Genomic DNA, 51,885 nt, shown 5'->3' on the forward strand with positions numbered 1-51,885 from the left:
ATTGGAATAATTGGTGGGGGGGTTGATTGTGGGGAGTTTTTTGTGGGGGGGGGGGGGGGGGGGCGCGCGGGGGGGGCCCCCCCCCCCCCCGGGGGGGGGGGGGGGGGGGGGCGCCCCCGCGATGGCTTCAACCGTGGTTCTTGCCCAGCAACGCGTGGTACAGCTCGGTGTCGCCGAGGATGCCGACCACCTTGTCGTTCTCCTGCAACACCAGCTTGTTGCCGGTGTGATAGCGGATCTGCAGCGCCTCGCGCATGCCGATGTCGGCATGCACCAGGGTCGGCCTGCGACCGAGGCTTTCCACGTCCTGACCCGGTGCCCAGTTCTGCAAGTCCAGCCCGTTCTGCCCCTGACGTGCACGTTGCAGCGAACCGCCTTCGCCCAGGTCCAGCCACGAATCGCCGCTGGGGTCCAGGCACACCGAACCGTTGATCCGCTTGCAGTCGTTGACGCTGCGCATCAGGCTGCGGCCGCACAGCACGTTGAGTGGGTTGGTGTGGGCGACGAAGGTGCGCACGTACTCGTCGGCCGGGTTGAGCACGATCTCTTCGGGCTTGCTGTACTGGATGATCCGACCGTCCTTCATGATCGCGATACGGCTGCCCAGTTTCAGCGCCTCGTCCAGGTCGTGGCTGACGAAGACGATGGTCTTGCTCAGCTTGCGCTGCAACTCCAGCAGTTCATCCTGCAGACCTTGGCGGATCAGCGGGTCGAGCGCCGAGAAAGGTTCGTCCATCAGCAGGATGTCGGCATCCATCGCCAGTGCCCGGGCCAGGCCCACGCGCTGCTGCATGCCGCCGGACAGTTCGTCAGGTTTCTTGTTGCGCCACTGGGTCAGGCCCACCAGCTCGAGTTTCTCATCCACCAGCTTGCGCCGCTCCTTCTCGGGGCGGCCCTGCATTTCCAGGCCGAAGCTGATGTTCTCGCGCACCGTCAGCCAGGGCATCAGGGCGAACTTCTGGAACACCATGGCGATGCGCTTGGTGCGCATCATCTTCAGTTCCGCCGGGGTGCAGTGGGCAATGTCGATGTGCTTGCCTTCGTGCTCGACGAACAGCTTGCCGCGGCTGACGGTGTTCAGGCCGTTGATGCAGCGCAGCAGGCTCGACTTGCCCGAACCGGACAGGCCCATCAGCACGCAGATCTCGCCCTTCTGGATGTCCAGGTTGGCTTTTTCCACGCCGACCACCAGGCCGGTCTGCTTGAGGATCTGCTCGCGGGTCTTGCCTTCGTCGAGCAGCGCCAGCGCTTCGCGCGGCTTGGTGGAGAAGATGACATCGACATCTTCGAAGCGAATGATGCTCATGCTTCACTCCTTGCCGGCTGTTCCGGTTGCTTGCAGATACGGTCGAGCATGATCGCCAACAGCACGATCGCCAGGCCCGCTTCGAAGCCGAGCGAGATGTCGGCGGTGTTGAGTGCGTTGACCACAGGCTTGCCCAGGCCGTCGGCGCCGACCAGCGCGGCGATCACCACCATCGACAGCGACAGCATGATGCACTGGGTGACCCCGGCGGCGATGCTGGGCATGGCGTGGGGCAGTTCGATGCGCGTGAGCAACTGGCGGCGCGAGCAGCCAAAGGCCTTGCCGGCGTCCATCAGTTCCTGCGGTACGTCGCAGATGCCCAGGTAGGTCAGGCGAATCGGCGCGGCGATGGCGAAGACCACGGTGGAGATCAGGCCGGGCACCACGCCCAGGCCGAACAGGGTCAGGGTCGGGATCAGGTAGACGAAGGTGGGGACGGTCTGCATCAGGTCCAGCACCGGACGCATGGCGGTGTAGAACATCGGCTTGTGCGCGGCGACGATGCCCAGCGGTACTCCGATGGCCACGCAGACCACCGTGGCGAAACTGACCTGGGCGAGGGTCTCCATGGTTTCCTGCCAGTAGCCCAGGTTGAGGATCAGCAGGAACGACACCGCGACGAACACGGTCAGCGCCACTTTGCGCTGAATCAGGTGCGCCAGGGCGGCGAAAATGGCGATGAGCACGAGTGGATTGAACCAGGTCAGCGTACTGGTGACGCCGTGGATCATGAACTCCAGCCCTTGGGCGATGGCATCGAAGTAGTTGGCACCATGTTGGGTCAACCACTCGACGAATGAGGCCATGTACTGCCCCAAAGGTATTTTCTGATCGATAAGCATGATAGCGAGCTTCCACCTGCAAAGATTGAAATCAGTCCGGGACGTCACGGTGGCGTCCCGAGGTAGTGCCTAATGGCCGTTGGCGACCATTACTGCTACTGCGTATTTCATTGTTATTGCGTGAGCTTGGCCTTGGCCGCCTCCAGGCCCGGTTTGCCATCCACGGTAGTCACGCCCGCGAGCCAGGCATCCAGCTTGCCAGGGTTGTCCTTGATGAAGCGCTTGGCGGCGGCGTCGGGTTTCATCTTGTCGTCCAGGACATAGCCCATCATGGTGCTTTCGTCCTTGAGATCGAACACCAGGTTCTTCAGCAACTGGCCGACGTTGCTGCACTGCTCGGTGTAGCCCTTGCGGGTGTTGGTGTAGACGGTGGCCTTGCCGAAGTCGGGACCGAAGTAGGCATCGCCGCCGGTCAGGTACTGCATCTTGAAGCGGGTATTCATCGGGTGGGGTTCCCAGCCGAGGAAGACGATGGCCTCGTTCTTGCGCTGGTCCTTGTCGACCTGGCTGAGCATGCCCGCTTCGCTGGACTGGACGATCTTGAAACCGGCGTCCTTCAGGCCGAAGGCGTTGTCGTCGATCATCTTCTGGATGGTGCGGTTGCCATCGTTACCCGGCTCGATGCCATAGATCTTGCCGCCCAGTTCCTGCTTGAACTTGGCGATGTCGCTGAAATCCTTCAGGCCCTTGTCGTACAGGTACTGCGGCACGGCCAGGGTGTACTTGGCGTTCTCCAGGTTGGCGCGCACGGTCTCGACGGTACCGGCGTCGCGGTACGCCTTGATGTCGTTTTCCATGGTCGGCATCCAGTTGCCGAGAAACACGTCCAGGTCTCTGCCGTTGGCCAGCGACTTGTAGGTCACCGGTACCGAGATCATGGTGGTGTGGGTCTTGTAGCCCAGCGCCTCGAGGACGGCGCTGGTGGTGGCGGTGGTCACGGTGATGTCGGTCCAGCCGACGTCGGAAAAGCGAACCGTCTGACATTGCTCGGGTTCGGCGGCCTGGGCCAGCACCGGGGCTGCGAGCAACGCGGCCAGTAACAGCGAGGGCGAAGCGTTCATGGGTGGACTCCTGTGATTTTTTCTTCGGGTTCGCGCAGTACGCCAGTCCTTTCTCGGGGGCTGATCGTCCGGGCCTGCAGAGGGCAGGTTGCGAGGCCGTGCAATACGAGTCGCTTTCGATAATCCACCAGCGTTCGGCAATCGCCTACTGGTGGAGTCGTAACCAGTGCAGGACAGGTCGCATCCAGTACGGGCAATGTCGTTTACGGATTTTTCCCTCCCCGAGGCCGTGCAATTGCGTCATTGGCTCGCCTGAAAGCGGCCAGACAGTGGCCATCCCTACAGGGCGCTGCCGGACAAAATCAGGTCGGTTGCAGACGGCGAAGGCTGGGTTAAAACCCCGATCATGCGTGCATTCGCGGCACCCGCCACCCTCAGCCTAGCAGCTGGCTGCGCCGCCACCTGGCGCGCAGGAACAAGCCCATCAAGAGGTGATTCGACAATGGCCATCAGCGTGTTCGACCTGTTCAAGATCGGTGTCGGGCCTTCCAGCTCGCATACCGTCGGCCCCATGCGCGCCGCCGCGCTGTTCGTCCAGGGGCTGCGTGAGCGCGGCGAACTGGAGCAGGTGAGACGCGTCGAGGTGCGCCTGTACGGCTCGCTGTCGGCCACCGGTATCGGCCATGGCACCGACAACGCCACGATCATGGGGCTGATGGGCGAATGGCCCGACTCCATCGACCCGACCCAGATCACCCCGCGTATCGCCGACCTGCGCGAAACCGGCACGCTGCTGCTGGACAACCGCCTGCCCATCGACTTCGTCTGGGCCCGCGACGTGCTGCTGCTCGACGAGAACCTGCCGTATCACCCCAACGCCATGACCCTGGTCGCCGAGGGCACCGCCGGTGAGCTGCACCGCGACACCTACTACTCGGTCGGCGGCGGCTTCGTGGTCGATGCGCAGCAGGCCGCCAGTGGCGTGCTGGATGCCGACCAGACCGTGCTGCCCTACGATTTCAACAGCGCCGCCGAGCTGCTCCGGCTGTGCAAGCAAAACGACATGCGCGTGTCGCAATTAATGATGGAGAACGAAAAGGTCTGGCGCAGCGAGGCGGAGATTCGCGCCGGTCTGCTCAAGCTGTGGCAAGCCATGCAGGAATGCGTGAACAACGGCCTGAAGTACGAAGGCACGCTGCCCGGTGGGCTCAACGTGCGGCGCCGTGCGGCCAAGCTGCACCGCAGTCTGCAAGAGATCGGCAAGCCCAACGTGATCGGCTCGACCATGAGCGCCATGGAGTGGGTCAACCTGTTCGCCCTGGCGGTCAATGAAGAAAATGCCGCCGGTGGGCGGATGGTCACCGCGCCGACCAACGGTGCGGCAGGCATCATTCCGGCGGTGCTGCACTACTACATGCGCTTCTCCGACGCGGTGGACGAGTCCAACGTGGTGGACTTCTTCCTGGGGGCGGCGGCGGTGGGCATCTTGTGCAAGAAGAACGCCTCGATCTCCGGCGCCGAGGTGGGCTGCCAGGGCGAGGTCGGTTCGGCGTGCGCCATGGCCGCCGCCGGGCTTGCCGACGTGCTCGGCGCCACCCCGGCGCAATTGGAGAACGCCGCCGAGATCGCCCTGGAGCACAACCTCGGGCTGACCTGCGACCCGGTCGGCGGTCTGGTCCAGGTGCCCTGCATCGAGCGCAACGCCATCGCGGCGGTGAAAGCCATCAACGCCGTGCAGATGGCCCTGCGCGGTGACGGCGAGCACTTCATCTCCCTCGATCACGTGATCCGCACCATGCGCGATACCGGCGCCGACATGCACGACAAGTACAAGGAAACCTCGCGCGGCGGTCTGGCCGTCAACGCCATCGAATGCTGATGCGCCGATCTGGCCCTTTTCTGGCCGCTGTGCTGCATCGTTGTGCAGTGGCCAACGCCGACCGACCGTCGGCTGTCGCTATCGAGCGTGTCATTGTCGGTGACACTCATGGATGTCGCTTCTGAGCAACCTTCCCACAAGTGCTACTGAATTGCTCAGCCGTTACACGCAGAGGCGCTGGCGCGCTGCTTTGCGTTCTATGACCAAGTCCTACAGAAAGGCCCTACAAGACGCACGGTAACGTCGTTTTTAGGTTTTTTTGGATAGCCGTTCAATTTCAGGCACGGCGTTTGCGTGGAGTTGGGTATAGCCCCCGCACAAGGATAGGGGGCAATAACAAGAAAACGGTGCCCGCCTGAGGCACACCCTGCATTTGTGTGAGGAGAAATCGCGATGACGTCGTACACCTCCGGGCCAACCCAGAACCGCACAGCTCCACAGTCCATCGGGTTTCTCCTTCTGGACAACTTCACCCTCATTTCCCTGGCGTCGGCGGTCGAGCCGCTGCGCATGGCCAACCAACTGTCCGGACGCGAGCTGTATCGCTGGCACACCCTGACCGTGGATGGCGGACAGGTCTGGGCCAGCGACGGTCTGCAGATCACCCCCGATGCGGCGATGCACAGCGCGCCGCCCATCGACACGGTGATCGTCTGTGGCGGCGTTGGCATCCAGCGCGCAGTCACCCGTGAACACGTGACCTGGCTGCAGGCCCAGGCCCGCCAGTCGCGCCGTCTGGGCGCGGTCTGCACCGGCAGTTGGGCGCTGGCCTGTGCCGGTCTGCTCGATGGCTTCGACTGCAGCGTGCACTGGGAATGTCTGGCCGCGATGCAGGAAGCCTTCCCGCGGGTCAACATGAGCACGCGCCTGTTCACCCTCGACCGCAACCGCTTCACCAGCTCCGGCGGCACCGCGCCGCTGGACATGATGCTGCACCTGATCAGCCGCGACCACGGCCGTGAGCTGTCGGCAGCTATCTCCGAAATGTTCGTCTACGAGCGCATTCGCAACGAGCAGGATCACCAGCGCGTGCCGCTCAAGCACATGCTCGGCACCAACCAGCCGAAGCTTCAGGAAATCGTCGCGCTGATGGAGGCCAACCTCGAGGAGCCGATCGACCTGGACGAACTGGCGGTATACGTCAACGTGTCGCGTCGTCAGCTCGAGCGCCTGTTCCAGAAGTACCTGCACTGCTCGCCGTCGCGCTACTACCTGAAGCTGCGACTGATCCGGGCGCGGCAACTGCTCAAGCAGACGCCGATGTCGATCATCGAAGTGGCGTCGGTGTGCGGCTTCGTCTCCACGCCGCACTTCTCCAAGTGCTACCGCGAATACTTCGGCATTCCGCCGCGTGACGAACGCGTCGGTTCCAACACCGCGCAGCAGGTGGCGATGATGCCGATTCCGCAGGCCATGGCGCTGTCGCCGCATAGCGGCCCGATGGCGGCGCTGAGCCAGGCGCGCAACGAGTCGACCTTCGCCAGTGTGAGGCTCTGAGCGGGCGCAGGCCTTATCGCCGGTGACGTGCCGCGTCGATAAGGCCTGCGCCGAGCGTGTGGCTAGCCGCGCTGACTGAACTGCGCCAGCGCCGGCAGTAACTGCTTGTCGATGGCCTGGCGCACGGCCGGCAGGATCGTCGCGCTGCCGGTGTACATCTGCTCCACCATCCCCTTGAGCGCGCGTGCGTTGGGCTCGGTCAGCCCACGCACCGCCGCTTCGCAGGCTTGCTCGGCGCTGGCGCCGGCAGGAATCTCGAACCCGCGCGCGCGCAGGTGGCCCAGCAAGTCGTCCTGATCGATCAAATCGGCATGCATCATAGTGAAGGTCCTTGTCTGCGGTCAGTGATGACCGATTCTGTGACCACCACGACAGGCCCGCAAGCACAGCGCGTGGCGATGGCTGCCATGACTAAGAACAGGTCGTTTCCGGCTAAATCCATCCCCGTGGAAGTCAGCACACTGGACTCATTCACGGCACCGAGGGTTTGGTCACCCTCACTCTGGCACAGTGGATGTTGCTCGCTCTCTGCCCCGGATGCTCACGGCTTCCGGGGCTTTTTTTGCGCGCGCCAGCGCGGCTCACGGCGGGCTCGGCAGGCCCATCACGCGCCCGACATAGTCCATCGGCGGCAGGTCGACCTGCTCAGCCACCAGCCGTTGCAGCGACGCCACGCTGTGCTCAGCGAACGGCGCCGACTTCGGCCCCGCCAAGTCCACATGCAGCAGCATCTGCTCACTGGCCGCCAGCGCGCCGTCGAAGTCGGCGCTGTGCAGGCTGTGGTAGAGATGCAGGCGCTTGCGGTCGAAGCCGATGATCTGCGTCTGCACCCACACCTCGGTGCCGAGCTTCACCTCGTGCAGGTAATTGATGTGCGCCTCCAAGGTGAACAGCGAGTGCCCGCTCTGCCCGCGACTGTCGGCATCCAGACCGATGCGCGCCATCAGCGCATCGGTGGCGTAGCTGAAGATCAGCAGGTAGTAGGCGTCGCGCAGGTGCCCGTTGTAGTCCACCCAGTCCGGCTGGACCGTGGTGCGGTAGGTGAGCAGTACCGTCATCGATTTCTCCTCAGTCGCCGAAGGCCATGCCGTGGGCGGTCTTGCTCTGCTTCACCGCGTCCAGCACCGCGAGCAGGGTGTCGTCGCGGTAGCGCTCCAGCGCAGCGATGCTGTGCTCGCCCAGTTGCTCGGTGGTGCCTTCGACCACATCGTCGATCAACCGCTCGGTGAGCTCCGGGGCGGGCAGGTACGTCCAGGGTAGCTTGAGCGCCGGGCCGAACTGCGCCATGAAGTGACGCATGCCTGCATCGCCCCCGGCCAGGGTGTAGGTGAGGAAGGTGCCCATGAACGACCAGCGCAGTCCGGCGCCAAAGCGGATCGCATCGTCGATCTCGCCGGTGCTGGCCACGCCGTCGTTGACCAGGTGCAGGGCCTCGCGCCACAGCGCTTCGAGCAGCCGGTCGGCGATGAAGCCGGGCACTTCCTTACGCACGTGCAGGGGGCGCATGCCCAGTGCACTGTACACCGTCCTGGCAGCGTCGATGGCGCTGGCGTCGGTGTGCCTGCCGCCGACGATCTCCACCAGCGGCAGCAGGTACACCGGGTTGAACGGATGGCCGACCAGGCAGCGTTCCGGGAAGGTGGCGGTGGCGTAGAAGTCGCTGGGCAGCAAGCCCGAGGTGCTGGAGGCGATGATCGCCTCAGGCTTGGCGGCGGCGCTGATGCGTGCGTGCAGCTCGAGCTTCAGTTCCAGGCGCTCGGGCGCGCTTTCCTGGATGAAGTCAGCGTCGCGCACGCAGTCTTCCACGCTGGCCACGACGCGCAGACGGTCCTGACTGGCGCCAGGGGCCAGGCCCTGTTTCTCCAGGGCGGGCCAGGCATTGGCGATGCGCTTGCGCAGGGCCTGCTCGGCGCCGGGTGCCGGGTCCCAGGCGATGACGTCCAGCCCGTGGGCCAGCGCACGGGCGACCCAGCCGCTGCCGATGACGCCGCTGCCGAGCGCGGCGAAGGTCTTGATCTCGGTGATGTAAGGCATGTGCTGCAACTCCTGGAACAAGGCTCAGCGGCGCTTGAGGTTCATTTTTTCGCGGCCTTCGGCCGGGGTAAGCACGCGCGCGCCGAGGCGCGAGATGATCTCCACCGCGCGCTCGACTAGCTGCCCGTTGCTGGCCAGCACGCCGCGGTCGAGGTAGAGGTTGTCTTCCAGGCCCACCCGCACGTTGCCGCCGAGCAGCACCGCTTGCGCGGCCATGGGCATCTGCATGCGACCGATGCCGAAGCCGGCCCAGGTGACGTCGGCTGGCAGGTTGTCGACCATGGCCTTCATGGTGGTGGTGTCGGCCGGGGCGCCCCAGGGGATGCCCAGGCACAGTTGAAAGAGGGGATCGTGCAGCAAGCCTTCCTTGATCATCTGCTTGGCGAACCACAGGTGGCCGGTGTCGAAGATCTCGAGTTCGGCTTTCACCCCCAGCTCGGTGATGCGCTTGGCACCTGCGCGCAGCTGGGCCGGCGTCGATACGTAGATCGAATTACCGTCGCCGAAGTTGAGGGTGCCGCAGTCCAGGGTGCAGATTTCCGGCAACAGCGCCTCGACATGGGCCAGGCGTTCCAGCGGGCCGATCAGGTCGGTGCCGGTGCCGAACGCCATGGGGTTCTCGTCGGGGCCGATTTCCAGGTCGCCACCCATGCCGGCGGTGAGGTTGACGATCACATCCACGTCGGCCTCGCGGATGCGCTCCATGACCTCGCGGTACAGCGCGACATCGCGGCTGAAACGACCTGTTTGTGGGTCGCGCACGTGGCAGTGGACCACGGTGGCACCGGCCTTGGCCGCCTCCACGGCCGCGGCGGCGATCTGCTTGGGGGTGACAGGGACCAGGTGGCTCTTGGCGGCGGTGTCGCCGGCACCGGTCAGGGCGCAGGTGATGATGACGTCATGGTTCATGGCGGGGCCTTGGGTTCGATGTGCTGGGATTCGAGGTGAAGGTGTCGCGAGCGCATTGCAGGGCGGGGCGCGCGGCGCCCCACGCGGTTCAGTTGGCGCTGAGCTTGAGGTGCTCTGCCGCGGGCTGGCCATCGAAGGTGGTCACGCCTTCGAGCCAGCGGGCCTTGTCCTGGGGGTGGTCCTTGAGCCACTGGCGCGCCGACACCAGCGGGTCTTTATGATCGAGCAGCGGCTGCATCATGCGGCTCTCGTCCTCGGCACTGAAGGTCAGGTTGGCCAGCAGGCGGCTGGCGTTCGGGCAGCGCTGGGCGTAGTCGGGGGCGGTGACGGTCCATACCGTGGCGCGGCCCTCGTCCGGGCCGAGTGCGTCCTGGCTGTCGCCCAGGTAGACCATGTCGAGGTTGACGTTCATCGGGTGCGGCTTCCAGCCGAAGAACACCACGGCCTCCTTGCGCCGCACCGCGCGGTCCACGGCGGCGAGCATGCCGGCTTCGCTGGACTCCACCAGCTGGAACTTGCCCAGGCCGAACTGGTTCTTGGCGATCATCGCCTTGATCTGGGTGTTGGCGCCGGAGCCGGGTTCGATGCCGTAGATCTTGCCTTTGAGCGCCTTCTCGAAGGTGTGGATGTCGGCGAAGGTCTTCAGGCCCTGGTCGGCCAGGTACTTGGGCACTGCGAGGGTGGCGCGGGCATCTTCCAGGCTGGGCTTTTCCAGCACCTTGAGCTGGCCCGCCTCGATGAACGGGGTGATGGTCTGGGTCATGATCGGGTTCCAGTACCCCAGGAACATGTCCAGGCGCTTGTCGCGAATGCCCGCGAAGATGATCTGTTGCGAGGCGCTGGTCTGGGCAGTCTGGTAGCCCAGGCCGTCGAGCAGCACTTGGGCCATGGCGCTGGTGGCGATGACATCGGTCCAGTTGACCACGCCCAGGCGCACGTTCTTGCAGACCGCGGGTTCTGCAGCGAAAAGCGGGGTGACCAGGGTGCTGCTCAGGGCGAAGGACAACAGGCTGCGGCGGATCAAGCGATGCATGGTGGCTCTCCATCGGCAGTGCGTATTGTTATGGGATCCGGCCTCTGCGGGCCGTGGGAAAAACGTTACGCCCATGGCACAGTGGGCAATCGCACGCTGGCGACCAAGAGTTGCACTGCAGCGACCATCCATCTCCCAGGAGTCAGCGATGCCGGACACCATCCAGTTTCTGCTCTTGCCAGGGTTTTCCGCGCTGGGCTTCATCAGTGCGCTGGAGCCATTGCGGGTGGCCAACCGCTTTCGCGGTGCGCTGTATCGCTGGCGGGTGCTGAGCCTGGACGGCGGGCCGGTGCAGGCCAGCAATGGCATGTCGGTCAATGCCGACCTGGCGCTGGCCGACAGCGAGCGTGGCGCGATGCTGTTGGTGGTGGCCGGTTTCGAGCCGCTGGCTTGCCACGGGCCGGCATTGCAGCAGGCGCTGCGGCGGGTCGAGCACGAGGGCGGCATCCTCGGTGGCATCGACACCGGCGCGGTGGTGCTGGCCGAAGCTGGTCTGCTCGACGGTTACCGCGCCACCTTGCACTGGGAGGCGCTGGAGGCGTTCAAGGAGCGCTATCCGCGCCTGCAGGCCACCCAGGAATTGTTCGAGATCGACCGTCGGCGCATCACCTGCGCAGGTGGCACTGCGTCCATCGACTTGATGCTCGATCTGATCGCCCAGGCCCACGGCAGCGAACTGGCGATCCAGGTGTCGGAGCAGTTCGTGCTCGGGCGCATCCGCCCACGCCAGGACCACCAGCGCATGGAAATCGCCACGCGCTACGGCATTCGCAACCGCAAGCTGGTGAAGGTGATCGGCGAGATGGAGCGCAATACCGAGCAGCCGCTGGACACCCTGGCGCTGGCCGAGACGATTCAGGTCACTCGGCGCCAGTTGGAGCGGCTGTTCCGCGTGCACCTGGACGACACGCCACGCGGTTTTTACCTAGGCCTGCGCCTGGACAAGGCCCGGCAACTGCTGCGCCAGACCGACATGGGCGTGCTGCAGGTGGCGGTGGCGTGCGGCTTCGAGTCGGCGTCGTACTTCACCCGTTGCTACAGAGCACGCTTCGCCCAGTGCCCACGGCAGGACCGCCTGGCGCGGGCGGTGTCCGCCTTGGCCTGAACCGGGGTAGGGCCGGGTTCAGGCTGGACATTCACTGCTGCCCGATGGACTGCAGGTACTCCGAGCGCTCGTCGCTGCGCTGTGCCAAGCAGGTGTTCCAGGCGGCCTCGAAGGCCTTGCTGCCGGGCTTCTCGGCGTAGGTCTCGACCTTGCAGTCGGCGTCACGCAGTTGTGCCCAGAGCTTCTGCGCCGCGTCCATGCGCGCCGTGAGCGCGCTGGCCTTGTCGTTCTCGTCGGCGTACTGATCGCGGATGCGCTGCAGCAGGTCGTCGTAGGCCGACTTCAGCTCGCGCTCGGCCGTCTGCTTGTTATAGGTCGCGCACGCATAGGCCTGCTGGTCGTTCTCGACGCTGTCGCAGGGCGTGCTGTCTTCCTCGGCGGCCTGCGCGCCCAGCGCCACGCACAGCAGGACCAGCCATGCCTTTGATTTCATCCGTTTTCTCCTGAACAGACTGACGAATCGTCAGGGATTCTCGCTCAGCCTCGGGCTGGGTGATAGGGGGTGCGAAAAATGTTCATCGACAGCCCTTGTCGAGACTCGCTCTCATCGACCAACGGCAGGCCAGAGCGTGCCGTTCGCCGCCTTGACGCTTTCGGCAAACCCCCTGTCGTTTTTGCACCGAGGCGACACAGGCCGCAGGCATATGCTGGCCCCAAACCGCCGGCACCTGGTTCGGCGCGACCCATTACAAGCCTCACGATAAAAGGGGACAGCCTGATGAGCCCAGCCGAATTACACGCCGACAGCATCGTCATCGATGGCCTGATCATCGCCAAGTGGAACCGCGAGCTGTTCGAGGACATGCGCAAAGGCGGCCTGACCGCGGCCAACTGCACCGTGTCGGTCTGGGAAGGCTTCAAGGCGACCGTCGACCAGATTGCCGCCAGCCAGAAGCTGATCCGCGAGAACGGCGACCTGGTGATGCCGGTGCGTACCACCGCCGACATCCGCAAGGCCAAGGAGCTGGGCAAGACCGGCATCCTCTTCGGCTTCCAGAACGCCCACGCCTTCGAAGACCAGATCGCCTACGTCGAGATCTTCAAGCAACTGGGCGTGGGCATCGTGCAGATGTGCTACAACACCCAGAACCTGGTGGGCACCGGCTGCTACGAGCGTGACGGCGGGCTGTCGGGCTTCGGCCGCGAGATCGTCGCCGAGATGAACCGCGTGGGCATCATGTGCGACCTGTCGCACGTCGGCTCCAAGACCTCCGAAGAAGTCATCCTCGAATCGAAGAAGCCGGTGTGCTACTCGCACTGCCTGCCGTCGGGCCTCAAGGAGCACCCGCGCAACAAGTCCGACGAGGAACTGAAGTTCATCGCCGACCACGGCGGCTTCGTCGGCGTGACCATGTTCGCGCCGTTCCTGGCCAAGGGCATCGACTCGACCATCGACGACTACGCCGAAGCCATCGAATACACCATGAACATCGTTGGTGAAGACGCCATCGGTATCGGTACCGACTTCACCCAGGGCCACGGCCAGGACTTCTTCGAGTACCTGACCCACGACAAGGGCTACGCCCGTCGCCTGACCAACTTCGGCAAGATCATCAACCCGCTGGGGATCCGCACCGTCGGCGAGTTCCCCAACCTCACCGAGACCCTGCTCAAACGCGGCCATTCCGAGCGCGTGGTGCGCAAGATCATGGGCGAGAACTGGGTGAACATCCTGAAAGATGTCTGGGGCGAATAAGCCGCTCTCCAAGCCTGCAAGCCCCGGCCAATAACGCTGGGGCATCCAACACAAAAAATTCTGGAGTTAAGTTTCCATGGCCAAGATCGCCCCGCAATTGCCCATCGAAGTCGACAGCGAGACCGGTGTCTGGACCAGCGACGCCCTGCCGATGCTGTACGTGCCGCGCCACTTCTTCGTCAACAACCACATGGGCATCGAGGAAGTGCTGGGCGCCGACGCCTACGCTGAAATCCTCTACAAGGCCGGCTACAAATCGGCCTGGCACTGGTGCGAGAAAGAAGCCGAGTGCCACGGCCTGGAAGGCGTCGCGGTATTCGAGCACTACATGAAGCGCCTGAGCCAGCGTGGCTGGGGCCTGTTCGAGATCCAGGACATCGACCTGGACAAGGGCACCTGCAGCGTCAAGCTCAAGCACTCCGCGTTCGTGTACGTCTATGGCAAGTGCGGCCGCAAGGTCGACTACATGTTCACCGGCTGGTTCGCCGGTGCCATGGACCAGATTCTCGCTGCCCGCGGCAGCAAGATCCGCACCGTGGCCGAACAGGTCTACGGCGGATCGGAAGAAGGCCACGAAGATGGCCTGTTCATTACGAAGCCGTTGTAAGCCGGAGAGAGCGTCATGGCATTCGAAGCAATGTTCCAGCCGATCCAGATCGGCAAGCTGACCATCCGCAACCGCGTGCTCAGCACCGCGCACGCCGAGGTCTACGCGACCGACGGCGGCATGACCACCGACCGCTATGTGAAGTACTACGAAGAGAAGGCCAAGGGCGGCATCGGCCTGGCCATCTGCGGCGGTTCCTCGGTGGTGGCCATCGACAGCCCGCAGCAGTGGTGGGCGTCGGTCAACCTGTCCACCGACCGCATCATCCCGCACTTCCAGAACCTGGCCGACGCCATGCACAAGCATGGCGCCAAGATCATGATCCAGATTACCCACATGGGTCGTCGCTCGCGTTGGGACGGCTTCAACTGGCCGACCCTGATGTCGCCGTCCGGCATCCGTGAACCGGTACACCGCGCCACCTGCAAGACCATCGAGGTGGAAGAGATCTGGCGCGTGATCGGCAACTACGCCCAGGCCGCGCGCCGGGCCAAGGAAGGTGGCCTGGACGGCGTCGAGCTGTCGGCGGTGCACCAGCACATGATCGACCAGTTCTGGAGCCCGCGCGTCAACAAGCGGACCGACGAGTGGGGCGGCAGCTTCGAAGGCCGCATGAAGTTCGGCCTGGAAGTGCTCAAGGCGGTGCGCGCCGAGGTCGGCGACGACTTCTGCGTGGGCATGCGTATCTGCGGTGACGAGTTCCACCCCGATGGCCTCAGCCACGAGGACATGAAGCAGATCGCGGCGTACTACGATGCCACCGGCATGCTCGACTTCATCGGCGTGGTGGGCTCGGGGTGCGACACCCACAACACCCTGGCCAACGTCATCCCGAACATGAGCTACCCGCCAGAGCCGTTCCTGCACCTGGCCGCTGGCATCAAGGAAGTGGTCAAGGTACCGGTGCTGCACGCACAGAACATCAAGGACCCGAACCAGGCCACGCGCATTCTCGAAGGCGGCTACGTGGACATGGTCGGCATGACCCGTGCCCACATGGCCGACCCGCACCTGATCGCCAAGATCAAGATGGGTCAGATCGACCAGATCAAGCAGTGCGTCGGCGCCAACTACTGCATCGACCGTCAGTACCAAGGTCTGGATGTGCTGTGCATCCAGAACGCCGCGACCTCCCGTGAGTACATGGGGGTGCCGCACATCATCGAGAAGTCCACCGGGCCCAAGCGCAAGGTGGTGGTGGTCGGTGCCGGCCCTGCCGGCATGGAAGCCGCGCGCGTCGCTGCCGAACGTGGCCACGACGTGACCGTATTCGAGAAGCGCGAGCAGATCGGCGGGCAGATCACCATCGCCGCCAAGGCGCCGCAGCGTGACCAGATCGCCGGTATCACCCGCTGGTATCAACTGGAGTTCGCCCGCCTGAAGGTGGACCTGCGCCTGGGCACTGCGGCGGATATCCCGACCATCCAGGACCTGCGTCCGGACATCATCGTGCTGGCGGTGGGCGGTCATCCGTTCGTCGAGCAGAACGACCATTGGGGCGCTGCCGAAGGGCTGGTGGTGAGCAGTTGGGACGTGCTCGACGGCAAGGTCGCGCCGGGCAAGAACGTGCTGGTGTACGACACCATCTGCGAATTCACCGGCATGTCGGTGGCTGACTTCATCGCCGACAAAGGCAGCCAGGTCGAGATCGTCACCGACGACATCAAGCCGGGTGTGGCCATGGGCGGCACCACCTTCCCGACTTACTACCGCAGCATGTACCCCAAGGAAGTGATCATGACCGGGGACATGATGCTGGAGAAGGTCTACCGCGAAGGCGACAAGCTGGTGGCGGTGCTGGAGAACGAATACACCGGGGCCAAGGAAGAGCGGGTGGTCGACCAGGTGGTGATCGAGAACGGCGTGCGTCCCGACGAGGAGCTGTACTACGGCCTCAAGGACGGTTCGCGCAACAAAGGCCAGATCGACATCGAAGCCCTGTTCGCGATCCAGCCGCAGCCAATCCTCAGCCAGCCGGGCGAAGGTTACCTGCTGTACCGCATCGGCGACTGCGTGGCCCAGCGCAACGTGCACGCGGCGATCTACGATGCCTTGCGCCTGTGCAAGGACTTCTGATCGCACTGGCATGAATACCGCCCCACGTGGGCGGGATTGGCCCCCCTGTGGGAGCGGCCTTGTGTCGCGAAAGGGTCGCCAAGCGACCCCAGGATCTGGACAGCACCGCTGAGCCTCCTGGGGCTGCTGGGCAGCCCTTTCGCGACACGAGGCCGCTCCCACAGGGGTCCGCGTCACCCTTGAGGTGATGCAAGAATCCAGCTGTTGTGGGGGCTTCCCATGTTGAACACCCTTCTACCCATCCTGCTGTTCGCCGCGCTCGGCCTGGCCGTGCTCGGCGCCGTGCGTCGTGTGAGCATGTGGCGTCGTGGTCGGCCTGCGAAGGTCGATCTGATCGGCGGCCTGCTGGCCATGCCGCGCCGCTACCTGGTGGACCTGCACCACGTGGTCGAGCGCGACAAGTACATGTCCAAGACCCACGTCGCCACCGCCGGTGGTTTCGTGCTGTCGGCGCTGCTGGCGATCCTGGTGCACGGCTTCGGCCTGCAGAGCAAGATCCTCGGCTACGCCCTGCTGGTGGCCACGGTGATCATGTTCAGCGGCGCCATCTTCGTCTTCAAGCGTCGCCTGAACCCCCCTTCGCGCCTGTCCAAAGGCCCGTGGATGCGTCTGCCCAAGAGCCTGCTGGTGTTCGCCGCGAACTTCTTCATCGCCACCCTGCCGGTGGCGGGTATCCTGCCGGCCAACACCGGCGGCTGGGTGATGGTCGGCATTCTCGGCCTGGGTGTGCTGTGGGGCGTGTCGGAGCTGTTCTTCGGCATGACCTGGGGCGGGCCGATGAAGCACGCCTTCGCCGGTGCCCTGCACCTGGCCTGGCACCGCCGCGCCGAACGTTTCGGCGGCGGGCGCTCCACTGGCCTCAAGCCGCTGGACCTGGAAGACCCGAGCGCGCCGCTGGGCGTGGAAAAACCGGTGGACTTCACCTGGAACCAACTGCTGGGCTTCGACGCCTGCGTGCAGTGCGGCAAGTGCGAGGCCATGTGCCCGGCCTTCGCCGCTGGCCAGCCGCTGAACCCGAAAAAACTGATTCAGGACATGGTCATCGGCCTGGCCGGTGGCACCGACGCCAAGTTCGCCGGCAGCCCGTACCCCGGCAAACCCATCGGCGAGCACGGCGGCCATCCGCACCAGCCAATCGTCAACGGCCTGGTCGATGCCGAAACGCTGTGGTCGTGCACCACGTGCCGGGCCTGCGTCGAGGAATGCCCGATGATGATCGAGCACGTCGATGCCATCGTCGACATGCGCCGTCACCTCACCCTGGAGAAGGGCGCGACACCGAACAAGGGCGCCGAGGTGCTCGACAACCTGATCGCCACCGACAACCCCGGCGGTTTCAATCCGGGCGGTCGGATGAACTGGGCGGCAGACTTGAACCTCAAGTTGCTCTCGGACGTGAAGACCACCGAGGTGCTGTTCTGGGTGGGTGATGGCGCCTTCGACATGCGCAACCAGCGCACCCTGCGCGCCTTCGTCAAAGTGCTCAAGGCCTCGGGCGTGGACTTCGCCGTGCTCGGCCTGGAAGAGCGCGACAGCGGGGACGTGGCGCGTCGCCTGGGCGACGAGGCGACCTTCCAGCAGTTGGCCAAGCGCAACATCCAGACCCTGGCCAAGTACCAGTTCCAACGCATCGTCACCTGCGACCCGCACAGCTTCCATGTCCTCAAGAACGAGTACGGCGCTTTGGGCGGCGATTACCAGGTGCAGCACCACAGCACCTACATCGCCGAACTGATCGCTGCCAAACGCCTGAACCTTGGCCAGCACAAGGGCGGCAGCGTCACCTACCACGACCCGTGCTACCTGGGGCGCTACAACGGCGAGTACGAAGCCCCGCGTGAAGTGCTCAAGGCGCTCGGTATCGAAGTGCGCGAGATGCAGCGCTCGGGCTTCCGTTCTCGCTGCTGCGGCGGTGGCGGCGGTGCGCCGATCACCGACATTCCCGGCAAGCAGCGGATTCCCGACATGCGCATGGACGATATCCGCGAAACCGAGGCCGAGCTGGTGGCGGTGGGTTGTCCGCAGTGCACCGCCATGCTCGAAGGGGTGGTCGAGCCCCGCCCACAGATCAAGGACCTGGCCGAGCTGGTCGCCGACGTGTTGATCGAAGAACAAGCGCCAGCAGCGACCAGCAAACCGGCTGCGGCCAAACGTGAACCTGCGGAGGTGCACTGATGAGCGACATCGTCCGCCGCGACCCACGCGCCGAGTGGATCGCCCGTAACCGTCTGCATCCGTTGCACGCCGCGATGCAGACGCAACAGACTAGCTGGATGGGCCCCAACGGGCTCATGCGCAAGAACCCTCACGCACTGGCAGCCGGCTTCGTCGGCCCGGCCGGTCTCAAGCGTATCGACCGCAGCGGCGCCCAGCAGGGCACTGCCGGTGGCGCACGGCGCACGGCAGCGGCCGAGGTGCAGTTGCCGCTGCACCAAGTGGCGGATCCTGCCTTCTACATCACCGTGGTACCGGACATGGTCGGTGGCCGCCTGGGCAGTCACGACCGCGACCTGCTTGGCTTGGCCCGCAGCCTGGCCGGCAACGACGGCGCGGTGCTGGCCGTGGTGTTCGGTGAACACAAGGAAAGCAACTTCGCCAACGCCGGGGTGGACCGCTTGCTGGTCATCGAAGGCGACGCCTACAGCGGTTACGCCCCCGAACAGCTGGTTCAAGGCCTGCGTGCTGTGGATAACCAGTTCGCGCCGCGCCACTGGCTGTTGCCTGATAGCCGCACCGGTGGCGGCGAGTTGGGCCGACGCCTGGGCGCCGCGCTGGGCGAACGTCCGGCCACGCGGGTCTGGCAGATCAAGGACGGCCAGTGCATCGGCCGCGCCGGGGCCGGTCAGCAGGACCTGCAACGCGGCCTGCCGCGCCTGATCCTGGCCGCAGCCGAATGCGCCGACCCGGTCAGCGAAACCCGTCACGAAGCCTTGCCGGTGGCGTTGTCCACAGGCGTGGCCCGTAGCCTTTCGCGCATCGAGGACCTGGGGCCGGTGGCCGTGGATCCGGCGGCCATCGCCATGGCCGAGGCCGAGTTCATCGTCTCCGGTGGCAACGGGGTCAAGGACTGGGCGCTGTTCCACCAGGCCACGGCGGCGCTGGGCGCCACCGAAGGCGCCTCGCGGGTGGCGGTGGACGACGGCTTCATGCCGCGCAACCGTCAGGTCGGGGCGACCGGCACCTGGGTCACGGCGCGGGTATACATGGCCGTGGGCATCTCCGGGGCCATCCAGCACCTGCAAGGCATCGGCGCCTGCGACAAGGTGGTGGCCATCAACATGGACCCTGGCTGCGACATGATCAAGCGGGCCGACCTGTCGGTGATTGGCGACAGCGCGGCGATTCTCAAGGCCCTGATCGAGGCTGTGGACAACTTCCGCAGCGGCGCTCAGCGCGACGCGGCATAAGGGCACGACATGAGTACGAAAGTCATCAGCCTGGTTTCCATCGGTGCCCACCCCAGCTCTGGTCGCGCCCGTCGCGCCGAGCAGGATTCGCGCGCCGTCGAACTCGGCCTGCAACTGGCAGGCAACGACCTGCAGGTGGTGCATGCCGGTAACCCCGTCGAGGAGGCGCTGCGCGGCTACCTGGGCATGGGCCTGGAACACCTGGACGTGCTGGAGCAACCCGCTGGCGCCGACGTGCTCGGTGTGCTCGGCGACTATCTGCGCGACGCCGGCGCCCAGTTGGTGCTGACCGGCAGCCAGGCCGAAACCGGCGAAGGCTCTGGCATGCTGCCGTTTCTCCTGGCCGAGAAGCTGGGCTGGCCGCTGGTGGTGGGGCTGGCCGAGGTGGAGTCGATCGAGAATGGCACCGCGCAGGTGCTGCAAGCCTTGCCGCGCGGTCAGCGGCGTCGCCTGAAGGTGCGCCTGCCGTTGCTGGCCACTGTGGATAACGCTGCGCCCAAGCCACGGCAGAGCGCGTTCGGTCCGGCACGCCGGGGTGTGCTGGCGGCGCGCGATGTCGCGGTGGTCGAGGACGAGGTGTTGGACGGCGATGCCCTGCAACCGGCGCGGCCACGCCCCAAGCGCTTGAAAGTGATCAAGGCCAAGAGCGGTGCCGACCGTATGAAGGCGGCGACGGCCAAGGCCAGTGGCGGGGGCGGCAAGGTGCTCAAGGACGTTTCTCCACAGGAAGGCGCTGAAGCCATTCTCAAGCTGTTGGTGGAGGAGGGTGTGCTGCGCTGAGCCGCCTCTGCCTGTGAATAACTCTGGGGCCGCTTTGCGGCCCTTTTTTGTGGCTTCGGGCCGCTCTCACGGGCTATTTAGTGGGTTTGCGCCATCTCGTGACGTGAAATCAGCGCTAAGGTCCCACCGCCTGCAAACTGTCCCCCGAAACTGTTCGCCAGCCTGTGAATAACGTGTTCGCTTGTTGCTCAAGCCTAGAGCGGACGAGGGCTGGAGGGTGATGATCAAAAAATGTACAGGTCTGCGCGTCATTCAATAGCCTGACTCACCTCGGACCGTCCGCAACTTTCCCACAATCGCTGTTCATCCCTCTGTGGATAATATGTTGGGCAAGCGCTGGAGGCCGCGGTTGACGCGGCTTTCAAAGATTAGGTCAAAAAATGATCAATCTGCTCGCGATCACCTCATAACCCCCGAAATACAGGGCTTAGCGAGCATTATCCACAGCGCATTTGAACCGTTGTGAGTCATGCCCACAGTTTCTGTTGGCGTCCCTGTGGACAAGGTGTTCGATAAAGGCTGTAGCCCACGTGAATAAAGGCTTCCAAGGGTTTGATCAAATAATGATCAGTCGATTCGGACTACATGGGTTTCGAGTATCCACAGGTTTCTGCTTTCAAACCTGTGGATAACCTGTTCGCACCCTCTGTACAACACACAAAAACGCCACGGCCGATCACTCGGCCGTGGCGTTTTCAACAACCTCGCAGGCTTACTGCGACTTCACTTCCTTCAGGTACGGCGCAGGTTCCGCTCCCAGGTTGGCCAGCACGCGATCGCTGTACCAGTCGATGAAGTTGACCACGCCGAACTCGTAGGTCTTCGAGTACGGGCCTGGCTGATAGGCGGTGGAGTTGATACCGCGCTGGTTCTCTTCGGCCAGGCGGCGGTCCTGGTCGTTGGTGGCGTCCCACACCTTGCGCATTTGCTCAGGGTCGTAGTCCACGCCTTCGACCGCGTCCTTGTGCACCAGCCATTTGGTGGTGACCATGGTTTCCTGGGCGCTGATCGGCCACACGGTGAACACGATCATGTGGTCGCCCATGCAGTGGTTCCACGAGTGCGGCAGGTGCAGGATGCGCATCGAGCCCAGGTCCGGGTTCTTGATCCGGCCCATCAGCTTCTTGCACGCCTGCTTGCCGTCCATGGTCATCGACACGGTGCCCTTGAGCAGCGGCATGCGCACGATGCGGTTACGCAGGCCGTGGCTCTTGTGCAGGTACGGGATCTTCTCGGCGTCCCAGGCGGCGGCGGAGGCGGCCACGTGGTCCTTGAATTCCTGGCTGGCGCGCGGGTCGTTGGTGTCGTCCCACTCCAGCAGGGTCTTCAGCAGTTCCGGGTGCGAACCGTTGCAGTGGTAGCACTCGCGGTTGTTTTCCAGCACCAGCTTCCAGTTGGCCTTTTCCATCAAGGTGGTTTGCACCGCCACCTTGGCGTTCTCCATGTCGTACGGTTCCATGTAGTGGTCCAGCGTGGCCAGGAACTCGTCGATGGCCGGCGGGTTCTCCGCCAGGCTGATGAAGATGTAGCCGCCGGCCGTCTTCACGTTGATCGGCTTGAGGCCGTACTGATTCATGTCGAAGTCGGCGCCCATCTCGGTGCCGGCGAACAGCAGGCGGCCGTCGAGCTCGTAGGTCCACTGGTGGTACGGGCAGACCAGCTTGGCCACCTTGCCCTTGTCGCTGACGCACAGGCGCGAACCGCGGTGGCGGCAGACGTTGTGGAAGGCGTGCACCTTGCCCTCGGCGCCACGGATCACGATCACCGGGTTCTTGCCGATCTGCAGGGTGAGATAGTTGCCCTTCGCCGGAATCTCGCAGGTCATCCCCGCGATCAACCACTCTTTGTGGAAGATCTCCTGCATGTCGATCTGGAACAGGCGCTCGTCGCAGTAGAAAGGCTGCGGCAGCGAGTACGTGCGCTCGCGGGTCTGCAGCATCTCGGCGGTGGCCTTGCGTGCAGGTTCCAGTGGATCGCCCAGGCTCAGGGTTGCGGTGACGTCCATCGTTTTATCCTCAAGGCCGTTGTCGGCCGGCGAAAGGTGGCTAATCGTTGTTGTGTTTGCCGCAAGGCTATCAGCAGAAAAACAGCCGTTCTATTTGCGGTGGAGTGTGCGTTCGCGCCGTGGCCGGGCCATATCCATGGGCGACATGGCCGAATCGAATTCCGACGCCCCAACCCTTGTGTCTCGGGGCTGGTCGCGATAAGCACGCCGATGTCGCGGATGGGAATGTGCGACACATCGGGCTTGAGCATTATCGCAGCCATAAGAAAGCCGATAGTCGGCTGCTGGAGATGAACATGTCCGAAACCTTCCTCAATCCGGTCACCACCCAGACCTGGGCCAACGGCCGCCATATCGTGCGCTGCGTCAAGGTCATCCAGGAGACCTGGGACGTGCGCACCTTCTGCTTCATGGCCGACCAGCCGATCATGTTCTTCTTCAAGCCGGGCCAGTTCGTCACCCTGGAGCTTGAGATCGAAGGCAAGCCGGTGATGCGTTCGTACACCATCTCCAGTTCGCCGTCGGTGCCGTACAGCTTCTCGATCACCGTCAAGCGTGTGCCGGGCGGGCTGGTGTCGAACTTCCTCCACGACACCATGCATGAAGGCGCCGAGTTGCCGGTGCACGGTCCGGTCGGTCTGTTCAATGCCATCGACTACCCGGCGGCCAAGGTGCTCTACCTGTCCGGCGGTGTCGGCATCACCCCGGTGATGTCCATGGCGCGCTGGTTCTACGACACCAACGCCAATGTCGACATGGTCTTCGTGCACAGCGCCCGTTCGCCCAAGGACATCATCTTCCACCGCGAGCTGGAGCAGATGGCCTCACGCGTGCCGAACTTCAGCCTGCACATCGTCTGCGAGAAGCATGGTCTGGGCGAGCCGTGGGCGGGCTATCGCGGCTACCTGAATCAGCGCCTGATGGAGCTGATCGCGCCGGACTATCTGGAGCGGGAAATTTTCTGCTGTGGTCCGACGCCGTACATGAGCGCGGTCAAGCGCATGCTCGAAGCCGTGGGCTTCGACATGAAGAACTACCACGAGGAATCGTTCGGTGCGACGCCACCGGAGGCCAAGGCCGATGCCGTCGAGCACGCCGAAGCCGCCGCCGAGGCCCCGGAAGTGGACGCCGCCGACCTCAACCTGGTGGAGTTCATCGGCAGCGACAAGAGCATCCGCATCGCCCCGGGCGAAACGGTGCACGCCGCCGCGGCAAAAGTCGGCCTGATGATCCCCAAGGCCTGCGGCATGGGCATCTGCGGCACCTGCAAGGTGCTCAAGCTGGGCGGCGAAGTGGAGATGGAGCACAACGGCGGCATCACCGAGGAAGACGAAGCCGAAGGCTACATCCTCTCGTGCTGCAGCGTGCCCAAGGGCGACGTGCGCATCGATTACTAGCCGCGCGTAGCGCGGCAGCGGCAAGCGGCAAGCGGCAAGCGGCAAGCGGCAAGCGGCAAGCGACAAGCGACAAGCTGCAAGCTGCAAGAAAAAGCAGGCTCTACACCGGCCCGCTTCTTCTTGCAGCTTGAAGCTTGCAGCTTGCCGCTGCTCTCAGGTGCGGAAACGGGCAACCATGCTGTTGAGGTCGACGGCCAGGCGTGACAGTTCGGCGCTGGCCATGGTGGTCTGGTGGGCGCCGGTGGCGCTCTGCACCGACAGATCGTTGATGTTCACCAGGTTGCGGTCCACCTCGCGGGCCACTTGAGCCTGCTCCTCCGCGGCGCTGGCGATCACCAGGTTGCGCTCGTTGATCTGGCCTACCGCACTGGCGATGGTGTCCAGCGCCAGGCCGGCGCCACGGGCGATGTTCAAGGTCGATTCGGCGCGTTCGGTGCTGGTGCGCATCGACTCCACTGCATGTTCGGTGCCGCCCTGAATGCTGCCGATCATCCGCTCGATTTCGCTGGTCGATTGCTGCGTGCGATGCGCCAGTGCCCGCACTTCATCGGCCACCACCGCAAAACCACGTCCGGCCTCGCCGGCACGTGCGGCCTCGATCGCTGCGTTGAGCGCCAGCAGGTTGGTCTGGTCGGCCAGGCCGCGAATCACGTCCAGCACCTTGCCGATATCGCGTGATTGCCCGGCCAGGTCTTCGACCAGACGGGCGGTGTTCTGCACGTCGCCGCTCATGCGCTCGATGGCGCTTACGGTCTCCAGCACCAGGTCGCGGCCGTCACCGGCCGAACGGCTGGCTTCGCCCGACGCCTCGGAAGTGCTCACGGCGTTGCGGGCCACTTCCTCCACTGCGCTGGTCATCTCGGTCACGGCAGTTGCTGCCTGCTGGATCTCGTTGTTCTGCTGGGCCAGTCCGCGGGCGCTCTCGTCGGTGACGCTGTTGAGCTCTTCGGCCGCCGAGGCGAGCTGGGTAGCGGAGCCGGAGATCTGCTGCAGCGTGTCGCGCAACTGCACCTGCATCTGGTCCATGGCCTGCAACAGGCGCGCGGCCTCGTCGGTGCCGGCGGTGTCGATGGCGTGGGTCAGGTCGCCTTTGGCGATCCACTCGGCGGCCGCCAAGGCCTGGTCGATCGGCTTGACGATGCTGCGGGTGAGCAGCAGGGCGAACAGCACCATCAGCACGGTGGCGACCACCAGCAACGCGATGACCAGCATGAAGGCACGGTCGTACTGCTGGGCGGCATCGGCGTTGGCCGAGCGGGTCTGGGTGGCGTTGAACTGAAGGAGCTTTTCCATGGCCTTGTTGATCTGCTCGGAGTTGCTCAGCAGGTCATGGTTGAGCAGTTCGCGCATCGCTTCGAGCTGATCGGCCTGGCTGTAAGCGCGCAGGCGCATTTCCAGTTGACGGTACTGGGCCAGGACTTGGCCGAGTTCGTCGAAGGCGGCGCGCTCGCCGGGTTCGAGAATCAACGGCGCATAAGCGTCGCGGGCCTTGTCGATCTGCGCGTTACGCTCGTCCATGAGGCGCAAGGTTTCGTCCTGCAGGTTGCGATCGACCATCAGGCGGTAGGAGAGGGTGCGCAGGCGCTGGTTGTTGGCGGTCAGTTCGTCGAGCAGCTTGATGCTGGGAATGTTGATCTGTTCGATGTTCACGCCCGCTTGACGGATATGCCCCATCTGCAGCAGTGAAAATACACCCAGGCCCAGCATCAGCAAGCCTATGAGGGAAAAACCAAGGAGTGCGCGTGGCGCGATGTTCAGCGTACGTAGTGACATGACGTCGAGTCCGGAAGGATGGCTCGCGTCCATGCGAAAGAATTTGTCTTACAAACCTATCGGTAACGGACTACCAGTCTTTAGGATCGGCCAAAAAAATGAGCCTTCTACAATCGCTTGGACGGACGGGCGGTTGACCCAGGTCGGAACAAGACCCCGCTTACCCTGTCAATGTGCCGGAACGAGAGCCTTCGATCCTGATTTTTAATGGCGGGGGCGCATGCTTTTCTTTATCGTGTGCGCCCTTTGCAACAACCCGAGATAGACGCATGTTGGAAGCTTCCCTGAATCAACTCGAGCAACTGGTCGCCGACCTGATGCACAAGAACGCGCAACTGACCGAGCAGAACCAGCAGCTCGACCAGGCACTGGCCCAGGCCAAGGAAGAAAATGAGACCCTGCAACTGTCGCTGATGGAGCAGGAAGAGCAGAACGGCGCCACCGCCGCCCGCATCCAGGCCTTGGTCGAGCGTGCCAGCGCAGGTGCCGTCAGCGCATGAGCCTGCACTCGCAGTCGATCAACGTGGTGAACATCCTGGGCACCGAGTATTCGCTCAAGGCGCCCGAGGGTGAGGAGCAGACGCTGTCGCAGGCTGCGCACATGCTCAATGTGGCGTTGAGCGAAACCAAGCGTAAGTTTCCGACGCTGATCGGCGACAAGCTGCTGGTGCTGGCGGCGCTGAACCTGTGCTCACGGCAGATCGAACTGCAGCGCGAGCATCAGCGCACCCTCGAGCAGACCCAGGCCAAGGTCGACGCGGCGGTCGATGCCATCGCCAGGACCTTGGGCGAGCCGTAGCGCCGCGCTGGCGGCGCGCCCCGTCCTGATCGGTAGTGCCGCTCAGCCGCTGATGATCGCGCGGATGTCCGCCGCCAGTTCACGCACGCGGTCCTGCTCGGTGTCCCACGAACACATGAAGCGCGCGCCGCCGCTGCCGATGAAGGTATAGAAGCGCCAGCCCCTGGCGCGCAGGGCTTCGAGGGCCAGTTCCGGCAATTGCAGGAACACGCCATTGGCCTGCACCGGGAACATCAGTTGCACGCCCGGCAGATCGCTGACCAGCGAGGCCAGCAACTGCGCGCACTGGTTGGCGTGCTCGGCGTGGCGCAGCCAGGCGCCGTCTTCCAGCAGCCCGACCCAGGGCGCGGAGAGAAAACGCATCTTCGACGCCAACTGTCCGGCCTGCTTGCAGCGGTAGTCGAAGTCTTCGGCCAGCTCGCGGTTGAAGAACAGGATCGCTTCGCCCACGGCCATGCCGTTCTTGGTCCCGCCAAAACACAACACATCCACGCCGGCCTTCCAGGTCAGCTCGGCCGGCGAACAGCCGAGGAACGCGCAGGCGTTGGCAAAGCGCGCACCGTCCATGTGCAGGTTCAAGCCCAGGTCCTTGCAGGTGGCGCTGATGGCCTTGAGCTCTTCGGGCCGGTAGACGGTGCCGACTTCGGTGGCTTGGGTGATGGTCACCACACGTGGCTTGGGGTAGTGGATGTCCTGGCGCTTGAGCGCCACTTCGCGAATCGATTCGGGGGTCAGCTTGCCACCGACGCTGGCGGCGGTGAGCAGCTTCGAGCCGTTGGAGAAGAACTCCGGCGCGCCGCACTCGTCGGTTTCCACGTGGGCGGTCTCGGAGCAGATCACGCTGTGGTAGCTCTGGCACAGCGACGCCAGGGCCAGCGAGTTGGCGGCGGTGCCGTTGAAGGCGAAGAACACCTCGCAGTCGGTTTCGAACAGCGTGCGAAAGTGCTCGGCGGCACGCTCGGTCCATTGGTCGTCGCCGTAGGCGCGCTGATGGCCCTGATTGGCCTGCGCCATGGCCGTCCAGGCTTCGGGGCAGATGCCGGAGTAGTTGTCGCTGGCAAATTGTTGGCTCTTGTCTGTCATGGCAGGTCCTGTAAACCGTGGGCACCCCGGTACTGTAGCGAAGTTTCTGGTCAGGGCTATAGCGGTGTTGGTGCGGGGAGGCGTTGCGAGCAGGCGATTGACGCTGTCCGTAAACAAAAACAGGAAGCCTCTTTCAGATGTGTAAGAAGTTTCTTTCAGAGATTAATTAAAATAACGAGACGTGGATATTTTGAGCGCTTCTTAGAGGGTTCGGATTTGACGAACTCTAATTTCTCCCCAAGTATCAGTAGGCCGGCAACGGCACTTCCATAATGATTCTGTATTGGAGAATACTCATGATCGAAGCATCTGAGGTGGCTGAGTTCTATGAAGTTAAACCTACAGTAGTTGATGGCCAAGTTGTGCATGCCAACGCATTCATCGCCATGATGGAAACCACGCAGGACACGCTTGGCCGGGCCTTTGACTCATTGGCTTACTTGGCCGGCATAAAGTCTGCAGCGGCGCAAGATCACTATAAAACGCTCGACACATCCAGTTTGCAATCGCTGCTGCGCAGCGCGCAGGAGGCTGGCTTGAGTGCCCGGGTAGTGGCTATCTAAAAAGTTGCCAGGCGTCGAGAGGCGCCTGGCTTTTTTCGGGAGGTGGCTCATGCAGGCCGAATGTGATGCGATGAACGCACGGATGAACATCCAAGGTTTACAGTGGTTCGACCGCTGGCGTCTGGGCAATGGCAGTACCGAGTCATTCGTGGTGCCGTTCGCCACGACCCGCCCGGTGAATATTGTCACCCACGGGCAAGCGCACTTCGACTATGGGCAATTCGGTATTCATCTGGCGCAGCAAGATGTGCTGACATTTCTGGGCGATACGCATCAGGTCATTCACGCCAAGTTCATCGACTGCCGAAAAGCGTCGCCTACGTTCAGGACCTCGCTGTCTCTACGGTTTTCCCCTTCTTCCAGCAGGACACTGGTCATTCCGCCCGGTGTGGCCCATACGTTCAGCGGGTTGGAGGGTGTGTCGACGCTTAATGCCTATGACGTATTCCTGCCGCCCTTGGCGTCGCTCCTGCAACCGACTCTTGGCTGGACGCCTGAACACGACATTATCAATCTTCCCTTGGACACTGATCCTGCGGCCGTGGAGGGGGTGACCCCGATGTGCGAGCCTGCCGCGAACCGGGTGTACTACCAATTAGCGGCGTTGCAACGCTCGATCATGTCCGCCGGCGAAGTGTCCCACGCGGAAACCCGGCAGTTCATCCTGGACACTGGCGAGCACGTCCAGCTCATGTTGCAACCTGCCGTGAGTCCCGCAAGAGAGGCTTCGAGCTTTCCCGTGTCACGTATTCACGGGGTCGAGTTCAAGCGGCATGGATCGGTGCGTACGGGTGAACACAGCCGGATCGTTCCGGTCATGGGACCGTCGCCTTTCTACATCGTCGATCATGGGACGCAGCCCTACAGCTTCGACTCGTTCGGCATCCACCTCGGCCAGGAAGACCACCTGACCTTCCTGGGTTCACCCAGCCAGTCGATCAGGTTGAAGCTGGTGGATGTGCGCGCAGGCTCTCCTACCCTGCATCAGGAAGAGTGGCATGAGTTTCGTCCGGATCCTGAAATGGAGCTGATCATTCCCTGCGGGGTAGCGCATGCGCTGTTCGACATGACCCGCGTGTTCACCCTGAACCGCCCGGTGTTCTACCTCGATGACGCCAACGCTTATGAGCCGGGTAACGATGTCATCGACTGGCCGTTGAGTGCGCGGCCTTACCCTGTCCTGACGCCCAACCCGACGCTGGCCTCGCTGGGCTATCTGGAAGCGCTGGCCGAGGTACAGAAACGGCTCGCCGCGATCGCGCCAGCCGCCCAGACGCCCAAGGCGGTGCTGGTGACCGACCAGGTGACCGGGCGGCAGGTCAAGGTCATCCTGACCCAGGCCGCGCGCGCTGCGTCGGCACCATGACCCGCTCCCTGTCACTGCTCCTGCTGCTGGTCCTCAGCGCCGACGCCTTGCTGGTGTTCCTCCTGCCGGTGATGGTCTACGCCCAGACCGCCAGCCTGGCGTGGTCAGGCCTGGCCTACGCCATGACGTGGCTGCCGCGAATAGGGGTGACGCCGCTGGTCGGCCGCTCCATCGACCGCTGGGGTGTGCGCAAGGTCTCGGTGCTGTCGGATGTGCTGAAGTGTGCCGGGTGCCTGTGCGTGGTGCTGATGCTCAGTGCGGCGCCGGACGCGCTGACCGTGACGCTGCTCGGCGGACTGTTGAGTGGGTTGGTCGCGATCGGCAATGCGCAGAGCCTGATTGCCTACGAAAAGATGATCGCCTTGGTCAGCCGCGACGTGGATCGGGATGTGAACCTGCTCTGTCGCATCGATCAACTGGCGATGGTCACCGGGCCGTTGTGCGGATTCCTCTGCTACGCCGCTGGCGTTGAAGCCTTGTTGCTGCTTGCGGCTGTGCTGTATGTCAGCAACGCCCTGTGCTACGCCTTCAGCCGGGTGGTGCCGGACAATCGCTGTGAAGCTGCGCCCGACGCCACAGTGCCTGGGCCGGGCAACCTGAAGCTGATCCTGTCGACGCCGGTGCTGGTCAGCTCGGTGGTCCTGGCCGTCGGCAACAATGCCTTCGACGGACTGGTGGAGGCGGGCGCGGTGAGTTTGATCGACCGTGCCATGCAGTTGCCCATCGAGTACTTCGCCTTCGTCGATGTCTGCGCAGGAGTCTGCGGGGTGGCCGCGACCTTGCTCTACCCACGCCTGGCCGCCGCCGTGCCGGCGCTGCGGCTGTTCAGTGCGGCGGCGCTGCTGACGGTGCTGGCCAGTGCCCTGATGATCCTGTCCCAGGCCTACTTGCCAGGTTTTCTCGTGCTGTACGCCCTGAACATCGCTGGCAAGGTGTTCATGACCAACTTCTGTCGCGGCCTGCGCATTCGCCTGGTGCCGGTCGAGCGCCTGGCGAGTGTGTCCTCGCTGATGGTGTTGATGAACCAGGCCGTGCTGCCTGTGGTGGGCATGACCCTCTACCTGCTCGGCGAACAGGCGCGCAGCCTCTCTGTTCTGCTGCTCGCGGCCATTGCCATCAGCGTGCTGGGGGCCTGGAAGGTTCGCGCTCAGGCGTGCTCGCGACCGGTAATCGATTCCTCGCCCTGCATGCCCGTCGATGGGCGATGAAGCAATGTCGTAAACGCGCCATTGCAAGGCGCGCGCAGGCATCTGTGTACAACGGCCCGGCCATACCATCGCCGCAAAGGGTCATTGAACCCTCCCAACAAAAAATGATCGCTGCCGGGAGAGACACGATGTTCAGCAAGCAAGACCAGATCCAGGGTTACGACGATGCACTGCTGGCGGCGATGAATGCCGAAGAACAGCGGCAGGAAGATCACATCGAGCTGATCGCCTCGGAGAACTATACCTCCAAGCGCGTGATGCAGGCCCAAGGCAGCGGCCTGACCAACAAATACGCCGAAGGCTATCCAGGCAAGCGTTACTACGGCGGCTGCGAGCACGTCGACAAGGTCGAGGCGCTGGCCATCGAGCGCGCCAAACAGCTGTTCGGCGCCGACTACGCCAACGTCCAGCCGCACTCCGGCTCGTCGGCCAACGGTGCCGTGTACCTGGCGCTGCTGCAGGCCGGCGACACCATCCTGGGCATGAGCCTGGCCCACGGCGGTCACCTGACCCACGGCGCCAAGGTGTCGTCCTCGGGCAAGCTGTACAACGCCGTGCAGTACGGTATCGACACCAACACTGGCCTGATCGACTACGACGAAGTCGAGCGCCTGGCCGTCGAGCACAAGCCGAAGATGATCGTCGCCGGCTTCTCGGCCTACTCCAAGACCCTCGATTTCCCACGCTTCCGCGCCATCGCCGACAAGGTCGGTGCGCTGCTGTTCGTCGACATGGCCCACGTCGCCGGTCTGGTTGCCGCTGGCCTGTACCCGAACCCGATTCCCTTCGCCGACGTGGTCACCACCACCACCCACAAGACCCTGCGCGGTCCACGTGGCGGCCTGATCCTGGCCAAGTCCAACGAAGAGATCGAGAAGAAGCTCAACGCGGCGGTCTTCCCCGGCGCCCAGGGCGGCCCGCTGATGCATGTGATCGCGGCCAAGGCCGTGTGCTTCAAGGAAGCGCTGGAGCCTGAGTTCAAGAGCTACCAGAAGCAAGTGATCGAAAACGCCCAGGCCATGGCCCAGGTGTTCATCGACCGTGGCTACGACGTGGTCTCCGGCGGCACCGACAACCACCTGTTCCTGGTCAGCCTGATTCGCCAGGGCCTCACCGGCAAAGACGCCGACGCTGCCCTGGGCCGCGCGCACATCACCGTCAACAAGAACGCCGTGCCGAACGACCCGCAATCGCCGTTCGTGACCTCGGGCCTGCGTATCGGCACCCCGGCCGTCACTACTCGCGGCTTCAAGGTCGCCCAGTGCGTGGCCCTGGCCGGCTGGATCTGCGACATCCTCGACAACCTCGGCGACGCTGACGTGGAAGCCGATGTGGCGAAGAACGTCGCGGCGCTGTGCGCAGATTTCCCTGTTTACCGCTGAGTGGAGTCCCACACCATGCAACGTTACTCGGGCTTCGGCCTTCTCAAGCACTCCCTCAGCCACCACGAGAACTGGCAGCGCATGTGGCGCACGCCGACGCCGAAAAAGGTGTACGACGTGGTCATCGTCGGCGGTGGCGGCCATGGCCTGGCCACGGCCTACTACCTGGCCAAGGAACACGGCATCACCAACGTGGCGGTGATCGAAAAGGGTTACCTGGGCGGCGGCAACACCGCCCGTAACACCACCATCGTGCGTTCCAACTACTTGTGGGACGAGTCGGCGCACCTCTACGAACACGCCATGAAGCTGTGGGAGGGCCTGTCCCAGGACATCAACTACAACGTGATGTTCTCCCAGCGCGGCGTCTACAACCTGTGCCACACCCTGCAGGACATGCGTGACTCCGAGCGCCGCGTCAGTGCCAACCGCCTCAACGGCGTGGACGGCGAGTTGCTCAATACCGCCCAGGTGGCGGCCGAGATCCCGTACCTGGACTGCTCCAAGAACACCCGCTACCCGATCCTCGGCGCCACCGTACAGCGCCGGGGCGGCGTGGCCCGTCACGATGCCGTGGCCTGGGGCTATGCGCGTGCCGCCGACGCCTTGGGCGTGGACCTGATCCAGCAGACCGAAGTGACCGGTTTCCGCAAGGAAAACGGCGCCGTGATCGGCGTCGAGACCAGCAAGGGCTTCATCGGCGCCAAGCGCGTCGGCGTGGTCACCGCCGGTAACTCGGGACACATGGCCAAGCTGGCCGGCTTCCGCCTGCCGCTGGAGTCGCACCCGCTGCAAGCGCTGGTCTCCGAGCCGATCAAGCCGATCATCGACAGCGTGATCATGTCCAACGCCGTACACGGCTACATCAGCCAGTCCGACAAGGGCGACCTGGTGATCGGTGCCGGGATCGACAGCTGGGTCGGCTACGGTCAGCGCGGCTCGTACCCGGTGATCGAGCACACCCTGCAGGCCATCGTCGAGATGTTCCCCAACCTGTCGCGCGTGCGCATGAACCGCCAATGGGGCGGCATCGTCGACACTTCGCCCGACGCCTGCCCGATCATCACCAAGACCCCGGTCAAGAACCTGTTCTTCAACTGCGGTTGGGGGACGGGCGGCTTCAAGGCGACCCCGGGGTCGGGCAACGTCTTCGCTGCGAGCCTGGCCAAGGGCGAAATGCACCCGCTGGCCGCGCCGTTCTCCATGGACCGTTTCTACAACGGCGCACTGATCGACGAACACGGCGCTGCTGCCGTCGCCCACTAACCGGAGACACCGTCATGTTGTATATCTTCTGTCCCCACTGCGGCGAGCTGCGCTCCGAAGAAGAGTTCCACGCCTCGGGCCAGGCGCACATCGCCCGTCCGCTGGACCCCAACGCCTGTTCAGACCAGGAATGGGGCACCTACATGTTCTACCGTGACAACCCGCGCGGTATTCACCATGAGCTGTGGGATCACGTTGCCGGCTGCCGTCAGTACTTCAACGTCACCCGCAACACCGAGACCTACGAGATCCTGGAAACCTACAAGATTGGCGAGAAGCCGCAGGTCAGCGCCCGCGAACACACACCTGAGCGCTCGGCGGCCGTAAACGAACGGGGAGTCAACGTATGAGCCAGACCTATCGCCTCGCCAGCGGCGGCCGTATCGACCGCAGCAAGGTGCTGAACTTCACCTTCAACGGCAAGACCTACCAGGGTTATGCCGGCGACAGCCTGGCCGCTGCGCTGCTGGCCAACGGCGTCGACATCGTCGGGCGCAGCTTCAAGTACTCGCGCCCGCGCGGCATCATCGCGGCCGGTACCGAAGAGCCGAACGCCATCCTGCAGATCGGCGCCAGCGAAGCCACCCAGATCCCCAACGTGCGTGCCACCCAGCAGGCGCTGTATTCGGGCTTGGTGGCCACCAGCACCAACGGCTGGCCGAACGTCAACAACGACGTCATGGGTATCCTCGGCAAGGTGGGCGGCAGCATGATGCCGCCGGGCTTCTACTACAAAACCTTCATGTATCCCAAGTCGTTCTGGATGACCTACGAGAAGTACATCCGTAAAGCCGCCGGTCTTGGCCGGGCGCCGCTGCAGAACGATCCGGACAGCTACGACTACATGAACCAGCACTGCGACGTGCTGATCGTCGGTGCCGGCCCGGCGGGCCTGGCCGCTGCCCTGGCCGCTGCGCGCAGCGGTGCCCGGGTGATCCTGGCCGACGAGCAGGAAGAGTTCGGTGGCAGCCTGCTCGACACCCGCGAAACTCTCGACGGCAAACCCGCTGCCGAGTGGGTCGCCAGCGTCGTCAGCGAGCTCGAAGGCCTACCGGAAGTGACCCTGCTGCCGCGCGCCACGGTCAACGGCTACCACGACCACAACTTCCTGACCATTCACGAGCGCCTCACCGATCACCTCGGCGACCGCGCGCCGATCGGCCAGGTGCGCCATCGCGTGCACCGCGTGCGGGCCAAGCGCGTGGTCCTGGCCACCGGCGCCCACGAGCGTCCGCTGGTGTACGGCAACAACGACGTGCCGGGCAACATGCTGGCCGGTGCGGTCTCCACCTACGTACGCCGCTATGGCGTGGCGCCGGGCCGCAAGCTGGTGCTGTCGACCAACAACGACCACGCCTACCGCACCGCGCTGGACTGGCACGATGCCGGCCTGCAAGTGGTCGCCATCGCCGATGCACGCCACAACCCACGCGGTTCGCTGGTCGAGGAAGCACGTGCCAAGGGCATCCGTATCCTCACCTCCAGCGCCGTGATCGAAGCCAAGGGCAGCAAGCACGTCACTGGCGCCCGCGTGGCGGCCATCGATGTGCAGGCGCACAAGGTCACCAGCCCAGGCGAAACCCTCGAGTGCGACCTGATCGCCACTTCCGGCGGCTACAGCCCGGTGGTTCACCTGGCCTCGCACTTGGGCGGTCGCCCGGTGTGGCGTGACGACATTCTCGGCTTCGTGCCGGGCAATGCCCCGCAGAAACGCGAATGCGTCGGCGGCATCAACGGCGTCTACCCGCTGGGCGATGCCATTGCCGATGGCTTCGAAGGCGGCGTGCGCGCAGCCACCGAGGCCGGCTTCAAGGCCACCGTCGGCACCCTGCCGAAAACCGTGTCGCGCAAGGAAGACGCCACCGTGGCGCTGTTCCAGGTGCCGCACGACAAGGGCACCGCCCGTGCGCCCAAGCAGTTCGTCGACCAGCAGAACGACGTCACCGCTGCAGCCATCGAGCTGGCCACCCGCGAAGGCTTCGAGTCGGTCGAGCACGTCAAGCGCTACACCGCGCTGGGCTTCGGTACCGACCAAGGCAAGCTGGGCAACATCAACGGCCTGGCCATCGCCGCCCGTTCGATGGGCATCACCATCCCGCAGATGGGCACCACCATGTTCCGCCCCAACTACACGCCGGTGACCTTCGGCGCGGTGGCGGGTCGGCACTGTGGCCACCTGTTCGAGCCCGTACGCTTCACCGCCCTGCACGCCTGGCACGTGAAGAACGGCGCCGAGTTCGAGGACGTGGGCCAGTGGAAGCGTCCGTGGTACTTCCCCAAGGCCGGTGAAGACATCCATGCCGCCGTGGCCCGCGAGTGCAAGGCCGTGCGCGACAGCGTCGGCTTCCTCGACGCCTCGACCCTGGGCAAGATCGACATCCAGGGCGCGGATGCACGCGAGTTCCTCAACCGCGTGTACACCAACGCCTGGACCAAGCTGGATGTGGGCAAGGCCCGCTACGGCCTGATGTGCAAGGAAGACGGCATGGTCTTCGACGACGGCGTCACCGCCTGCGTCGGCGAGAACCACTTCATCATGACCACCACCACCGGCGGCGCTGCCCGCGTCCTGCAGTGGCTGGAGCTGTACCACCAGACCGAATGGCCGGACCTGAAGGTGTACTTCACCTCGGTCACCGACCACTGGGCCACCATGACCCTGTCCGGTCCGAACAGCCGCAAGCTGCTCAGCGAGCTGACCGACATCGACATGGACAAGGAAGCCTTCCCGTTCATGACCTGGAAGGAAGGCAACGTCGGCGGTGTACCGGCTCGGGTGTTCCGCATCTCCTTCACCGGTGAGCTGTCGTACGAAATCAACGTGCAGGCCAACTACGCCATGGGCGTGCTGGAACAGATCATCGAGGCAGGCAAGCAATACAACCTGACCCCGTATGGCACCGAGACCATGCACGTACTGCGCGCCGAGAAGGGCTTCATCATCGTCGGTCAGGACACCGACGGCTCGATGACCCCGGACGACCTGAACATGAGCTGGTGCGTGGGCCGCAACAAGCCGTACTCGTGGATCGGCCTGCGTGGCATGAACCGTGAAGACTGCGTGCGCGAGAACCGCAAGCAACTGGTCGGCCTCAAGCCGGTGGACCCGAATGTCTGGCTGCCCGAAGGCGCCCAGTTGGTGTTCGATCCGAAGCAGCCCATCCCGATGGACATGGTCGGCCACGTCACCTCCAGCTACAAAGCCAACTCCCTGGGCTATTCGTTCGCCATGGGTGTGGTCAAGGGCGGCCTCAAGCGCATGGGCGAGCGTGTCTACTCGCCGCAGGCCGATGGCAGCGTGATCGAGGCGGAGATCGTGTCTTCGGTGTTCTTCGATCCGAAGGGTGAGCGGCAGAACGTCTAAGGACTTTGGAAGACCGCACCGGACCCTGTGGGAGCGGGCTTGCCCCGCGATGCGAGGGTGGCCTCCCGGCCCCATCGCCCACAGGTTCGGTGTCGTTCCTGGCACAAGAATTCAAGGCAGGTAAGAAATGAGCGCTATCAACGTCTTCCAGCAAAATCCCGGCAGCGAGGCCAAGGCCCAGTCGCCGCTGCACCATGCCGATCTGGCCAGCCTGGTCGGCAAAGGCCGCAACAACGCAGGCGTGACCCTGCGCGAACGCAAGTTCCTCGGTCACCTGACCCTGCGTGGCGATGGTCACGACGCCGAATTCGCCGCCGGTGTGCACAAGGCCCTGGGCCTGGAACTGCCGGTGGCCCTGACCGTCGTCGCCAACGACGAGATGTCGCTGCAATGGGTCGGCCCGGACGAATGGTTGCTGATCGTCCCCGGCGGTCAGGAACTGGCCGTCGAGCAGAAACTGCGCGCGGCCCTCGAAGGCCAGCACATCCAGGTGGTCAACGTCAGCGGCGGGCAGAGCCTGCTGGAGCTGCGCGGCCCGAACGTGCGCGACGTGCTGATGAAGTCCACCAGCTACGACGTACACCCCAACAATTTCCCGGTGGGCAAGGCGGTCGGCACGGTGTTCGCCAAGTCGCAACTGGTGATTCGCCGCACGGCTGAAGACACCTGGGAGCTGGTGATCCGCCGCAGCTTCTCCGATTACTGGTGGCTGTGGCTGCAGGACGCCTCGGCCGAGTACGGTCTGGCCATCGAGGCCTAAGGAGCGCAGCACATGAGTCGGGCACCGGATACCTGGATTCTCACCGCCGATTGCCCGAGCAAGCTGGGCACGGTGGATGTGGTGACGCGCCATCTGTTCGAGCAGAGCTGCTATGTCACCGAGCACCATTCCTTCGATGACCGGCTGTCGGGGCGCTTTTTCATCCGCGTCGAGTTCCGCGCGCCGGAGGGCTTCGATGAAGAGGCCTTCCGTGCCGGCCTCGGCGAGCGCAGCGCCAGCTTCGGCATGGCCTTCGAGCTGATCGCGCCGAATCATCGCCCCAAGGTGGTGATCATGGTGTCCAAGGCCGACCACTGCCTGAACGACCTGCTCTACCGTCAGCGCATCGGTCAGCTGGGCATGGAGGTGGTCGCGGTGATCTCCAATCATCCCGACCTGGAGCCGCTGGCGCACTGGCACAAGATCCCCTACTACCATTTCGCCCTCGACCCGAAAGACAAGCCGGGCCAGGAGCGCAAGGTGATCAAGGTGATCGAGGAAACGGGCGCGGAGCTGGTGATCCTCGCCCGCTACATGCAAGTGCTGTCGCCGGAGTTGTGCCGTCGTCTCGACGGCTGGGCGATCAACATCCATCACTCGCTGTTGCCTGGATTCAAGGGCGCCAAGCCCTACCACCAGGCTTACAACAAGGGTGTGAAGATGGTCGGCGCCACGGCGCACTACATCAACAACGACCTGGACGAAGGCCCGATCATCGCCCAGGGCGTCGAGGTGGTGGACCACAGCCACTACCCCGAGGACTTGATCGCCAAGGGGCGTGACATCGAATGCCTGACCCTGGCGCGGGCGGTGGGGTATCACATCGAGCGGCGGGTGTTCCTCAACGCCAATCGCACTGTCGTGCTCTGATCGGTCTCATCGCGCGACAAGTCGCCGCGCTCACAGGAATGCCACGGGTTTCGAATCCGCTGAACGCCCTGTGGGGGCGGGCTTGCCCCGCGATGGGCTGCACCGCTTTCGACCTGCCGTAAACAGGCATCCCTCTGTCGCATCCAGTCAGTGCAGCGACACCCATCAGGCCCACAATTCCCCCATTCCAGTAACGCATGCCGCCCATGGATGGCGGCGCTTCAACCACCGCTGCATAAGTACAAATCAAGCGAGGTAAGAGCATGTCTGGTAACCGTGGAGTGGTGTATCTCGGCGCAGGCAAGGTCGAGGTGCAGAAGATCGACTACCCCAAAATGCAGGACCCACGCGGCAAGAAGATCGAGCACGGCGTGATCCTCAAGGTGGTTTCCACCAACATCTGCGGCTCCGACCAGCACATGGTCCGTGGTCGCACCACCGCTCAGGTCGGCCTGGTCCTGGGTCACGAAATCACCGGTGAAATCGTCGAGAAAGGCCGCGACGTCGAGCGCATGCAGATCGGCGACCTGGTCTCGGTGCCGTTCAACGTAGCCTGCGGTCGCTGCCGTTCCTGCAAGGAAATGCACACGGGCGTGTGCCTGACCGTCAACCCGGCTCGCGCTGGCGGCGCCTACGGCTACGTCGACATGGGCGACTGGACCGGTGGCCAGGCCGAGTACGTGCTGGTGCCCTATGCCGATTTCAACCTGCTCAAACTGCCTGAGCGCGACAAGGCCATGGAGAAGATCCGTGACCTGACCTGCCTGTCCGACATCCTGCCCACCGGCTATCACGGCGCCGTCACCGCAGGCGTCGGTCCGGGCAGCACCGTCTATGTGGCCGGTGCCGGTCCGGTCGGTCTGGCAGCGGCCGCCTCGGCGCGCCTGCTGGGTGCGGCCTGCGTGATCGTGGGCGACCTCAACCCGGCGCGTCTGGCCCATGCCAAGGCCCAGGGCTTCGAGGTGGTCGACCTGTCCAAGGACACCCCGCTGCACGAGCAGATCGTCGACATCCTCGGCGAGCCGGAAGTGGACTGCGCGGTCGATGCGGTGGGCTTCGAGGCCCGCGGCCACGGCCACGAGGGCGCCAAGCACGAGGCCCCGGCCACCGTGCTCAACTCGCTGATGCAAGTCACCCGCGTGGCCGGCAGCATCGGTATTCCGGGCCTGTACGTGACTGAAGACCCAGGTGCCGTGGACGCTGCGGCGAAGATCGGTGCGCTGAGCATCCGCTTCGGCCTGGGCTGGGCCAAGTCGCACAGCTTCCACACCGGCCAGACGCCGACCATGAAGTACAACCGCCAGCTGATGCAGGCGATCATGTGGGACCGGATCAACATCGCCGAAGTGGTCGGTGTGCAGGTCATCAGCCTGGATCAGGCGCCGGAAGGCTACGGCGAGTTCGATGCCGGCGTACCGAAGAAATTCGTCATCGATCCGCACAAGACCTTTAGCGCTGCCTGACGCTACAGGGGCCGCTCTGCGGCCCCACCGCCTTGCACAACCGCTGCAGCCCTCGGCGGTTGTGCACCCCGTTGGACAATACCATTCATCCAAACTGATATTTTTATCAGTATGCTTCTGTTCGTTTGCCTTCTAGTTTGGAAGTGCATGTCACTGAAGCCGTCTTGAGCACTTCAAGCGGCACAGCTCTTCCATCGACAACGAGGCTTCGCACATGAAAACTTCAATGGCTGTCAGCGCGGGCGTTCTGTTCCTGCTCATGAGCACTGCTCACGCGGCCCCTACAGCACCGGCTGAGGATAACCGTGAATGGGTGCCTACCCAGATGCAGAAAACCATTCCGGTGGTCGCCTCCGCGCCTGTCACGCTGCTGGCGGCGGGATCTCTAAGCTAAGAGGTCTGTATATCCAGGCCCTCTTTCCAAGGGGGCCGTCCCGTCAATGGTATCGCTTGAGATGAGAGCAGTTCGAGCATGAAACAGGCCCGCACTGGTGCATTCCAGTCGCACTTGATTTTCGGTGCGGTACTTGAAACACGTCGCAGGCTTCGGAACAACCTTCTTATCGCCCAGTCAAATGCCTCGTTTCCCAGGCCATCCCGGCCGACGAGGTCCGCGCAATGAAAGCCATCACTCTGGCAACCCTGATGACCCTGGCCGCAAGCCCGGTGTTCGCCTTCAATCTCAATGACGCCGCCGATGTGGTCTCCGCGCTGCAAGGGCCGAATCAGAAGACCGAGGCGCCGGCGCCTCAAGCCAACTTGCTCAATACCTTGGGTCGCGATCTGAAGATCACCCCCGAACAGGCCGTCGGCGGCGCGGGTGCCATGCTGGGCCTGGCACGCAACAACCTGAGCAAAGCCGATTACGGCCAGTTGACCCAGGCCGTGCCGGGCCTTGACCAGTTGACTGGGGCCAATGCCTTGGGTGGATTGCAGGGACTGGACGCATTGCTTGGCAAGGGCAGTGGGCATCAGTCGGCGCTGAGCAGCGCGCTGGGCAATGTGGAAAACCGCAACGACCTGGACAGCGCGTTCAAGGCGCTGGGCATGGATACCGGGATGATCGGCCAGTTCGCGCCGCTGATCCTGCAGTACCTGGGTCAACAGGGCGTGGCTGGGTCGCTGCTGCAGAACCTGAGTAGCCTGTGGACGACGCCTGCGCGCACGGTGCCGTCTGTCTGAGGGCGGTGCGATTCAGCGCAGTTCGGCGCGCAGTTGCTCGATGCGCTGGTCCTTGTCTGCCCACAGCTGGTTCACCCACGCCTGAACCTTCTGCCGGAACACCGGATCGCTCTCGTAGTCGCCTTCGCACAGTGCCGGGTCCAGCTCGCGCACGCGGATATCGATGATCACCCGCTCGATGCTGCCATTGAGCAGCGCCCAGAACCCCGGTGCCTTGTTCCCCGGATAGACGATGGTCACATCGAGCAGGGCATCGAGCTGCTGGCCCAGGGCCGCCAGCACGAAGGCCACGCCGCCGGCCTTGGGCTTGAGCAGGTGGCGATAGGGCGACTGCTGCTCAGCGCGCTTGGCCTCGGTGAAGCGGGTGCCTTCGAGGTAGTTGACCACGGTCACCGGCTGACGCTTGAACAGCTCGCAGGCCGCCTTGGTGATTTCCAGGTCCTTGCCTTTGAGCTCGGGGTGCTTCTCCAGGAAGGCCTTGCTGTAGCGCTTCATGAAGGGATAGTCCAGCCCCCACCAGGCCAGCCCCAGCAGCGGCACCCAGATCAGTTCTTTCTTGAGGAAGAACTTGAAGAACGGCACCCGCCGGTTGAGGCTTTCGATCAGCGCCGGGATATCGACCCAGCTCTGGTGGTTGCTGATGCACAGGTAGGAGGTGTGCGGGTGCAGTTCGTCGGCGCCGCGAATGTCCCATTGGGTGGGAATGCACAGGGCGAAGATGGCCTTGTCGATTTCCGACCAGGTCTCGGCGATCCACATCACCGCCATCGAGGCGTAATCGCGTCCACGTCCGGGCAGCACCAGCTTGAGCAGGGCAAAGACCAGCAAAGGGCAGATCAACACCACGGTGTTGAGCAGCAGCAGGGCGGTGGTGAGAATGCCGGTCAGCAGGCGACGCATAGATAAACTCTTGTTGTGTGAAATTTCTGGTTGGCAATGATAAGCAGGCCAACGCCTTACGCCAAACGCCCGTTGCTCGACGGCACGGACAAATGTTTCACATTATGTGGGGTAGGTTAGAGGCAGCGGCAAGTTGCTAGCGGCAAGCGGCAAGCGGCAAGACAACGCCGTCGCACTCTGTCCAGCTTGCAGCTTGCAGCTTGCAGCTTGCAGCTTGCAGCTTGCAGCTTGCAGCTGAAGCCCCCTCCGTTCGACCTCAAGGAAATGTGTTCTGTGAAATCCATGCTTGCTCTCCTTTCACTGCTCGCGCTGCCGGTCATGGCGGCCGAGCCGACCCTGTATGGCCGCTACGAGTACATCAAGCTCCCCGAGATCGGCCAGACCCTCAAGGCCAAGATGGACACCGGTGCATACACCGCCTCGCTGTCGGCCAAGGACATCGAGACTTTCACCCGTGATGGCGAGGACTGGGTGCGTTTCCGCCTCGCCACCAAGGATGCCGATGGCAAGGTCTACGAGCACAAGGTGGCGCGCATCAGCAAGATCAAGGCCCGTGTCGGCGATGACGAGGACGAGGACGAACCCTCCGAAGCCGCGCGCCGCCCGGTGGTGGACCTGGAGCTGTGCCTGGGCGACGTCAAGCGCACGGTCGAGGTCAACCTCACCGACCGCAGCAACTTCAACTATCCGCTGCTGATCGGCGCCAAGGCCCTGCGCGAGTTCAAGGCCGCCGTGAACCCCGCCCGCCGCTACACCGCCGATAAGCCGGGCTGCTGATGCAGCAGCTGCAAGCTGCAAGCGGCAAGCTGCAAGAAACAGTGGATCGGTATACGCTCGCACGCAGCGCTTTTTCTTGAAGCTTGAGGCTGCTGACGCAGCAGCTTTGAGCTGCAAGCTTCAAGCTGCAAGAAAGAGCGGATCGGTATAGGCTCGTGCGCAGCGCTTTTTCTTGAAGCTTGAAGCTTGAAGCTTGTGGCTTGAAGCTTGTGGCTTGCAACCCGAGGCTTTCCCGTGCCGCACATCCTCATCGTCGAAGACGAATCCGCCATTGCCGATACGCTCGTTTACGCCCTGCAGGCCGAAGGGCACAGCACCACCTGGGTGAGCCTGGGTGGGCAGGCGCTGGAGCAGATGCGCCTGCGGCCGGCCGATCTGGTGATCCTCGACATCGGGCTGCCGGACATCAGCGGGTTCGAGACCTGTCGTCAACTGCGGCGCTTCAGCGAAGTGCCGGTGATGTTTCTCAGTGCTCGCGACGGCGAGATCGACCGCGTGGTGGGCCTGGAGATCGGCGCCGACGACTACGTGGTCAAGCCGTTCAGCCCGCGTGAGGTCAGTGCGCGGGTGCGGGCGATCCTCAAACGCATGGCCCCGCGCGTGGAGGCGAGCGCAGCGGTGGCTGCGTTCGAGGTCGATACCCTGGCCATGCGCATTCTCTACCAACGCCAGGCGTTGACGCTCACGCGCCATGAGTTCCGCCTCCTGCAATGCCTGCTCGAGCAGCCACGGCGGGTGTTCAGTCGCGAGCAATTGCTCGACGGCCTGGGCGTGCCGTCCGATGTCGGCTATGAGCGCACCGTCGACAGCCACATCAAGAGCCTGCGCGCCAAGCTGCGTCAGGTAGCGCCCGAGGCAGAGCCGATCCAGACCCATCGCGGGCTGGGCTACAGCTACAGCCCGGATCACGCCTGATGCGCCTGGGTATTCGCATCTTCCTGGTGTATTTCCTGTTCGTCGGGCTGTCGGGCTACTTTCTGCTCAACACCGTACGCGAGCAGATTCGCCCGGTGGTGCGCCAGTCCTCCGAGGAAACCCTGGTGGACACCGCCAACCTGCTGGCCGAGATCGTCCATGACGACGTCAAGGCTGGCACGCTTGGACAAAGTCACCTGCCGCAGGTGATGAAGTCCTACGGGCAGCGCCGCCCTGGCGCCGAGATCTGGGGCTTGGCGAAGAATCAGGTCAGCCACCGCATCTATGTCACTGACGCCCAAGGCATCGTCTTGCTCGATTCCAGCGGTCAGGCGCTGGGCCAGGACTACTCGCGCTGGAACGACGTCTACCTGACCTTGCGCGGCCAGTACGGCGCCCGCTCGACCCGCAGCGACCCAAACGATGAAAGCACTTCGGTGATGCATGTGGCGGCGCCGATCCTCGACGCCGGGCGCATCATCGGCGTGGTGACCGTGGCCAAGCCCAACAGCTCGCTGCAACCCTACATCGACCGTTCCGAGCGGCGCTTGCTGACGCTCGGCCTGGGCTTGATCGTGCTGGGCCTGCTGGTGGGCGCGGCGTTGTCCTGGTGGCTGGCACGCTCGCTGCGCCGACTCACCCGCTATGCCCAGGCCGTCAGCGAGGGCCAGCGGGCGGCGCTGCCGCACTACAAAGGGGGCGAGTTGCTGCAGTTGGCCACGGCGGTCGAGCGCATGCGCACGCAACTGGAGGGCAAGGCGTATGTCGAGCGCTACGTGCATACCCTGACCCACGAGTTGAAGAGCCCGCTGGCGGCGATTCGCGGCGCATCGGAGCTGCTACAGGCGCCGATGGCCGACGAGCAGCGCGCCCGCTTCGCCGGCAATATCGAGCGCGAGAGCGAGCGTTTGCAGCAGATGATCGAGCGCCTGCTGAATCTGGCGCGGGTCGAGCAGATGCACACGCTGGAGGATGAGCAGCAGGTCTCGGTGGCGCTGCTGATCGAAGACATGCTGCACAGCTATGCGCCACGTATCGAGAGCGCCGCTGTGCAGGTCGCCCAGCAGGTGCCGCAGGGTCTGCGCTTGCTGGGCGACCCCTTCCTGTTGCGTCAGAGCCTGGCCAACCTGCTGGATAACGCCCTGGACTTCACGCCGCCGGGCGGTGCGCTGGTGTTCGCCCTGGAGCGTGCAGGCGAGCGCGTGGCCCTGAGTCTGTTCAATCAGGGCGAGCCCATTCCGGATTACGCCCTGGAGCGGGTCAGCGAGCGCTTCTATTCATTGCCGCGGCCGGGCACCGGGCGCAAGAGTACCGGCCTGGGGCTGAACTTCGTCGCCGAGGTGATGCACCTGCATGGCGGCACGCTGGCTGTCGACAACGTCGAAGGCGGTGTGCGGGTTCGCCTGTGGCTGCCGATGCGACGCATCAGCTGACACCCCAACTCCACACACTCTCCACAGAACCTCCCCATTGGCTCCACGTGCCGGGCGCAACCTGCGTCCATCACCCTCGGAGCCCAACCCCCATGAACAAGACCCTCGGTTTCAAGCTCGGCCTGATCGGCGTGCTGATGCTGTTGTTGCTCATTCCCCTGCTGATGATCGGCAACCTGATCGACGAGCGCCAGAACCTGCGCGACAGCGTGTTGCAGGACATCGCCCAGCGCTCGAGCTTCGACCAGCAGATCAGCGGCCCGCTGCTGGTGGTGCCCTATCGCAAGTTGCAGCGGCGCTGGATCGAGAAGGACGGCAAGCGCGTCGAGGAAACCAGCTCCATCGCCGGTCACCTGTATTTCCTGCCGGAAACCTTCGACGTGCAGAGCCAGGTGGATACCGAGCTGCGCGCTCGCGGGATCTACCAGGCGCGGCTGTTTCATGCCAAGAACCAGATCGGCGGGCGCTTCAAGCTGCCCGCGCGCTGGGGCATCGAGAAAGACTTCGACGACTACCGTTTCGACACCCCGTTCGTGGCGGTGGGCGTCAGCGATATCCGCGGTATCGAGCATGCCACCGAGTTCAGCTTCGACGGCCAGCGCCTGCCGTTCGAGGCCGGGACCGGTCTGGACTGGATGAGCGGCGGCCTGCATGTCGCCCTGCCGCAGCTCGACGGTGAGCAGGCCCGCGCGTTCGACTATGGTTTCGACCTCGGCCTGCAGGGCACCGGGCAACTGCAGGTGCTGCCCGTGGGCCGCAGCAGCCGGGTGCAGATGCACGCCAACTGGCCGCACCCCAGCTTCATCGGCAGCTACCTGCCGGCCAGCCGCGACATCGACGCCAACGGCTTCACCGCGCACTGGCAGACCTCGATTTTCGCCACCAACCTGGAAGACGCCTTGCGCCAGTGCGCCGAGTCCGACAAATGCGCAGCTTTCAGCGAGCGCACCTTCGGCGTGAGCTTCGTCGACCCGGTGGACCAGTACCTCAAGAGCGAGCGGGCGATCAAATACGCGCTGCTGTTCATCGCCCTGACCTTTGCCGGCTTCTTCCTGTTCGAGGTACTGAAGAACCTCAGCGTGCACCCGGTGCAATACGTGCTGGTGGGGGTGGCGCTGGCGCTGTTCTACCTGCTGCTGCTGTCGTTGTCGGAGCACCTGGGCTTTGCCCTGGCGTATGCGCTGTCGGCGGCGGCCTGCGTGCTGTTGATCGGCTTCTACCTGAGTCATGTGCTGCACAGCCTCGGCCGCGGGATCGGCTTCGCGGCCGGGCTGGCGGCGCTGTACGGGCTGCTTTATGGCCTGCTCAGCGCTGAGGACTATGCGCTACTGATGGGCTCGCTGCTGTGCTTCGGTCTGCTGGGCGTATTCATGGTGCTGACCCGCCGGCTGGACTGGTCGCGGGTGGGGAGGGGCGCATGAGGGAGGACAAGGAGATCGGGCGCTGGTTGGCGCTGCGGGTGGGGTTGTTGTTTGCGCTCAGACCCAGGCCACTGCGGCTGAAACGCCCTTGATGGTGTTCACTCAAGCTATGTATGGCTGGGATTGGGGCTGCTGTGCAGCCCATCGCGACACAAGGCCGCTCCTACAGGGTCCGGACAGCCTCATGTTTCAGGGATTACGCGCACGTTGTGGGAGACCTAGGCCACTGCGGCTGATACGCCCCTGATGGTGTTCACTCAAGATAGGTATGGCTGGGATTGGGGCTGCTGTGCAGCCCATCGCGACACAAGGCCGCACAGGGGGTGCGCAGCATCATGTTTCAGGGTTTACGCGGACGTTGTGGGAGCGGCCTTGTGCCGCGAAAGGGCCGCTAAGCGGCCCCATCTTACTCCTGCTGTCAGGCCACCGGCACGGTAGCCAGCATCGAGGGTCGCTGGCTCACCTCGGCATACCAGGCCGCCAGCCCTGGCTGTTGCTCGCGCCAGCCGAACGCAGGCTGGCGCAGGTCCAGATAACCCAGTGCACAGGCCACGCCGATGGCGACGATGTCGAAGCCCGAGGCGATTTCCGCCAGGTGCTGCTGTTCCAGGTTCGCCAGGCTGCGACGGATCTTCTGCGATTGTGCCTGCAACCAGCCATCCCACTGTTTGTCTTCAGGACGCAGGACGCTTTCGTAGCGGCTCGACACCGCCGCGTCGAGGATCGCATCGGCCTGTGACGCCAGGGTCAGGCGCCGCCAGCGTGCCGAGCCCTCGCGCGGAATCAGTGGCTGGCCGACGTGCTGGGTGTCGAGGTATTCGCAGATCACCCGGCTGTCGTGCAGCACCGTGCCGTCGGCCAGGCGCAGGGCCGGGATCTTGCCGATCGGGTTGTCCTGGTCGAGTTGCGCATCGCCATTGACCGGGCTGATGTTGACCGTCTGCAAGGTCACGCGCGACAACTGCCCGGTTTCGTGCAGCACCAGCATGACCTTGCGCACGAACGGCGATAGCGGCGAATGAAACAGCACCATGCCCACGGTTCAGTTGCCTTGCAGGCTGGGTGGCAGGCAGACGCCCGTGCCGCCGATGCCGCAGTACCCTTCCGGATTCTTGGCCAGGTACTGCTGGTGATAGGCCTCGGCGAAGTAGACCGTCGGCGCCTGCTCGATCTCGGTGGTGATCTGGCCGAAACCGGCCTTGTCCAGCTCGGCCTGGAACGCTTCACGGCTGGCCTTGGCCTGCTCCAGTTGTTCGGGCGAGGTGCAGAAGATCGCCGAGCGGTACTGGGTGCCGACGTCGTTGCCCTGGCGCATGCCCTGGGTTGGGTTGTGCAACTCCCAGAACATCGCCAGCAGTTCGCGGTAGCTGACCTTGTCCTTGTCGAACACCACCAGCACCACCTCGGTGTGGCCGGTCAAGCCCGAGCACACTTCTTCGTAGGTGGGGTTAGGGGTGAAACCGCCGGCATAGCCGACCACCGTGCTGACCACGCCGTCGCGCTGCCAGAAGCGCCGCTCCGCGCCCCAGAAACAGCCCAGGCCGAAGATCGCGAAGTCGACGTCCTGGAAGAACGGGCCGAGCAGCGGCGTGCCTTCGAACACGTAGTGGAGCTCAGGCAGCGCCATCGGCGTTTCACGGCCGGGCAGGGCCTGTTCGGCGGTGGGCAGGACGTTTTTGTTCACCAGGATTTCCGAGCGCAGGACCATGGAAGGCTCCTCTGTTTGGCAGTGGGACAGTGCGGTGGGCTGATCGCCGACAATTGCGCGATCAACCGCGAATAGACCTATAGTGCCCGAGCTTTGAGCGGCTGTCAGGCCACCGGACCGCGTGGGTAGCGCTTGAGCTTGTCGACCAGCTCGCGGCCGGGGATCGGCCGGTCGAACAGGTAGCCCTGGCCGACATCGCACCGGTGGCGACGCAGGAAAGCCAGTTGCTCGGACGTCTCGATGCCTTCGGCGACCACCTTGAGCTTGAGATTGTGGGCCATGGCCACCACCGCCGAGGTGATCTCCATGTCGTCCTGGTTGGCCGGAATCTCGCTGATGAAGCTGCGATCGATCTTGATGATGTCGATGGGAAACTTCTTCAGGTAGCTCAGCGACGAGTAACCGGTGCCGAAGTCATCCATGGCCAGGGTCAGCCCCAACTGCTTGAGTTCGTCCAACTGGCGCCGCGTGTCCTCGGTGGCCTCCAGCAGCAGCCCTTCGGTCAACTCCAGCTCCAGCAGATGCGAGGGCAGGGCTTCTTCCTTGAGGATGGTGCCAATCGAGCTGACCAGCTCGGGATCGGAGAACTGCTTGGGCGACAGGTTGATCGCCACGTGCAGGTTGCCTAACCCGGCCTCGCGCAGCTCCTGGCTCATGCGGCAGGACTGGCGCACCACCCACTTGCCGATGGGGATGATCAGCCCGGTTTCCTCGGCCACGCTGATGAACTGGTCCGGGCGGATCATGCCGCGTTCCGGGTGGTTCCAGCGCAGCAACGCTTCGAGCCCCAGTAGACGCCCGCTGCGCAGGCACAGCTTGGGCTGGTAGAACACCTCCAGCTCGTTCTGGGTCAGCGCGCGGCGCAGGTTGTTCTCCACGAACAGCTTGTAGCTGGCCTCGGCGTTCAGCACTTCGGTGAAGATCTGCACCTGATGCTTGCCGTTGGCCTTGGCCTTGTGCAGCGCCAGGCCGGCGTTCTTCATCAGGGTCTGCGGGTCGGCGCCGTGCAGCGGTGCGCAGGCCAGGCCCACGGAGGCGGTGACGTTGATCAACTGGTTGTCGACGAACATCGGTTTGTCGAGGGTGCGCAGCAGTTGCAGGGCCACGGCCTGACCGTCTTCCAGGCTGGTGTCGTCGAGCAGCACGGCGAACTCGTTGCTGGCGAAGCGCGCCAGGCTGCCGCCACTGTTCAAACTGTTGCGCAGGCGCCGGGCGAGGCTGATCAGCAGCTTGTCGCCGGTCTGATGGCCGAGGCTGTCGTTGATGCGCTTGAAGTTGTCGATGTCCACCAGCAGCAGGCAGATGGGAATGCTGCCCTCGCGGGCGAAGCGTTCGTCGAGGCTGCGGATGAACGCTGGGCGGTTACCGAGGCTGGTGAGGTTGTCGGTATAGGCCAGCCGCTCGATGCGCTGCTGGGCGAGCTTGCTCTGGGTGACGTCCTCGTAGATGCCGATGTAGTGGGTCAGCTCGCGGTTGTCGCCGTACACCCTGGAAATCGACAGTTGTCCCCAGTAGGGCTCCAGGCTCTTGCGCCGGCTCTTGAACTCACCCTGCCAACTGTTGCCGGCAGCCAGGCTGGAGGGTGGGTCGAAGATCAGGTGGCTGAGGTTCTCCAGCGCCGGCAGTTCCGCCAAGTGATGGCCTTGGACTTCCTCGGTGCTGTACTGGGTGATGGCGGTGAAGCTGGGGTTGACGTACTCCACCACGCCGTCGCGGTTGACCAGCAGGAAGGCACTGGCGCTCTGTTCCACCGCGCGCTGGAACAGGTGCAAGGCACTGGTGGCGGTGCGCCGGTTGTGGTTGGTGATGACCTGGGCGAACTGATCGGCCAGCTCGCCGGCGAAGGCGATCTCGTCGGATTGCCAGGCGCGCGGCTGGCCGGTCTGCTCCAGGCACAGCACGCCGACCACCTGACCGTCGACACGGATGCTGGCATCGAGCATGGCGTTGTCGAGGGTGTTCGACAGGCCTTGCACCAGATCGCGGGTGCGCGGGTCGTGACTGGCGTTGTGCGCGTCGATGGCGCGGCTGGCGTGCAGCGCCTCGAGGTAGTCGGGGTAATGGCTGGCGTCGATCGGCTGCGGCAGGCGGTGGGCCTGTTCGCCCTGATACCAGGCGGTGATGGGTTCCAGGCGCTGTTCGTTGAGGTACCAGATGCTCGCGCAGTCGAGTCGATAGATCTCGCAGGCACTGCGGGTGATCAGCTCGGCGGCTTCGAGCAGCGAGTTGCTGGCACTGTAGCGCTGGCGCGCCAGGCGCAGGATCAGGTCCTGCTGGGCACGGACCCGCTCCAGGTGTTCGAGTTGTTCCTGCTGGGCGCGCTGGTTGAGCTGCAGGGCCAATTGCAGGTGGCTGTTGCGCGACTCCAGAGCGTTGGCATCCTGGGTCGAGAGGTCTTCGACCTGATCGTCGAGCACCGTCAGGTAGCCGCGCAGCAATTGACGGTTGTGCTGGGCATAGGCTTCGCCGGCTTCGAGCACGCGCAGTGGACCGCGAGCACCGTGCAGGGTGTAGCGCACCCGATAGTACTTGCGCCGGGCCAGTTGGCGCTGGATCTCGTCGTGCAACTGATAACGCGCCTCGGGTTCCATGAGGCTGGCGTAGGGCGAGCCGACCAGCGCGCAGAGCTCGGCGGCGGGCAGGCCGAACTGGCGGTCGCAGGCCGGATCCAGGTACAGCATCGCCCAGCTCGCTTCGTTCAGCCGCTCGTAACGCAGCATGCCGAGCCGCGAAGGCACGGGTAACTGCGTCACGACCTCGGCCGCCACACAGCTGGCGACATCGGGTTGGCTATTCATCGAGAACTCGCTTGAACAAGGCGGTTGGCGCGGACTGCCGCAGAGGTGCGACGACGCGTTGAGCAAGGGTGCATCATGTCCCCTGAGCTGGCAAGCGGCCATAACACGGGCTTTGTCGGGTTATCGGCGGGGGCGCAGGAATCTGAAGCACGGGGCCGCATGGACAGCCTGCAAAAAAAGCCCCGCCAGAACATGGCGGGGTTGAGGTACGAGCGTGGCAGCTCGAAATCGATGCCCGCCTCCCCAGCGAGGGGAGGCGGTTGCTGCGTTACAGCAGCAGGGTGCGGATGTCCGCCAGCAGGTCGCTCAGGCGCTTGGTGAAGCGCGCGGCGGCGGCACCGTTGATCACCCGGTGATCGTAGGACAGCGACAGCGGCAGCATCAGCTTGGGCTGGAAGGCCTTGCCGTCCCAGACCGGCTGGATGGTGGCCTTGGACACGCCGAGGATCGCCACTTCCGGTGCGTTGACGATCGGCGTGAAGCCGGTGCCGCCAATGTGACCGAGGCTGGAGATGGTGAAGCAGGCGCCTTGCATGTCGTCGGACGACAGCTTCTTGTTGCGCGCCTTCTCGGCCAGTGCGGCCGCTTCGCCAGCCAGTTGCAGCAGGCTCTTCTGGTCGACGTTCTTGATCACCGGGACCAACAGGCCGTCCGGGGTGTCCACGGCGAAGCCGACGTTGACGTACTTCTTGCGGATGATGGCCTTGCCGCTCGGCGCCAGCGAACTGTTGAAGTCCGGCAGCTCCTTGAGCAAGTGGGCGCACGCCTTGAGCAGCAGCGGCAGCACGGTCAGCTTGACGCCGGCCTTTTCCGCCACGGCCTTCTGCGCAACGCGGAAGGCTTCCAGCTCGGTGATGTCGACCGAATCGAACTGGGTCACGTGGGGCACGTTCAGCCAGCTGCGGTGCAGGTTGGCGGCGCCGACCTGCATCAGACGGGTCAGGGCGACTTCTTCGACTTCGCCGAACTTGCTGAAGTCCACGACCGGGATCGGCGGGATGCCAGCACCGCCGGTCGCGCCGCCTGCGGCAGGCGCTTCCTTGGCTTTCTGCATCATCGCCTTGACGTAGACCTGCACGTCTTCCTTGAGGATGCGGCCGTGCGGGCCGGTCGGGCTGACGGCGCCCAGCTCGACACCGAATTCACGGGCCAACTGACGCACGGCCGGGCCGGCGTGGACCTTGGCGTTGCTGGCAGCGGCAGGTGCGCTGGCAGCCGGCGCAGGTGCCGCCGCTTGAGCAGCGGCCGGCGCGGGCGCTGCGGCTGGGGCGGCTTCGGTC

Annotated in this window: 45 protein-coding genes and 1 pseudogene; 28 read left to right on the forward strand and 18 right to left on the reverse strand. The window is 64.2% G+C overall.

The annotated features are described in order from the left end of the window. Positions 1-127: 127 nt before the first annotated feature. The 3 genes from choV to Q6A47_RS20860 all read right to left on the reverse strand — a co-directional run bounded on the left by choV (position 128) and on the right by Q6A47_RS20860 (position 3,209). Positions 128-1,306, reverse strand: a complete 1,179-nt coding sequence (choV, locus tag Q6A47_RS20850) for a choline ABC transporter ATP-binding protein (RefSeq protein ID WP_029612905.1) — start codon at positions 1,304-1,306, stop codon at positions 128-130. Then, on the reverse strand, positions 1,303-2,151 hold the full coding sequence (choW, locus tag Q6A47_RS20855) for a choline ABC transporter permease subunit (protein WP_209435542.1): 849 nt from the start codon (positions 2,149-2,151) through the stop codon (positions 1,303-1,305). Before choW ends, choV begins: the two co-directional genes overlap by 4 nt. Positions 2,152-2,261: 110 nt before the next feature. Next, positions 2,262-3,209, reverse strand: a complete 948-nt coding sequence (locus Q6A47_RS20860) for a choline ABC transporter substrate-binding protein (RefSeq protein WP_039581338.1) — start codon at positions 3,207-3,209, stop codon at positions 2,262-2,264. Positions 3,210-3,651: 442 nt separating this feature from the next. On the opposite strand from Q6A47_RS20860, the gene Q6A47_RS20865 reads away from it, so the two are divergent. Both Q6A47_RS20865 and gbdR read left to right on the forward strand, forming a co-directional pair. Next, positions 3,652-5,028: an L-serine ammonia-lyase gene (locus tag Q6A47_RS20865; RefSeq protein ID WP_304485257.1), complete on the forward strand. Its 1,377-nt coding sequence runs from the start codon at positions 3,652-3,654 to the stop codon at positions 5,026-5,028. Positions 5,029-5,421: 393 nt separating this feature from the next. After that, positions 5,422-6,525 (forward strand): choline metabolism transcriptional regulator GbdR, encoded by a 1,104-nt coding sequence (gene gbdR / locus Q6A47_RS20870; protein WP_029615121.1) that lies wholly within the window; start codon positions 5,422-5,424, stop codon positions 6,523-6,525. Positions 6,526-6,587: 62 nt separating this feature from the next. Here gbdR and Q6A47_RS20875 read toward each other — a convergent pair whose 3' ends face one another. From Q6A47_RS20875 to choX, 5 genes are all read right to left on the reverse strand, one after another. Beyond that, the gene (locus Q6A47_RS20875) at positions 6,588-6,845 is read right to left on the reverse strand and encodes a hypothetical protein (protein ID WP_029615122.1); all 258 of its coding nucleotides are present in this window, start codon (positions 6,843-6,845) and stop codon (positions 6,588-6,590) included. A 261-nt stretch (positions 6,846-7,106) separates the two neighbouring features. Then, entirely contained in the window at positions 7,107-7,583 is a 477-nt protein-coding gene (locus Q6A47_RS20880) for a thioesterase family protein (RefSeq protein WP_304485258.1), read from the reverse strand. 10 nt (positions 7,584-7,593) lie between these two features. Beyond that, positions 7,594-8,559: an L-carnitine dehydrogenase gene (locus Q6A47_RS20885; RefSeq protein WP_304485259.1), complete on the reverse strand. Its 966-nt coding sequence runs from the start codon at positions 8,557-8,559 to the stop codon at positions 7,594-7,596. Between the two features lie 24 nt (positions 8,560-8,583). Beyond that, positions 8,584-9,468 carry a 3-dehydrocarnitine:acetyl-CoA trimethylamine transferase CdhC gene (cdhC, locus tag Q6A47_RS20890; RefSeq protein ID WP_029615124.1) on the reverse strand — a complete coding sequence of 295 codons (885 nt, stop codon included), beginning with the start codon at positions 9,466-9,468 and terminating at the stop codon, positions 8,584-8,586. 88 nt (positions 9,469-9,556) lie between these two features. After that, positions 9,557-10,501 (reverse strand): choline ABC transporter substrate-binding protein, encoded by a 945-nt coding sequence (choX, locus tag Q6A47_RS20895; protein WP_116889641.1) that lies wholly within the window; start codon positions 10,499-10,501, stop codon positions 9,557-9,559. Between the two features lie 148 nt (positions 10,502-10,649). Between choX and Q6A47_RS20900 the strand changes: the two genes are divergently transcribed. Beyond that, positions 10,650-11,606, forward strand: a complete 957-nt coding sequence (locus tag Q6A47_RS20900) for a GlxA family transcriptional regulator (RefSeq protein ID WP_039581318.1) — start codon at positions 10,650-10,652, stop codon at positions 11,604-11,606. Positions 11,607-11,637: 31 nt separating this feature from the next. Here Q6A47_RS20900 and Q6A47_RS20905 read toward each other — a convergent pair whose 3' ends face one another. Further along, on the reverse strand, positions 11,638-12,039 hold the full coding sequence (locus Q6A47_RS20905) for a lysozyme inhibitor LprI family protein (RefSeq protein ID WP_039581316.1): 402 nt from the start codon (positions 12,037-12,039) through the stop codon (positions 11,638-11,640). Between the two features lie 285 nt (positions 12,040-12,324). Between Q6A47_RS20905 and Q6A47_RS20910 the strand changes: the two genes are divergently transcribed. The 6 genes from Q6A47_RS20910 to etfB all read left to right on the forward strand — a co-directional run bounded on the left by Q6A47_RS20910 (position 12,325) and on the right by etfB (position 20,172). Continuing rightward, entirely contained in the window at positions 12,325-13,302 is a 978-nt protein-coding gene (locus tag Q6A47_RS20910) for a dipeptidase (protein ID WP_039581315.1), read from the forward strand. A 76-nt stretch (positions 13,303-13,378) separates the two neighbouring features. Beyond that, a complete protein-coding gene (locus tag Q6A47_RS20915; RefSeq protein ID WP_021782648.1) occupies positions 13,379-13,909 on the forward strand; it encodes a DUF5943 domain-containing protein in 531 nt (176 codons plus the stop codon). A gap of 15 nt (positions 13,910-13,924) precedes the next feature. Continuing rightward, a complete protein-coding gene (gene dgcA, locus Q6A47_RS20920) occupies positions 13,925-15,985 on the forward strand; it encodes a dimethylglycine demethylation protein DgcA (protein WP_039581311.1) in 2,061 nt (686 codons plus the stop codon). Positions 15,986-16,204: 219 nt separating this feature from the next. Next, complete coding sequence (gene dgcB / locus Q6A47_RS20925) at positions 16,205-18,160, forward strand: dimethylglycine demethylation protein DgcB (protein WP_304485260.1); 1,956 nt, start codon at positions 16,205-16,207, stop codon at positions 18,158-18,160. Continuing rightward, on the forward strand, positions 18,160-19,392 hold the full coding sequence (gene etfA, locus Q6A47_RS20930) for an electron transfer flavoprotein subunit alpha (protein ID WP_039581307.1): 1,233 nt from the start codon (positions 18,160-18,162) through the stop codon (positions 19,390-19,392). Before dgcB ends, etfA begins: the two co-directional genes overlap by 1 nt. 9 nt (positions 19,393-19,401) lie before the next feature. Then, complete coding sequence (gene etfB / locus Q6A47_RS20935; protein ID WP_304485261.1) at positions 19,402-20,172, forward strand: electron transfer flavoprotein subunit beta; 771 nt, start codon at positions 19,402-19,404, stop codon at positions 20,170-20,172. A 712-nt stretch (positions 20,173-20,884) separates the two neighbouring features. Here the strand turns inward: etfB and gbca are convergent. After that, positions 20,885-22,177 carry a glycine betaine monooxygenase oxygenase subunit gene (gene gbca / locus Q6A47_RS20940; RefSeq protein ID WP_029614882.1) on the reverse strand — a complete coding sequence of 431 codons (1,293 nt, stop codon included), beginning with the start codon at positions 22,175-22,177 and terminating at the stop codon, positions 20,885-20,887. 296 nt (positions 22,178-22,473) lie between these two features. On the opposite strand from gbca, the gene gbcB reads away from it, so the two are divergent. After that, entirely contained in the window at positions 22,474-23,574 is a 1,101-nt protein-coding gene (gbcB, locus tag Q6A47_RS20945; RefSeq protein ID WP_029614881.1) for a glycine betaine monooxygenase reductase subunit, read from the forward strand. A 153-nt stretch (positions 23,575-23,727) separates the two neighbouring features. On the opposite strand, the gene Q6A47_RS23160 is transcribed toward gbcB, so the two are convergent. Then, positions 23,728-24,600 carry a methyl-accepting chemotaxis protein gene (locus Q6A47_RS23160; RefSeq protein ID WP_369811576.1) on the reverse strand — a complete coding sequence of 291 codons (873 nt, stop codon included), beginning with the start codon at positions 24,598-24,600 and terminating at the stop codon, positions 23,728-23,730. Next, a pseudogene (locus Q6A47_RS23165) lies at positions 24,583-25,380 on the reverse strand (MCP four helix bundle domain-containing protein); the annotation flags it as partial. The gene Q6A47_RS23160 and the pseudogene Q6A47_RS23165, both read right to left, overlap by 18 nt. A 236-nt stretch (positions 25,381-25,616) precedes the next feature. On the opposite strand from Q6A47_RS23165, the gene Q6A47_RS20955 reads away from it, so the two are divergent. Together Q6A47_RS20955 and Q6A47_RS20960 are read left to right on the forward strand one after the other, a co-directional pair. Continuing rightward, positions 25,617-25,847 (forward strand): MreC domain-containing protein, encoded by a 231-nt coding sequence (locus Q6A47_RS20955; RefSeq protein ID WP_029614877.1) that lies wholly within the window; start codon positions 25,617-25,619, stop codon positions 25,845-25,847. After that, positions 25,844-26,146, forward strand: coding sequence for a cell division protein ZapA (locus tag Q6A47_RS20960; RefSeq protein WP_029614876.1), 303 nt, complete (start codon positions 25,844-25,846; stop codon positions 26,144-26,146). The genes Q6A47_RS20955 and Q6A47_RS20960 overlap by 4 nt, the downstream gene beginning before the upstream one ends. A gap of 42 nt (positions 26,147-26,188) precedes the next feature. Here Q6A47_RS20960 and Q6A47_RS20965 read toward each other — a convergent pair whose 3' ends face one another. After that, a complete protein-coding gene (locus Q6A47_RS20965; protein ID WP_295481203.1) occupies positions 26,189-27,229 on the reverse strand; it encodes a threonine aldolase family protein in 1,041 nt (346 codons plus the stop codon). 296 nt (positions 27,230-27,525) lie between these two features. Here Q6A47_RS20965 and Q6A47_RS20970 point away from each other — a divergent pair, with 296 nt between their 5' ends. The 12 genes from Q6A47_RS20970 to Q6A47_RS21025 all read left to right on the forward strand — a co-directional run bounded on the left by Q6A47_RS20970 (position 27,526) and on the right by Q6A47_RS21025 (position 40,653). Then, complete coding sequence (locus Q6A47_RS20970) at positions 27,526-27,792, forward strand: hypothetical protein (RefSeq protein WP_039581298.1); 267 nt, start codon at positions 27,526-27,528, stop codon at positions 27,790-27,792. A gap of 49 nt (positions 27,793-27,841) precedes the next feature. Continuing rightward, positions 27,842-29,158, forward strand: a complete 1,317-nt coding sequence (locus Q6A47_RS20975; protein WP_304485262.1) for a dTDP-4-dehydrorhamnose 3,5-epimerase family protein — start codon at positions 27,842-27,844, stop codon at positions 29,156-29,158. Further along, on the forward strand, positions 29,155-30,366 hold the full coding sequence (locus Q6A47_RS20980; protein ID WP_304485263.1) for an MFS transporter: 1,212 nt from the start codon (positions 29,155-29,157) through the stop codon (positions 30,364-30,366). The genes Q6A47_RS20975 and Q6A47_RS20980 overlap by 4 nt, the downstream gene beginning before the upstream one ends. 128 nt (positions 30,367-30,494) lie before the next feature. Continuing rightward, the gene (locus tag Q6A47_RS20985; protein ID WP_039581293.1) at positions 30,495-31,748 is read left to right on the forward strand and encodes a serine hydroxymethyltransferase; all 1,254 of its coding nucleotides are present in this window, start codon (positions 30,495-30,497) and stop codon (positions 31,746-31,748) included. Positions 31,749-31,763: 15 nt separating this feature from the next. Then, positions 31,764-33,014, forward strand: a complete 1,251-nt coding sequence (locus Q6A47_RS20990; RefSeq protein ID WP_029615229.1) for a sarcosine oxidase subunit beta family protein — start codon at positions 31,764-31,766, stop codon at positions 33,012-33,014. A 14-nt stretch (positions 33,015-33,028) separates the two neighbouring features. Next, positions 33,029-33,364: a sarcosine oxidase subunit delta gene (locus Q6A47_RS20995; RefSeq protein ID WP_039581290.1), complete on the forward strand. Its 336-nt coding sequence runs from the start codon at positions 33,029-33,031 to the stop codon at positions 33,362-33,364. After that, positions 33,361-36,378 (forward strand): sarcosine oxidase subunit alpha, encoded by a 3,018-nt coding sequence (locus Q6A47_RS21000; protein WP_039581286.1) that lies wholly within the window; start codon positions 33,361-33,363, stop codon positions 36,376-36,378. Before Q6A47_RS20995 ends, Q6A47_RS21000 begins: the two co-directional genes overlap by 4 nt. A 127-nt stretch (positions 36,379-36,505) precedes the next feature. Continuing rightward, the gene (locus tag Q6A47_RS21005) at positions 36,506-37,138 is read left to right on the forward strand and encodes a sarcosine oxidase subunit gamma (protein WP_029615231.1); all 633 of its coding nucleotides are present in this window, start codon (positions 36,506-36,508) and stop codon (positions 37,136-37,138) included. Positions 37,139-37,150: 12 nt separating this feature from the next. Continuing rightward, positions 37,151-38,008 (forward strand): formyltetrahydrofolate deformylase, encoded by an 858-nt coding sequence (gene purU, locus Q6A47_RS21010; protein WP_029615232.1) that lies wholly within the window; start codon positions 37,151-37,153, stop codon positions 38,006-38,008. A gap of 263 nt (positions 38,009-38,271) precedes the next feature. Beyond that, positions 38,272-39,471 carry a formaldehyde dehydrogenase, glutathione-independent gene (gene fdhA / locus Q6A47_RS21015; RefSeq protein WP_039581282.1) on the forward strand — a complete coding sequence of 400 codons (1,200 nt, stop codon included), beginning with the start codon at positions 38,272-38,274 and terminating at the stop codon, positions 39,469-39,471. Positions 39,472-39,685: 214 nt separating this feature from the next. Beyond that, positions 39,686-39,865: a hypothetical protein gene (locus Q6A47_RS21020; protein ID WP_304485264.1), complete on the forward strand. Its 180-nt coding sequence runs from the start codon at positions 39,686-39,688 to the stop codon at positions 39,863-39,865. 224 nt (positions 39,866-40,089) lie between these two features. Next, entirely contained in the window at positions 40,090-40,653 is a 564-nt protein-coding gene (locus Q6A47_RS21025; RefSeq protein WP_029615271.1) for a DUF2780 domain-containing protein, read from the forward strand. A gap of 12 nt (positions 40,654-40,665) precedes the next feature. Here Q6A47_RS21025 and yihG read toward each other — a convergent pair whose 3' ends face one another. Further along, positions 40,666-41,553, reverse strand: coding sequence for a 1-acylglycerol-3-phosphate O-acyltransferase, YihG family (gene yihG, locus Q6A47_RS21030; protein WP_304485265.1), 888 nt, complete (start codon positions 41,551-41,553; stop codon positions 40,666-40,668). A 273-nt stretch (positions 41,554-41,826) separates the two neighbouring features. Between yihG and rloA2 the strand changes: the two genes are divergently transcribed. From rloA2 to creD, 4 genes are all read left to right on the forward strand, one after another. Further along, a complete protein-coding gene (gene rloA2 / locus Q6A47_RS21035) occupies positions 41,827-42,330 on the forward strand; it encodes a retropepsin-like aspartic peptidase RloA2 (RefSeq protein WP_029615273.1) in 504 nt (167 codons plus the stop codon). 234 nt (positions 42,331-42,564) lie between these two features. Then, positions 42,565-43,245, forward strand: a complete 681-nt coding sequence (creB, locus tag Q6A47_RS21040; protein WP_304485266.1) for a two-component system response regulator CreB — start codon at positions 42,565-42,567, stop codon at positions 43,243-43,245. Further along, positions 43,245-44,678: a two-component system sensor histidine kinase CreC gene (gene creC / locus Q6A47_RS21045; RefSeq protein ID WP_304485267.1), complete on the forward strand. Its 1,434-nt coding sequence runs from the start codon at positions 43,245-43,247 to the stop codon at positions 44,676-44,678. The genes creB and creC overlap by 1 nt, the downstream gene beginning before the upstream one ends. Before the next feature lie 92 nt (positions 44,679-44,770). Further along, positions 44,771-46,099 (forward strand): cell envelope integrity protein CreD, encoded by a 1,329-nt coding sequence (gene creD / locus Q6A47_RS21050; RefSeq protein ID WP_116889627.1) that lies wholly within the window; start codon positions 44,771-44,773, stop codon positions 46,097-46,099. A 418-nt stretch (positions 46,100-46,517) separates the two neighbouring features. Here creD and Q6A47_RS21055 read toward each other — a convergent pair whose 3' ends face one another. From Q6A47_RS21055 to Q6A47_RS21070, 4 genes are all read right to left on the reverse strand, one after another. Next, positions 46,518-47,132 (reverse strand): glutathione S-transferase, encoded by a 615-nt coding sequence (locus Q6A47_RS21055; protein ID WP_304485268.1) that lies wholly within the window; start codon positions 47,130-47,132, stop codon positions 46,518-46,520. A 9-nt stretch (positions 47,133-47,141) separates the two neighbouring features. Further along, complete coding sequence (msrA, locus tag Q6A47_RS21060) at positions 47,142-47,807, reverse strand: peptide-methionine (S)-S-oxide reductase MsrA (RefSeq protein ID WP_304485269.1); 666 nt, start codon at positions 47,805-47,807, stop codon at positions 47,142-47,144. A 104-nt stretch (positions 47,808-47,911) separates the two neighbouring features. Continuing rightward, positions 47,912-50,605 carry a putative bifunctional diguanylate cyclase/phosphodiesterase gene (locus Q6A47_RS21065; RefSeq protein ID WP_304485270.1) on the reverse strand — a complete coding sequence of 898 codons (2,694 nt, stop codon included), beginning with the start codon at positions 50,603-50,605 and terminating at the stop codon, positions 47,912-47,914. Positions 50,606-50,873: 268 nt separating this feature from the next. After that, the coding region (locus Q6A47_RS21070; RefSeq protein WP_304485271.1) for a 2-oxo acid dehydrogenase subunit E2 at positions 50,874-51,885 on the reverse strand (1,012 nt) is incomplete at its 5' end.

Source organism: Pseudomonas boreofloridensis, from assembly GCF_030580795.1.
Lineage (GTDB): Bacteria > Pseudomonadota > Gammaproteobacteria > Pseudomonadales > Pseudomonadaceae > Aquipseudomonas > Aquipseudomonas boreofloridensis.

Excerpts from the sequence above, each read along its gene's own strand:
- yihG (WP_304485265.1), bottom strand. The coding sequence starts at position 41,553 with ATGCGTCGCCTGCTGACCGGCATTCTCACCACCGCCCTGCTGCTGCTC.
- Q6A47_RS20900 (WP_039581318.1), top strand. The coding sequence starts at position 10,650 with ATGCCGGACACCATCCAGTTTCTGCTCTTGCCAGGGTTTTCCGCGCTG.
- fdhA (WP_039581282.1), top strand. The coding sequence starts at position 38,272 with ATGTCTGGTAACCGTGGAGTGGTGTATCTCGGCGCAGGCAAGGTCGAG.
- gbdR (WP_029615121.1), top strand. The coding sequence starts at position 5,422 with ATGACGTCGTACACCTCCGGGCCAACCCAGAACCGCACAGCTCCACAG.
- Q6A47_RS20975 (WP_304485262.1), top strand. The coding sequence starts at position 27,842 with ATGCAGGCCGAATGTGATGCGATGAACGCACGGATGAACATCCAAGGT.
- Q6A47_RS20985 (WP_039581293.1), top strand. The coding sequence starts at position 30,495 with ATGTTCAGCAAGCAAGACCAGATCCAGGGTTACGACGATGCACTGCTG.
- Q6A47_RS23160 (WP_369811576.1), bottom strand. The coding sequence starts at position 24,600 with ATGGACCAGATGCAGGTGCAGTTGCGCGACACGCTGCAGCAGATCTCC.
- gbca (WP_029614882.1), bottom strand. The coding sequence starts at position 22,177 with ATGGACGTCACCGCAACCCTGAGCCTGGGCGATCCACTGGAACCTGCA.
- Q6A47_RS21025 (WP_029615271.1), top strand. The coding sequence starts at position 40,090 with ATGAAAGCCATCACTCTGGCAACCCTGATGACCCTGGCCGCAAGCCCG.
- Q6A47_RS20910 (WP_039581315.1), top strand. The coding sequence starts at position 12,325 with ATGAGCCCAGCCGAATTACACGCCGACAGCATCGTCATCGATGGCCTG.
- Q6A47_RS21065 (WP_304485270.1), bottom strand. The coding sequence starts at position 50,605 with ATGAATAGCCAACCCGATGTCGCCAGCTGTGTGGCGGCCGAGGTCGTG.
- Q6A47_RS20875 (WP_029615122.1), bottom strand. The coding sequence starts at position 6,845 with ATGATGCATGCCGATTTGATCGATCAGGACGACTTGCTGGGCCACCTG.
- Q6A47_RS20970 (WP_039581298.1), top strand. The coding sequence starts at position 27,526 with ATGATCGAAGCATCTGAGGTGGCTGAGTTCTATGAAGTTAAACCTACA.
- Q6A47_RS20880 (WP_304485258.1), bottom strand. The coding sequence starts at position 7,583 with ATGACGGTACTGCTCACCTACCGCACCACGGTCCAGCCGGACTGGGTG.
- purU (WP_029615232.1), top strand. The coding sequence starts at position 37,151 with ATGAGTCGGGCACCGGATACCTGGATTCTCACCGCCGATTGCCCGAGC.
- creD (WP_116889627.1), top strand. The coding sequence starts at position 44,771 with ATGAACAAGACCCTCGGTTTCAAGCTCGGCCTGATCGGCGTGCTGATG.
- Q6A47_RS20995 (WP_039581290.1), top strand. The coding sequence starts at position 33,029 with ATGTTGTATATCTTCTGTCCCCACTGCGGCGAGCTGCGCTCCGAAGAA.
- Q6A47_RS20980 (WP_304485263.1), top strand. The coding sequence starts at position 29,155 with ATGACCCGCTCCCTGTCACTGCTCCTGCTGCTGGTCCTCAGCGCCGAC.
- Q6A47_RS20960 (WP_029614876.1), top strand. The coding sequence starts at position 25,844 with ATGAGCCTGCACTCGCAGTCGATCAACGTGGTGAACATCCTGGGCACC.
- Q6A47_RS20990 (WP_029615229.1), top strand. The coding sequence starts at position 31,764 with ATGCAACGTTACTCGGGCTTCGGCCTTCTCAAGCACTCCCTCAGCCAC.
- choV (WP_029612905.1), bottom strand. The coding sequence starts at position 1,306 with ATGAGCATCATTCGCTTCGAAGATGTCGATGTCATCTTCTCCACCAAG.
- etfA (WP_039581307.1), top strand. The coding sequence starts at position 18,160 with ATGAGCGACATCGTCCGCCGCGACCCACGCGCCGAGTGGATCGCCCGT.
- Q6A47_RS20965 (WP_295481203.1), bottom strand. The coding sequence starts at position 27,229 with ATGACAGACAAGAGCCAACAATTTGCCAGCGACAACTACTCCGGCATC.
- creC (WP_304485267.1), top strand. The coding sequence starts at position 43,245 with ATGCGCCTGGGTATTCGCATCTTCCTGGTGTATTTCCTGTTCGTCGGG.
- msrA (WP_304485269.1), bottom strand. The coding sequence starts at position 47,807 with ATGGTCCTGCGCTCGGAAATCCTGGTGAACAAAAACGTCCTGCCCACC.
- cdhC (WP_029615124.1), bottom strand. The coding sequence starts at position 9,468 with ATGAACCATGACGTCATCATCACCTGCGCCCTGACCGGTGCCGGCGAC.
- Q6A47_RS21005 (WP_029615231.1), top strand. The coding sequence starts at position 36,506 with ATGAGCGCTATCAACGTCTTCCAGCAAAATCCCGGCAGCGAGGCCAAG.
- choX (WP_116889641.1), bottom strand. The coding sequence starts at position 10,501 with ATGCATCGCTTGATCCGCCGCAGCCTGTTGTCCTTCGCCCTGAGCAGC.
- dgcB (WP_304485260.1), top strand. The coding sequence starts at position 16,205 with ATGTTGAACACCCTTCTACCCATCCTGCTGTTCGCCGCGCTCGGCCTG.
- Q6A47_RS20955 (WP_029614877.1), top strand. The coding sequence starts at position 25,617 with ATGTTGGAAGCTTCCCTGAATCAACTCGAGCAACTGGTCGCCGACCTG.
- Q6A47_RS21055 (WP_304485268.1), bottom strand. The coding sequence starts at position 47,132 with ATGGTGCTGTTTCATTCGCCGCTATCGCCGTTCGTGCGCAAGGTCATG.
- Q6A47_RS20905 (WP_039581316.1), bottom strand. The coding sequence starts at position 12,039 with ATGAAATCAAAGGCATGGCTGGTCCTGCTGTGCGTGGCGCTGGGCGCG.
- Q6A47_RS20860 (WP_039581338.1), bottom strand. The coding sequence starts at position 3,209 with ATGAACGCTTCGCCCTCGCTGTTACTGGCCGCGTTGCTCGCAGCCCCG.
- dgcA (WP_039581311.1), top strand. The coding sequence starts at position 13,925 with ATGGCATTCGAAGCAATGTTCCAGCCGATCCAGATCGGCAAGCTGACC.
- Q6A47_RS20865 (WP_304485257.1), top strand. The coding sequence starts at position 3,652 with ATGGCCATCAGCGTGTTCGACCTGTTCAAGATCGGTGTCGGGCCTTCC.
- etfB (WP_304485261.1), top strand. The coding sequence starts at position 19,402 with ATGAGTACGAAAGTCATCAGCCTGGTTTCCATCGGTGCCCACCCCAGC.
- Q6A47_RS21000 (WP_039581286.1), top strand. The coding sequence starts at position 33,361 with ATGAGCCAGACCTATCGCCTCGCCAGCGGCGGCCGTATCGACCGCAGC.
- Q6A47_RS20885 (WP_304485259.1), bottom strand. The coding sequence starts at position 8,559 with ATGCCTTACATCACCGAGATCAAGACCTTCGCCGCGCTCGGCAGCGGC.
- gbcB (WP_029614881.1), top strand. The coding sequence starts at position 22,474 with ATGTCCGAAACCTTCCTCAATCCGGTCACCACCCAGACCTGGGCCAAC.
- Q6A47_RS21020 (WP_304485264.1), top strand. The coding sequence starts at position 39,686 with ATGAAAACTTCAATGGCTGTCAGCGCGGGCGTTCTGTTCCTGCTCATG.
- Q6A47_RS20915 (WP_021782648.1), top strand. The coding sequence starts at position 13,379 with ATGGCCAAGATCGCCCCGCAATTGCCCATCGAAGTCGACAGCGAGACC.